The sequence below is a fragment of the Myxococcus sp. CA005 genome, assembly GCF_006518205.1.
Classification (GTDB): domain Bacteria; phylum Myxococcota; class Myxococcia; order Myxococcales; family Myxococcaceae; genus Myxococcus; species Myxococcus xanthus.
On the sequence record NZ_SRLV01000044.1, the window covers coordinates 1 to 54,973 of the forward strand.

Here is a 54,973-nt window from a genome sequence, read left to right on the forward strand (position 1 = left end):
GGTCATGAAGCATTCAGTACGCCCCCCCAGCAGCGGCTGCTTCACTCCACGCGCCAAGCGCTTGCGCCAGGGCGCAATCCGTCCGGCCCCTCACCACCCTTCAGGTCCCAGCCAGGGTCTCCACCGCCCCGGCCGGGTCTCCGCTGTATCGCTACGTCTCGAGCGCGTTCGCCACCTGCCCCAACAGGCGAAGACGCGGTGCGTCCAGCTTGCGCACCGTGCGCAGCAGCCGGCGGACTTCCGGGCGCTCGCGGTATTCCGGCGGATCCTCCGCCAGCGTGGGCGCGCCTTCCACGCCCGCCATTCCCAAGAGCACGTCCGACGAGCAGTTGAGCACCAGGCACAGCTTGCGCAACGTGCGGACGCTGGGGAGCATGTGGCCGCGCTCCAGGCGGCCATACACCTCGGTGGCGATGCCAACGCGCTCGGCCACGTCAGCCTGGGTCAGCTCCAGCCGTTGTCGCGCCGCGCGGACCGCGTTTCCAATGAGGGTTGCCAGTCGTTGTTCCATGGCGTGCGGAAAACCTGTCGAAAAGAGGGCTTCGTCCCCCCGCATCCAGGCGGAGAGGCTCCGGGGAGAAGTGACGGCCGTTGGCTGCCTCGTGGAACACAGATTACGAGTGGGGTCTGACATTCCGGGGCTTCCGGGAGGGCCTGCTGGAGCGTCCGGAATCGAGCGCTTCAACCCCTTGAGACGGGCGTGTCTCTCGCGGCCCCCTCGTGCGCGCGGAAGCCGAAAATTCGGCCTGCGCGGTGTTGTCAATGACGGCCCGGGACGCGTTGAAAAAAGCCCTGGTGTTTCCGTGGTTTACGAAGTGAGGACGTCTGACGTAGGGTGGGCCCCCCGGTAGGTACCGGGAATCCGGTGCAAACCCCCGGTGACTCGGATCCGCAGGCCGCGCCGCGTGCCTCGCGGGGAGGCTGTTGAGGTCGTGAGCGACGAGCGTCCGGACGCGCTGCTCAAGAGCGCACTCGAAAAGATCGTCTACTTCGAGGCGCGTGCCCAACAGCTCCACAGCGAGCTGGCTTCGACGCGCGATGAGATGGAGCACCTCAAGCGCGAGGTCGCGGAGACGCACCAGCGCGAGCTGGGCCTGCGCCGTGAGGTCGCGGAGCTGGAGGTCCGCGTGGGTCGGCTCCAGGCCGAACGCGAGGAACTGGCCCGGCTCAACCAGGCCCTGCGCGGCGAGCGGAACCAGATGATGGACAAGCTGCTGGACGTGGGGCGCATCCGCGCCACCGCCCAGGAGCGCGACGACGAGGACGACGACCTGGGGCTCGACCTGGCGTCGTTCATCTCCCAGCTTCGCAGCGAGGTGCTGCTGCGCGGTGAGGCGGGTCCGGTGGCCCGCGGGCTGGTGGTCCCCACGCGGCGCTCGCCGGTGCCGCTGCGTGAGACGGCGGCCAGTGTCCCCGTGACGCCGGCGCCGGTGAGCGAGCCGCCCGTGGCCGCTGTCGTCGGGGGCGACGGCCTGTCTCCGGTGGCGCGTGAGGCGCAGCGCTTCCTGCAGGCGGGACGGTTGGGCGTGAGCGCGGCGCAGCACGCGGAGCTGTCCTCGCACGCGGGTTTCGGTGGGCCGACGGATGAGACGTTGTTCGGGTTCTCCATCCGCGAGCTGTCCGCGCAGGATGGCGCGGCCCGAGTGCGTGCCGCGGAGCGATTGAAGGCGCTGTCACAGCCGGCCGCCGCGCCCGCGCTGGCGTCGGCGCTGCATGCGGAGACGGATCCGACGGCGCAGGTGGCGCTGCTCCAGGCCTTCGCGTCGCTGTGCCAGGAAGAGGGCGCGTCGGTGGTGTCGCCGCTGCTCGCGTCCCCGGTGCCGGAGGTGCGCATCGCGGCGCTCAAGGCGCTCCTGACGCTGGCGCCGAAGGACGCGGCGCCGCATCTGGCGCAGGCGATGAAGGACCCGGACCGCTCGGTGCGCCGCCGCGCGTCGCTGCTGGCGCTGGGCCTGGAAGGGGAGACGGCGCGGCGGCTGGGCGAGGAAGCCATCCACGACGCGGATCCGGAGGCGCGCGCGCTGGCCGCGCTGGCGCTCGGAGCTGGCGCTGGGGAGAACGCGCGCACGCTGCTGCTGGGCGCCTTGGGTGACCGTGAGCAGCGCGTTCGCAAGGCGGCCGCGCAGAGTCTGTCGCGCATCCTGGGGCAGGACGTGTCCTCGGTCGTGGACCTGGACGAGACCCACCGCCGCCGGGAGATTCGCCGACTGGCGACGTTGCCTGTGAAGCCTGTGCGGGCGCGGCTGGAGCAGCCTCGTCCGGTGGTGGCTTCGGTGCAGGCGGTCGCGCCGGCAGTGGCTGTCGCCGCGGTGGTTCAGGCGCCGGTGGCGGCGGTCGAGCAGCCCGCTCATGCGGTCGCCGCCGTGGGGGCTGCGAATCGGCAGGCCGTCACCGTGGGCCTCGCGCAGGGCGCTGGTCCGGTGGGGCCTGTGCAGGGGCGAGCAGGCCCCGTGGGAGCGCCGGTGGCTCCGACGCCCGCGCCAACGCCACAGGCCGTTGCTCCCGTGCAGCGTCCGCCTGCGCCAACTCCTCAGGCCGCCACTCCGGTGCAGCGTTCGCCCGCGCCGCCGCCACAGGCCGCCGCTCCCGTGCAGCGTCCGCCTGCGCCAGCTCCGCAGGTCACCCCAAGCCATTCCAGTCCCGCGCAGGCTCCGCGCGCTCCGGCTGCTCGCCTGTCCCCCGTCCAAGCGGCCTTGGTGGCCATGGGCGCGGTGCCCGGGCAGGCCGCCCCCGCGCCGCGTGTTCCCGCTGCCGCCGCAGGGCCGTCCCGTCCGGCGGCCCCCTCGCGCCCCAGTGCGTCACCGGTGGAATCCCTCTGCTCGCAGATGCTGGCCGAGGTCCGCGTCGCCGTCCGAGGCCGCTCGCTCGTCGAGCTGGCGGTCGCGCTCTCGGCGCCCTCGGAGCTCGCCCAGGAGGCGCTCACTCTGTTGTCCGCACGGGGAGCGGTGATTCGAAGGGGGCACAAATACTTCGCCGCTTGAGGCAAGGTAGCCGTCCCGCACGTCTTTCGAAGGGTCGTCCATGGAAGCGCCGACGTACAGCTCCAAGCAGGTCGCCGAGATGCTCGGCGTGTCCCCGAAGCAGATTCCGGAGGAATCGCGGAAGGACGCCTACACGCCGGACGACATCTGGGAGCTGCGCACCACGCTCGACCGTTTCCCGGCGCGGCTGGGCCACCGCCGCCAGCTCTTCCTGAACTTCAAGGGTGGCACCGGCAAGACGTCGCTGTCCACGTCCTACGCCTGGCGCCTGGCGGAGCTGGGCTACGCGGTGCTGCTCATCGACCTCGACAGCCAGGGCCACGCCACCAAGTGCCTGGGCTACGAGGGCGAGGACTTCGAGAAGACGCTCCTGGACGTCCTCGTCCGCAAGACACCCCTGGCCAAGGTCATCCAGAAGTCCTCGCTGCCCAACCTGGACTTCGTCCCGTCCAACCTGACCATGTCCACGGTGGACCTCGCGCTGATGCCCATGGCCGGCCGCGAATTCAAGCTGCGCAACGCCCTCAAGGACGTGGAGGCCCAGTACGACGTCGTCGTCTTCGACGCGCCGCCGTCCTTCGGCCTGCTCAACCTCAACGCGCTGATGGCGGCGAACGACTTGTTCGTCCCCGTGCTCGCGGACTTCCTGTCCTTCCACGGCCTCAAGCTGCTGTTCGAAACGGTGCAGAGCCTGGAGGAGGACCTGAACCACGTGCTCGACCACGTCTTCATCGTGGTCAACTCCTTCAACGCCACCTTCAAGCTGGCGAAGGAGGCGCTGGAGGCGCTCCAGACGCACTATCCGGAGTTCCTGCTGCCCACCATCATCCGGCAGTGCACCAAGTTCGCGCAGGCCTCCAGCGAGGGGCGGCCGGTGTTCGTCGCGGACCCCTCGTCCAAGGGGGCCAACGACATCCAGGCCATGATTGACAACATCCTGCCCCGGCTGGTGGCCGCGGCAGCCGTCGCCCAGACGAAGGGCACCCAGCAGGCCGGCTGAGAACCATGAAGAAAGCCTTTGAACAGAACGTGTCCCGCGCCAAGCCGCGCCTCCGCCTGGGCGCGCTGACGGGCCTCGTCGACCCCGTCGAGCCCACGCCTCCCGAGCCCGAGGCCGAAGCGACCCCCGAGCCCGTCGCCGAGGCCCCCGACCTCTCCGCCGAGGTACGCGCCCGCATCGAGCGCGCCCGCACCCCGCGCCCCAGCGCCGCCCAGGCCATGGACGCCGCCCTGCGCGAGCCGGACGACGCGCCCGTCTACGAGGAGCCGCCGCCGGAGCCCGAAGCGGTCGCCGACGTGCCCGTGACGTACGGGGCTCCGCCGGAGGCGGAGGCGTTGCTCGACACCGAGCCGCACGCCGGGCCCGTCACCTTCGCCGCGCCGCCTCCTGCGCTGCACTTCGACGCCGTCAGTCCTCCTCCGGAGGCGCACCCCATGACGCAGGCCTCGGCTCCCGTGTCCATGCCGCACGTCACCGCCACCGTCGCGGAGCCGGTGGCCCGTGTCGAAGCGCCGCCCACCGAGGTGGAGGTGCAGCGGCCGGCCCCGCCGCGCGAGGACGGGCAGGACTCCTCGGCCCGCCGTGAGCGACTGAAGGCCCGGCTCAAGGCGGTGCGGGAGAATCCGCGCCCGGAGCCGCTGCCCGCCACCGTGGCGGAGGCGGGTCAGCGCGCCGTGGAGCGCATCACCCACCTCCAGGCGGAGCTGGTGAAGGTGAAGGCGCTCAACCTCTCCCTCACGCAGGACCTGGAGGTGTCGCGCCGTCAGGCGGAGAAGGCCACGGAAGAGGCCCGCCTGCGCATGGACGAGGCGCGCCGCCTGTCCTCGGAGATGGAGGGCCGGGTGAAGCTGCTGGCCGACCTGGAGCGCGAGCTGTCCGCGCTGGAGGGCGAGCGCGACGAGGCGCTGCTGTCGCTCCAGGAGACGCGGCAGGCGCTTCAGGCCGCTGCCAAGGAGCGCGAGGCCCTGGAAGAAGAGGTCGCCCGCGGCAAGCAGTCCCTGGTGGACAGCCTGGCCGAGGAGGAGCGGCTCGCCGGTGAGCTGGAGTCCGCCAAGGACGAGTCCACGTCGCTGCACCGCGCGGTGGAAGCACTCCAGGGAGAGCGCGACGTGCTGGCTCAGCAGGTGGCCTCGCTCACCGCCGAGCGCGCCGAGTTGCTCGAGGCGCGCAAGGCCCTGGAGTCGGTGCACCGGGCCCTGAGTCAGGCCACGGTGCGCTGAAGCCGCCTGGCTACTTCCCGTCCTTCGCCACGCCGCGTGGGTTGTTTCCACCGCGCACGGCGGCGAAGGCGGGGCTGAGCGGCGGCGAGCGGAGCCCTTCGGTGGCCAGTCCACTGAAGGCGCCAGCCGGCTGTTTCAGTGCCTGGACGTGCGCGAGGATGTTGCGCCGGCGCTCGTCCTTCCCCGGGTGGTTGGCGAAGGTGCTGCCCCCGTCCTTCGTCTTGGCCAGCAGGGCGAGGTAGTCGTCCGGCGTGTAGCCCGCGGAGAGCATCAGCTCGACGGCGATCCGGTCCGCCTCCAGCTCCTGCTCCTTGGCGTTCCCCTTGTCGATGAGGTCGATGGTCTTCTCGCTCAGGTGGCCCAGCAGGCCCGGGTCCTGGTCCAAATCCAGCGTCCCGTCGCCGTTGCGGCCCGCGGAGAGCACCTTCACCGCGGTGGGGGAGAGCACGGCCTCGCCGTAGGTGACCAGCTCGCACGTCTTCACCTTCGCGTCGCCGTACTGGTGGATGGCGTGCTTGAGCGTGACGTGGGCGATTTCGTGCGCCAGCACGCCGGCCAGTTGTCCTTCGTTCTCCAGTCCCTGGAGCAGCTTCCGGGTGACGAAGACGTAGCCGCCGGGCGCGGACATCGCGTTGAACTGGGACGTGTCCTGGAGCACGCCGAAGGTCCACTCGAGCGTGGGCCGCGCGGATTGCGCCGCCAGGTTCTTCCCCACGACGTTGACGTAGCGGTGGAGCGCGTCGTTGGGGCCGTCCAGTAGCAGCCCGCCACCCCGCCGCACGAAGTTGATGGCCAGCGCGCCGCCCAGGGCGTACTCCTCCTGCACGCTGGGGGCGGCGCGCAGCTTCTTGCACGTCTTGGCTTCCGCGGACGCGGCGCTCAGCTTCCCCAGGATGTTCTCACCCCGGGTGAGTGAGGACGCATTGAAGCCCTTGCAGGACGCCGTCAGCGCGCCCAGACCCACCAACGCGAGCACCTTCCAGCCCGTTCGCATCATCGGTTGCCGCTCCGCTTGTTCGTCCCGGCCTTCGCGACCGTGTCGCTGGCGCCCACCACCGGGAAGAGCCCCGCCGCCGTCACGTGCGCGGCGATGTCCGCCGTGGACACGGACTTCGCCAGCGCCTCCAGCGCCTTGATGTCCTGCACGGCCTTGCCGTGGTCGCCGCCCTTGTCCTTGCCGTACTGCTCCGCGCCGGGACTGAGCGCCTTCACCGCGGCGCCACTGGCGACGAACTTCTTCGGATCCACCTGCTGGGTGCCATTCCCTTGCGTCACCAGCTCCATGTTGGGCGGCGTGGTGGACAGGTTCGTCTGGAACACGAAACCCTTCTTCCCGGTGGCCGTGGTCACCCGGTGCCACTGCTTGTGCTTCGCATCCGCGCCGCCCCACGTCACCCGCTCTCCGGGCTGGAGCACCGCCACGGCGTTGTCCGAGCCGGACGGGCTCACCTGTACGCGCGTGTTCTTCGCCTTCACGTACAGCGGCTCGCCGACCTTCACGGCCGACGCTCCCGCCGGAATCGCCAGCGCCAGCAGGGCGGTGGTCCACGCCACCCGCGTCTTCATCCCCATGTCTCCCCGACTCCTTTCCGCACCGCTCACTTGTCCAGGTTCGCCACGCCGTCGAAGTCCTGCGGCGGCGCCTTCACATATCGTTGACAGCGCTCCAGCAACGCCTGCGTGGGCCCGTCCTCCGGGTCCTCCGCGCGGCGCGCATTCAGCACCGCTGCTGCTTCCTCGAACCGCGCCGCGCGGTAGAGCGCCAGCGCCGCGTGGTATCGCTCCACCGTCTTCCGCTTGCGCGCGTCCAGCCCGCCCTTGAGCGCGAGCAATTCGTACACGGTGACGGCCTCCGTCTTGCCCGCCACGCGCACCCGGTCCAGTTCCCGCACCTCGATGTGCTCGCGCGCCAGCTCGTACGTGCGCGGGCCAATCATGATGACGGAGCCATAGGCCTTGTTCGCGCCCTCCAGCCGCGCGGCCAGGTTCATCCCGTCGCCAATCGCGGTGTAGCTGAAGAGCTGCTCGCTGCCGAAGTTGCCCACGAAGTTGACCGCGGTGTTGACGCCGATGCGTGTGTACATGTCCGGCAGCCCCTGGGCGCGGAACTCGTCGCGCAGCCGGTCCACCGCCGCCTTCGCCGCGAGCGCGCCCTTGCAGCCGCGCAGTGCGTGGTCCGCCTGTCGCATCGGCGCGCCGAAGAGACACACCACGGCGTCACCGATGTACTTGTCCAGGCACCCACCTTCCTTCAGCAGCGCCGCGCTCACCCGCGTCAGATACGTATTGAGCAGGCGCACCAGGTTGCGCGGGTCGTCCTTGAAGCGCTCGCTGAAGGTGGAGAAGCCTCGGATGTCGCTGAAGAAGGCGGTGATTTCGACATTCTCCCCATCCAGCCGAGGCAGCTCGCGCTGGGCAATCATCTGCTCCACCAGCTTGGGCTCCATGAAGCGGCTGAAGGCCTGCCGGATGAAAGCCGCCTCCTCGTTGGCCACCAGGTGGTTGAAGGCCACCGCACTGACGCTGGCCAGCACGCCCGCCAGCGCGGGCAGGGCGGTGAGCACGTAGGTGTTCGTCAGTCCAAGGGCGGGGCCCGTCACCCAGCTCATGCCGGCGTAGAGCCCCAGCGGCCACGCAATCTCCAGCGGCGTCCAGCGCGTCGTCATCAGCAGTACCACCGACACGAAGGCCACCGCGAAGACGAGCGCCAGACTCACCCCCAGCGGTGCGCGGGTGATGAAGCGGCCGTTGCCCAGGAGTGTGTCCAGCACCGCCGCCTGTTTCACCACGCCGGGCTCATGCGACGAGAAGGACGTGGCCTTGACGTCGTTGAGGCCCACCGCGTTGCCGCCAATGATGACCACCTTGCCGCGGAAGACGTCCGGCGGCAGCCCCGTGGGTTGGCCCTGTCCCCGGTGCACCCATGCGTCGAGCACGGAGATAAGCGGAACGCTCGTGAAGCGGTCATGCAACTGCCCGCCGAAGTCGATGCCAGCGCTGCCATCCGCATCCACGGCGTAGGTGCGCGAGCCCAGGCGCAGCGTGCGCCCGGAGAACTCAATGGCGCTGGCGCCCAACAGGCCCGCGGCCACGCGCACCGGCAGCGTCGCGAAGGCATTGGGACCATCCGAATAAACGAAGCGCGTGCGGCGCATGAAACCGTCGGCGTCCGACTCCGGCTCCACCAGCCCGAAGCCATCCACCGCGCCCACCAGCACGGGAATGGGCGGTACCGGGTGGCTGGGGAGCCGCTCCCCCGAGGACGTCGCGTAATCCAGCGCGGGCAGCGTCCGGCCGTTCGCGCGCACCGGAAACGCGATGGCCCGGGCAAGCTGCTCCGGAGAAGCGGAGGGAAGGACCGCCTCCAGGGCGCCGTCCTCGAACGTTTCCGCGCCGGCTTCCTCCGGGAAGGTGTCCTCCTCCTGAGTGGGGCGGTCCACCGCCACCGCCGCGCCGAAGTCAGCGGGGGGCAGCAGCGGCGCGTTCGCGTGGGTGGAGACCCCCAGGTAGAAGGGGATGGACGTCTCCTGGAGCACCTGCGCGAAGGCCAGGTCCATGGACTCGTCCGTGCCGCGCTCGTCCATGACGGCGTCGAACACGATGGCCCGAGCACCCTCGGCTTCCAACTGTTCCACCACGCGCGCCCAGAGGTTGCGGCTGTAGGGCCAGCTTCCGAAGTTGAGCGCGTACTGTTCGTTGGCGCGGATGCGCTCCAGGCTTGGCTGGTCGATGGTGACCAGCACCACCTGGGATGACACCTCGCGTCGCGCGGTGAATCGCGTGACGACGGTGTCGTACGCGGTGCGCTCCGCTTCCTCCAGCAGGCCGCCCAGCTTCGCGTCGAAGTGAAGGCAGACGGCGGCCAGCGTGGTGGCCAGCACCGCCACGCCCAGCATCAGCCGCCAGTGGTTCTGCCACCGTGAACGGACCGTCTTCCAGCGCTCGCCTGCCACGTCCCCCTCTTGCGAAGCGTGCTGGAGTGGACACTACCCCAGCGGCAGGGGCATGGGCAGTCACCTCGCATGTCCGGGCGTGTCGGCCGTGTACTCACGGAGAAACCCGAGATTTCAGTGGGTGCCCCAGCAGGCATCCGGGCGGGCCACTGGAGCCTCTGACGTCACCCCTCCCTGGCCTCACTGACATATCGAGCTGGCCCGCGACCTGGGCCATGCCACGCTGGCGGACCGCTTCCAGCTCGCGCTGGATTCGGAGGTGCAGCACCTCCTCTGGGTGCGTGGCTGGCTGGCCGCGGATGTAATGCTCAAAACGACGAGCCCGGCTCCTGGAGGAAGACGGTTTCCTCCGGAGTCGTCGGACGTCCCAGCGTCACGTTGCGATGCGGGAAGCGGCCGAAGCGCTGGATGACGTCCCGGTGTTGCCGGGCGTAGTCGAGCGCTGCCCGGCTGTCCGAGTGATACAGCGCGAGCACCTCGAAGAGGGCCACTGACAGCCGCTGGTCGTTGACGGACTCGCTGTGCTCGAAGGGCAGGTACATGAACCACCGCCACAGCGGCGGCAGGGCCATGTCCAGGCCTCGCGCCAATCCGTGCCGGGCCACCTCGCGCGCCCGCGCGTCCGAGGCGAAGGCCTGGGGCGTGCCGCGGAAGAGATTGCGCGGGAACTGGTCCAACAGCAGGAGCAGGGCCACGCAGCTGCGAGGCTCGTCCCGCCAGTCGTCCAACTCGCCCTCGGCGGCGCGCTCGACGGCGGGCAGGAAGCGGCGCCGGCATTCATCATCGAAGGCTTCGTCCCGCAGGAACCACCGCTCACGTGGCTGCCCGAACCAGAAGCTCAGGATTTCCTCTGCGCTCGCCATGAGACGCCTCTTCGTCAACGAGGGGAAGCCGCCTTGTACACCGGCGCCAGCCGGGGTGGCGGCTGGGAGGCGTCGGTACCACCTTCCACCCGACACTGGCGGGTGCTCCGCCAAGGGAGGACGCGGATGGACTGGACGCTGGAGCCGACGACGCGAAACATGCCTGACCCGGTGCGGCGCACGGCGCTCAACCCCACGCTGCGCAAGGAGTCCGTGGTGGCGCTGGGCGTCTTCGGCGCTCTGACGTTGGGCGCGGCGGCCCTGGGCGCTCGCGTCAGCTCGGCGGACACGCGCTGGTACCGGCGTCTGCACAAGCCCTCGTTCCAGCCGCCACCGAAGGTCTTCGGTCCGGTATGGACGGTGCTGTATGGCCTCATCGCCCTTTCTGGTTGGCGTGTATGGACGGCGCCCGCGGGCGCGGCCCGCTCCCAGGCCCTGGCCTGGTGGGGCATCCAGATGGGATGCAACGCCGCCTGGTCCTGGCTCTTCTTCGGCAGACACCAGCCGCGCCGCGCCCTGGCGGACAACCTGGCGCTGCTGGCCAGCGTGACGGCGTATGTCGCCGTCACCAAGGATGTGGACCGCCCTGCGGCCTGGATGGTGGTGCCGTACCTGGGCTGGGTGGGCTTCGCCAACGTGCTCAACGCCGAAATCGTCCGCCTCAACCCCTGAGCCACCCTAGTTGCGCAGCTTCGACGGCTTGGGCGGGTTCATCGCCAACACGGTGGCGAAGTAGCGGGCCTGGCTCTCTGTGGTGCAGCGCACCTCCTGGATGCGTCCGCCCACCTTCACGCGGACGAGCCAGCCTTCATTGTCACGAGTCCAAGCAGGCGTGTCGGTCGTCATGGTCATCCTCCCTCGAGGTGCATCCTCCGCCTTTCGATAGAGCAGCCGCCATGCCAGCGCCGGAAGCGTGCGAATCCAGGCGCTTCCCCCCGCCTCTTGGCCAATGGAAGACACCCACACCTGTCATTTTTGCGGAAGGCGGGGTGGCGGAGTTTCAGTGGATGAGCTGTCCGGGTTCCTCGACGTTCGGCTGCGCGGGAGCGCCCGCCATCAAGGGCAGGGCGACGTGGAAGGTGGAGCCATGGCCTGGCTCGCTCTCCACCCAGATGCGCCCGCCGTGGCGCTCGACGATGTCCCGGCTGATGTAGAGCCCCAGCCCCAGTCCACCGAAGGAATGGGCGGAGGCGTTGCGCGCCCGGAAGTACCGGTCGAAGAGCAGCTTCTGCTGGTCCGGAGGGATGCCGATGCCTTCGTCGGAGACAGACAGGAGCGCCAGCCCGCCGCGCTGGCGCAAGCTCACGCGCACGGTGCCGCCATTCGGGCTGTACTTGAACGCGTTCTCCACCAGATTGGCGAGCACCTGCTCCATCCGGAAGGGGTCCACGTTCACCTGCACGGGCTGCTCGGGCGCGTCGAACCGCACGGTGTGGTTGCCGCGCTGGGGCTCGAGCTCGTGGAGGACGTGCTCCACCAGTCCTTCCAGCCGGGTGGCCTCCCGGTGAAGGGCCAGTCGTCCCGCCTCGATGCGTGAGGAGTCCAGCAAGTCGTTGATGAGGCTGGTGATGCGCAAGAGGTACAGGCGCGCCTGACGCAAGGTGGAGGACTCCACGAGCTCGCCACGCGCCAGCCGGCGCTCCAGCGTGGCCAGCCGGAGGCTCAGCGGGGTGAGGGGTGTCTTCAGCTCGTGCGAGGCGATGGACAGGAAGTCGTCGCGCACGCGGATGGCCTCCTGGGCTTCACGGTACAGGCGCTCGCGCTCGCGCTCCGCGCGGCGGCGCTCGGAGATGTCCTCGACGATGCCAATGCCGCCCTCCACCTGTCCGGCCGCGTTGAAGCAGGGGGCGAAGCGCACGTGGACCGGCGTCTTCCTGCCTGAGGTGATGGCGCGGTACTCGCCTTCGTACTCGCAGGTATGTCCCGCCAGCGTCTCCCGGACGCAGTGGAGGATGCCCTCATCCCGGAGCGACAGGAGGTTGAGGCCCACCAACAAGCGCTTGGGTGAGCCGATGATGCTCACGAACAGCTCGTTGCACGCGATGACGATGGCACTCCGGTCGAAGTAGATGATTCCCATGGGCGCGTGCTCCACGACGGTCCGGAAGAGCGCGTCGCCAGGAACGCTCTCCGACTCGAGTCCGTGCAGCGTGCGCTCCACGGGCTCGGCCAGGGTGTCGACGACCTCGTGCAGGCGGCGGAAGTTGAGGACGATGCGCTCATCCCGGCCTTTGCCGGAGGCGCCCACCGTCAGCTCCACCATGATTTCAGCGCCGTCCTTGCGACGTGCGAGCACCCGGGTCGCTCGCCCTCCGAGCGCGGCCCGCCGGGAGAGCAGGTGGCGCAGGAGGCTCACGCCTTCGTGGCGGTGCAGCCGCTGGGGAAAGAGCCGGGACGCCGGCTGGCCGATGAGCTCCTCTCGCGTCCATCCCAGCAGGCGCTCCGCGGCGGCGTTGAGAAAGCAGACGTTCTCACCGGCGTCGCAGGCCACGAAAGGGTCCACGGCGGCGTCCAGCCACGCGCTGAGTTCGTCGATGCCTGAGGCCATGCTCTCCTCGGAAACCCGCTGGTCGTCGTTGCCAGCGTCCCGGGACATGGGAGCTCGAAACGCCTCGACGCGAAATGCGGAGGGCGTGTCCCTTTCCATACAAGTAGGTATTGGAGGCACAGCCCGCGCCGTCAACGTCGATGGTCGGCGTGCGGACGCCAAGTTCGACGTGCAGGCGAGCGAGCGGGCCCCTGTCTAGCGGCGCGTGGCCTTGCGTTTCCGGCCACCCGCCTTGCGTGCGGCTGTCTTCGTGCGCGCAGTGACCTGCTTTCGCGCCGGCTTCGCGCCCCCGCGCGGTGGACGCGGCGGTTCGGGGGGCTTCAGCGAGAGCCCTTCCAACCGCTCGCGCAAGGCCCGTGTCTCCTCCTTGAGGCGGTCCACCTCTTCGCGCAGCGATGCCACCTCGCGGACTTGCGGTTCACCTTCGCGCAGGAAGCGCACCGTCTCGCGCGCCGCGCGCCGGGCGACGGCATCCAACAGTGGCGTCTGCTCCAGCGCGGGCACCAGGCGTGAATCCCCCAGCGTGCGCGCCGCCTCGAAGACGCCCATGCGCACGCGGAAGAGCGGGTCGCGGAGCAGCTCCGCCAGCAGGTCCACGGCCTCGCGCTTGCGACCCGCGACCTCCGCCAGCTTCGCCACCGCGAGCGTGGCGGCGCGGCGCAGCGGAGCCGCGTGGCCATAGGCGGTGCGCGCCAGCACCACCGAGAAGGCGGCGGGGTCCTGAGACTCGGCGAGCCCATCCACCGCGCCCACGGCGATGACGTCCTGGTACGAGGGCCGGGTGCTCGCGGCCTCCAGGACGCCCAACGCGTCCGGCGCGCGCACGCGGCCATAGCTGCGGGCGGCCTCCGCCTCCACGAAGTAGCTGGTGTCACCGCCGTTCACCAGGGCGCGCAGGCGGGCTGTCACCTCCGCATCGCGGCGGAACTCGCCCAGCGAAGCCACCACGGCGCGGCGCACGCGGGGATGCTCGGTGGACAGCGCGTCCAGAAGGCGCGCGCGGGAATCGGGGGTGCGGATGCGGCCCAGGGACTTCGCGCACGCGGCGCGAGTGCCCCAGAACAAACGCGCGTCCGCCAGCGCCGTGCCCAGCGCGTCCACGGCGCGGGGGCTGCCGTCGCGTCCCAGGGCCACGGCGGCTTCGGTGCGCGCGCGCATCTCCGGCGCGGCACGCAGCTCGTCCATCCAAAGGCCCGCGGACTTGTCCACCGTCAGCGTGCCGAGCACTCCGCGCCGAGGGTCCACCCGCACCTGCGAGGGCGCGCTGGGGCAGGGCAGGTGGAACGCGTGCTCCGCGTCCGTCACCTCCAGCCGGTGGACGGTGTCGCGGCCGTCCACGGTGAGCGCCACATCCAGCGGCAGCCGGAAGAGGGGCACGCCGTCCGCCGTGGACTGCGTCTGGCGCACCTGGAGGCGCAGCCGCGCTTCCTCGGCGTCGTAGCGGACGTCGACCTTCAGCTCGGGGTGGCCGGGCGCGAAGATGTACTGGTCGAAGAAGGCGTCCAGGTTGTGGCCCGTGGCGTCCTCGAACGCGCGGGCCAGGTCCACCGTCTCCACGGAGCCGTGGCGGTGTCGCGCGACGTAGTGGCGCAGGCCCTTGAAGAACAGGTCATCGCCCAGCCGGCGGCGCAGCTCGTGGAGGACCAGGCCGCCCTTCTCGTAGAGGTGCCGGTCGAAGACATCCATGGGCGCGTGGAAGCGCCGCGCGACAATGGGGCGGGCATAGCGCTCACGCGCCTCGCCCAGGTAGGCCTCCAGGTCCACGAGCCGGTGCTGGTCGGCCTCGTCTTGCCCGTCGGCGCGCTCCTTCCAGAGCATCTCGAGCCAGGTGGCGAAGCCCTCGTTGAGCCAGCCATGGGGCCAGTCACGGCAGGTGAGCAAGTCCCCGAACCACTGGTGGGCCAGCTCGTGCGAGATGAGCGGCTCGGCGTTGTAGTCCGGTTGGGCGCGCGCGTCGTGGAGGACGGTGTCCGTGAGGCTGGTGGCGGAGGTGTTCTCCATGCCGCCCAGGATGAACTCGGTGACGAAGACCTGGGCGTAGCTGCTCCAGGGGTAGGGCTCGCCGGTGACTTCCTGGAAGACGCGCACCATCTCCGGCGTGCGGCGCACGCAGCGCAGCGCGTCCTCTTTGCGGCCCTTGGGGAAGAGGTAGCGCAGGGGCACCGTGCCAGCCGTGTCGGTGGCCTCCTCGAATTCACCCACCACGAGCGTGACGAGGTACGGGGCGTGCGGCTGCGCCATCCGGTAGTGCTGGGTGCGGCGGCCATCGTGGACGCGGTCGCTTTCCAGTGTGCCGTTGGACAGGGACGTCATCGCCTCGGGGAAGGTGGCGATGACCTCGGACGTGGCCTTCTGGGCGGGCGTGTCCAGGCAGGGGAACCAGGCACGCGCGTCGATGTCCTGGCCTTGTGTCCAGGCCTGGTGGGGACGGTGCGGATAGGCGGCGTCGGGCGCCCAGAAGTAGAGGCCGCGGCGAGGCCGGGCCGTGTAGCGGATGGCCACCTCACAGGCCTGCCCGGCGGCGAGCGGCGCGGACAGCTCCACGCGGACGTGGGCGCCGGAGTTGGAGAAGCGCGCGGCGCGGCCGTCTACCTGGACGTCGGACACGTCGAGGTCCACCGCGTCGAAGGTGAGGGTGTGGACTGGACGGACGGCGGAGACGCGCGTGGTGCACAGGCCGGTGATGCGGTGGGTGTCGAAATCGAGGTCGACCTCGATGCGGACGTGCTCGGCGCGGACCGGCCGCTCGGCGGCGTAGTGCTCGGTGGCGCCAGGAAGGGAGAAGGGACGGGGGCCGGAGGGGACGGACTCGGAGGCGTGACGGTGGCAGCAGCGCATGGGCACCGGGGACTCTTCCGCAAGCCCGCCTCACCGTCGAGGAGGAGTGCACCCGGGGGCCGATGAGCGTCGTTTATCGACGAAGTCATGAAGATGACGCCAGGGTCGCGCCCCTCCCCACTGGGGCGTTCATGACATGCACCTGAACACACGCGGAACGGCGTCGACCGGGTAGTCTCTGACCACCGTGCAGTGGGTCCTCTTCTTCTCCGATAGACAGGTGCGTGAGCAGCTCTTCGCCCGGGTGGATTCGACCCGTGGGTTGTTGCTGGTGACAGGGGTCCGGCACGGCGCGGCCATGCGTCCTCCGGAGGTCCGTGAGCCCTTCGCCACGCTGGAGCGGCTCCACGGCGACGTGTTGTCACAGGTGCTGGTGGCCGATGAGGGCACCTCGGATGGCATGTGGAGAGACCCGCTGGGGGACCTGGGCGACCGGCTCCACCCCGGCAGCCGGGATGACGCCTACGCGGCGTCCACGGGCTACCTGCTGCTGCGGGACGGCCGGCCCGCGGCGGTGGTGCGCAAGCAGGGCACTCCGTTCGAGGACCTCTGGTTCCTGCAAGAAGCCCTGAGCAGGCTCACCCCTCGCGTGCCCCCGCCGGACCCGGCCCAGCGGCCAGGACGTCGCCGCGCGGAGCCCGCGCCCCGCTCACCCCCACGGCCCGCGAGCGGTGGCACGAACGCCCGCGCCACGGGCACGCGGGAGCGGACCGGCTGGGACGATGAGGCCACGCCGCCCCGGGGTACGCGCGTGCCGCCGCCCGAGCCGCCGAGGAAGGACCCGTGGACGGTGCTGGGCATCGCGCCCGGGACGCCCCTGGATGTGGCGCGCAAGGCCTTCAGGGCGCTGGTGGTGCAGTACCACCCGGACAAGGTGGCGCACCTGGCGCCGGAGTTCCACGCGCTCGCCGAGCTGCGCACGCGGGAGATTCTGGACGCGTGGGAAGAGGTGGAGCGAGCGCTGTCCGGAGGGGCGTGAGCCCGCGTGGCTACAGCAGCAACGACGTCGGCGGAGGCGTGATGAGCGTCTTGCCGCTGTCCAAGGCGAAGCGCGCGACGATGGGCATGTGGTCGGACAACCCGTGGAAGCGGCTGCGGAGGTCCCCGAAAGGAGACGTCTCCTGCGTGTCGAGCCAGCGCACGCCCGCGCCGGAGAACACATGGTCCAGGTGCATCCGCATGTGCAAGAAGCCGGCGGTGGGGAAGCCGCGCGACACGTTCGGGTCAATCTGTCCCACGGCGGCCTGTGCGCAGGTGAGCCGGCCATCGGTGGTGAGGTAGCGGTATACGGGCGACGCGGGCGGTGAGTTGAAGTCTCCGCACACGATGTAGGGCTCGTCACCGGTCAGCCCTTGCATGAACTCCGTCAGTTTGCGCGCCTCGTGGAGCTGGTTGACGCCGCCGCCCATCTTGTCGCGCGTGGCCCAGAACTCACGGGCGAAGGGCGTGGGCAGGCTGAGGTGGGTGTTGAAGATGTGGAAGGGGTGCCTGTCCTCGCGGCGCAGCAGGCGCATGTGCGCGCAGATGCGGCTCTGCTTCCGGTCCTTGAGCCGTTGGACGTGGTGGTGGGTGATGGCCTGGGGGGCGCCCACGTTGTGCGTGGCCACCTCCAGCTTGCGCGTGTTCACCAGCACCGCGAGCCCAGTGGTGTAGAGGGACACCTCGCGGAGCTTGTAGTGGTGGGCGCGGAAGTAGAAGGCTTCGTAGGGCATCTCCCGGCCCAGCCTGTCGAACGTCTCCACCATCCGGCCCATGAAGGCGGTGAGCTGCGTCTCGCCCGGTTGCTTGGGCCGGTCGGCGATGTTGCTGCGCAGCGAGGACGTCTCCACCTCTTGCAGGCAGACGACATCCGGCAGCGGGTCCAGCGACGCCAACGCCGCAGCGACGCGCCGCTTGGGGCCCACGGTGCTCGCCAGGCCGCGGAGCATGTGGCCGAAGTAGCGGACGTTGTAGGTGACGATTCGCAGCGGGGATGGGCTCATGGGCAGCGCGCTGGCCCCTCCAGTGGGCCTCGGGAGGAAACTACTAACCGCCAGGCGCTCCGGCTTGGGATGGCGTCGGGCACCTGACACTCCTCGGGCCTGCCTGCACGGCCGTACTGCTCGTGCGGGGAGACGAGGTCACCGCGCCGAGATGCTCTTCATCTGGCAACGACTGGAGCCGGGTTCCAGCCACCCTATGGTTTTCTGCTGAGGGTTCCGGGCCCGCGAGGGGGGACGGCGCTCGGCGACTGGTGACGGGTCATCAGTGGTGTAACCGAGGGAGGGCTGTTCATGCGGGGATACATGCGGGGGGTAGCAATCGCATCCATGATGGGGCTCATCGGGTGCGGCGAGGACGACACGTATGTGTATGACATGTCGCTGGATGCGGCGGCGCTGAGCAACGTTCCGAACGAGTGCTCGGGCCAGCTCAAAGCACAATTTGAAGGAGACGGCCCGGCGACTGGAATCGAGGCCCAGCAACAGTGGCGCCTTCAGCGCGGGGAGATGGATTCGATGACGCTTGAGATGCCCGATCTCAACATTCGGGCTCCGGGTATCACTGGGTACAACGTGGACGCGGACGACGAGCCGGACATCTTCCACGGTTCAGTCGGCGCGGACGGTGGTTTTCAGTTCGTGCAAACCAAGGTGACGAACTTCGGGTTTGAATGGGGGGCTTACCAGGCGTTCAGCATCGTCATCACGAACAAGCACCTGGACGACACCATCCACGGCCATCTGTGGTTCCGAAGTGAGCACCTGGTCGCGCCTCCGGTAGCGGATTGGGATGAGGCGGAATGCGTCGTGACCATCCCTTTCACGGGCAAGCGCGTGAAGGAGTAGGCTCCGCCGCTCGCGCCACGGGGGCGCGAGCCCTGTGACGGAAGGAGCGGAGACCGATGCGTGGAGACCAGTGGGGCGCCATGGCCGCCGTGGTGATGGCGCTCACGGGATGCGGCGAGGACGACACGTACACCTACGACGTGACGCTGGACGCGGAGACGCTTGCCCAGGTGCCGACGGAGTGCAGCGAGTTGGTCGAACCTGCCCAGGGCCCCGCGGTCGGCCTGGACGCGCAGCAGCGCTGGACGATTCGCCGCGGGGAGATGGACTCGATGTTCCTCGAGGTCCCCGACATCGACTTCCAGACGCCGAACAACGCCTACGTCATCAACGGCGACGGCGAGCCGGACGTGCTCATGGGCTCGGTGGGCGCGGACGGCGGCTACCAGTTCATCCACATCCAGACGCGCCTGGATGAGGAGCACAAGCTGTCCGCCCTGGGCAACGAGCACGCCTTCCGCATCGCCATCCACAACAAGGACCTGGATGACACCATCCAGGGCACTGTCTGGGTCCGCAACGAGCACGTCGAGCGGGACCCCGTCAACGGCTCCACGATAGCCTCCGGCTGCGCCTCCGCCGTCCGCTTCACCGGCCGCCGGGTGACGGAGTAGCGCGCTTCATCCGCACCACCGTGTCCAGCAGGTGCTCCAGCGCCGCCTGGGGCTCGGTACACAGGCCGGAGTGCACCGGCCCCGTCTGGATGATGGTGCTGCGAGGCGCCACCACCCAGTGCCAGCGCTCCTTCTGGGATAGCTGGCCAATGGGCCCCGAGCCCTTCCCGCCCTCACACACGCGACGGAAGCTCTCCAGGTGGCCGCGAATCATGTCCACGTCCACGTCGGGCCACAGCGCCTTCAACCGCGCTTCGTCCGGCTCCACGCGCACGCCCAGGAAGCGCTGGGTGGCGCAGAAGAGGACGACGCCCGCGTTGATGAACTCCTCGCGCTCCACGCGCGGGACGACGCGGATGATGGCGTAATCAAACGAGCTGGGCGCGGGCACGGTCCGCCTCCTCGATGAACGCGGGCACGGCTTCCAGCCGGCGCAGCAGCCAGGTGGTGTAGGCGGCGCGGTGCGCCTCGGCGGTGGGGAAGGGAGACTCGGTGCTCGTGAGCCACGCCTCCGGAATGGCCCCGACAATGCGCTCCACCACCTCCCGGGTGATGCGCGCGCCCAGGTGCTTGCCGGCCTCCGTCAGCGCCGTGGCCCACGGCAGCAGCACGTGGTCCTTGATGGGCGCGAAGCGGCCCTGGCTGCGCGCCTCCCAGTCGTCCCACGAATGGTGGAAGTACAGCGAGGCCCCGTGGTCGATGAGCCACAGGTTCCGGTGCCAGGTCAGCATGTTGGGGTTGCGTGGGGTCCGGTCCACGTTGGTGATGTACGCGTCGAAGGCGACGATGCCGGACGCCTCCGCCGCGGTGGGCGCGGGGTCCGCCACCGGGTCGAACGTTACCGACGCCGGAAGGTAGTCCAGTGCCAGGTTGAGGCCCGCGCTGGCCTTGAGCAGCTCACGAATCTCGGAGTCCGGCTCGTTGCGTCCCAGGGCCGGGTCCAACTCAACCAGGACGAGCTCCGGCACCCGCAGGCCCAGCTCCCGGGCCAGCTCTCCGGCGATGAGCTCGGCGACGAGCGCCTTGGCGCCCTGTCCGGCGCCCCGGAACTTCACGACGTAGAGCCCTGCGTCGTCCGCCTCGATGATGGCCGGCAGCGAGCCGCCCTCCCGCAGTGGCGTCACGTAGCGCGTGGCGGTGACCGTCCTTGGCATTCCTGACCTCCCGTCCTCTCTCCTGGCGCCGTCCCTGGGGCGTCGGGCCGCGTCGCGGCATGTAGCATGTCGGCCGGGGGAGGCGCTGACGCCGCCTCGGGCTGATCGCTGGAAACTTTGTCCGACACAATGCGACAATCATTTATCGGCGTTTTTTTCTGCCCCCCACGGAGCTCCCCCCACCATGGAAATCTCTCGCAAGCCGAAGTCGCCCGTGTCGCAGTCCACTCGCGCTGGTGACACGGCCAAGCCGGCCGCTGCGGCCAGGCCCGTGGAGAAGGCGCCGGTCCAGACGGCGAAGGATGGCTTCGACTCGGCGCCCACGGGTGGCGCGCGGGGCTCCAACTTCGTGGACCGCCCGAAGGGCAACTTCGTGGACCGCCCCACGGGCCTGCCCCAGGGCACCCCGTCGGCGCTGCCGGCCTCGGCCTTCACCTTCGGCTCCGGCCACGTCGCCGTCCGTCCCTTCGCGGCGAGCGCGGCCCGCGCGCCCGTGACGCTGACGGCGTCCGCCACGCCCAGCGCGAAGGTGAACGACCTCCAGACGACGACGTCCACCGTGTCCTTCGACCAGGACGTGAAGCTGGACTCGCTGAAGCTGAACCTGGATCTGGCGCACACCTTCAAGGGTGACCTGGTCGTCAAGCTGACCAGCCCCTCCGGCAAGACGGAGACGCTCCACAACCGCAAGGGCGGCAGCGCGGACAACATCAAGGGCAGCTTCGACCTGGCCGCCTTCAAGGGCGAGTCCACCAAGGGCACCTGGACGCTCTCGGTCGAGGACAAGGCGCGCCGCGACACGGGCACCCTGAAGAGCTGGAGCCTGGACGCCGCCGGCCAGACGACGGGCACGGGCCCCATCGAGGAGCCGAAGCCCCAGCTCTCCGGCCCGCCGGTCATCGCCGTGTTCGACGGCGGCGTGGACTTCAAGCACTCCGACCTGGATGACGCGATGTGGGTCAACCCGAACGAGGTCGCGGGTGACGGCATCGACAACGACGGCAACGGCGTCAAGGACGACATCTACGGCTACAACGTCGGCTACAACAGCGGCGACGTGATGCGCGGCAGCGGCACGGACCACGGCACGCACGTGGCCGGCATCATCGCCGCCGAGGACAACGGCGAGGGCAACACCGGCGTCGCCGCGGGCAAGGCGAAGATCATGAGCCTGGGTGGCCTGTACAACGGCGCGGACCTGCTCACGAACTTCGAGCGCGGCGTCGACTACATGGTGAAGATGAAGACCGAGCACGGCGTGAACATCCGCGCCGTCAACGCGAGCTTCGGCAACGAGTACCGTGACGCGGCCTCCGTGAAGCGCTGGACGGACGCGGTGCAGAAGCTGGCTGACGCGGACATCCTCCTCGTCGCGGCCACGGCGAACGGCTACGGCAGCAACCTGAACGACGTGGCGGACATGCCCGCCAACATCGACCTGCCCAACGTCATCACCGTGGCGTCCATGGACAAGAAGAACGACAAGCTCGCGGACTTCTCCTCCTACGGGGACAAGGTCGTGGAGCTGGCCGCGGTGGGTGAGGACGTGCTGAGCACCGTCCCGGGCGGCGGCTGGGAGGAGATGAGCGGCACCTCCATGGCCACCCCGACGGTGGCGGGCGCCGCGGCGCTGATGTTCGCCGAAAACCCCAATCTGACGGCCGCGCAGGTGCGTGACCTGCTGGTCCAGACGGTGGAGGTGGACTCCGACCTCAAGGGCAAGGTGAGCACCAGCGGCAAGCTGGACATCGAGGCCGCCGTCGCCGCCGCCAAGGCCACGCTCGAGGACGACACCGCGGTCGCCGGGCGCTGAGCCGGACCTGAGGTGACGCAGTGAAGAACTCCCGGTGCCCAGGTGCCGGGAGTTTTTTCGTGCCCGATTTGATTGCGCACAATTTAATTGCGTCCTATTTATCTCGCATGTCGATGGATGACCCGCTCAGCCTGGACCGGCAAATCTGCTTCCCGCTCTACGCGGCGGCCCGGGCGATGACGCAGGCGTATGCGCCGCTGCTGTCGCGGCTGGGCCTGACGTACCCGCAGTACCTGGTGTTGCTGGTGCTGTGGGAGACGGACGGGGAGACGGTGAAGGGGATGGGGGAGCGGCTGTACCTGGACTCGGGGACGCTCACGCCGCTGCTCAAGCGGATGGAGTCCCAGGGCCTGGTGCGGCGGGAGCGGAGCGCGGAGGACGCGCGCTCGGTGCGCATCTACCTGACGTCCGAAGGGAGGGCCCTGCGCCGCAAGGCCACGTCCATTCCCGAAGCGATGGCCTGCAAGTTGGGGCTGACGCTGGAGGAGGCGACCCGCCTGCGCCGCGACGTCCAGCGCCTTTTCGAAGTGCTTTCGCAGTCTCACGTTGATTCCGCGAAGTAACGCTCAAGGAGAACACCATGGCTCCCGTCGCTATCTCTCCGCTGTACAGCACCTCCGCCACCGCCCACGGTGGTCGCAACGGCCGCGTGAAGTCGGAGGACGGCGTCCTGGACCTGCCCTTGGCCATGCCCAAGGAGCTGGGTGGCGCGGGCGGCGCCGTCACCAACCCGGAGCAGCTCTTCGCGGCGGGTTACTCCGCCTGCTTCGAGAGCGCGCTGCGGCTGGTGGCGCGCATGCAGGGGAAGAACCTGGGCAACGACGCGGGCGTGCGCGCCACCGTCACCATCGGCAAGACGCCGGACGGCGGCTTCGGGCTCGCGGTGGAGCTCCAGGGAATCCTGCCGGGAATCCCCAATGACGAGGCCCAGAAGCTGATGGCGGCGGCCCATGAGGTGTGCCCGTACTCGAAGGCCACGCGCGGCAACATCGACGTGAAGGTCTCCGTCGCTGGCTAGTCGCACGTGGAGTGTTCATGAGGGCCGCGCAGGCGTTGGTATCGTGCGCGATGTCGGATTCCTCGCTGCCTGCTTCCGCGCCTCGTGCGTCGCTGGCCCTCATCGTGACCGGGTGGCCATGTCATTGGTCGGCGCGAAAGGAAGCCAGAGCACGCGCGCGCTGTTCGACGAGCGCGCGCGTGCCGGGACACAAGGCGCCTACGGCGTGACGCCCGGCACCCACACGCCCCAGGCCGTGAGCTGCGTGCCGCCACCACCGGGCGTGACGTGGTCGAGCAGCGGCTGGAAGCGGGCCTCGTGGGCCAGCCCCGCTAGCGCATCCTCCCAGGGGTCGGCGGCGTAGGCCTGGACGCGGACGTTGTTCGCCTGGGGTTGCGCGGTCTCGAACTGGAGCACCGGCACGCGGTGCGTGCCCACCGTCAGCGTCTCTCGCTTCGCCGGTGCGAGGCCCTCGGGAGCAGGGGGCCATTGCCGTGCGTCCAGTGACTCCCAGATGCGCGCGAGCACCGCCTCCTCCAGGGGCACGGCTTCCGCCTGGGCGAAGTCCGGGCACGCCGCTCCCGAGGTGGGCGGCGTCACTTGCTGACGCAGGATGAAGCCTCGCTCCGCGGCCTGGCAGGTGCGCAGCACGGACGTGGTGCCTTCCGTCTCCATCCGCATGTCGAACCAGGTGCCCGGCCCCCAAGGGCGGGCGAGCGTCGGAGGCAAGCCGGTGCCACCCTCCTGTCCCTGGCGCGCTTCCACCAGGGTGAGCTGTGAGCCGCCGCCCATGCCGAAGCCAGCCAGTGTGGTGCTCGCGTCGAGCAGGCCATTGGTGAGGTACAGCGGCCCAGGTGTCGCCGCGTAGAGGCGGTTCTCCAGGGGCCCGTCCATCATCCGCTTGTCGTTGAGGTAGCGCTTCGCCTCCCAGTGGCGGCCCGCGGCGGTGAGCTGCTCGGTGCTCTGCTTGCCCTCGCGGGGGACCTCCAGCGCACGCGACTCATCCGCGCGCACGGGCACCACCAGCGGCCGCGCGAGCATCGGCCGCCGCGACGGCGCGCCGCCATCCTCGGTGAAGTAGAGCGTCACCCAGACCCAGGGCAACTCCACCGCCACGACCTCCAGCGTCACCACGCCGGCCACCGCGGCCTCTGGCACGGTGCCGGGCTGCTGCCGGCCCATGGCCTTGCGGTTGGCGGAGAAGGAATACGCCACGCGGTCGCCCACGCGTGCCCGCAGCCAGGGCGAGTTGCCGCGCCGCGTTGGCGCCTCCGTCGCCGTCTCGGTCTCCGACTTCGTCTCCGTCACGGGCTCCTGGGTGGAAACTTCCGGCGGCGCGGTGGTGTCCTCGGAGGGCGTGGTGTGGGGCTCCACGCTCTTGCAGCTCGTGCCAAGGGCCAGGGCCGCGCACAGCATCGCGGAGCGGGACAGGGAGGAGGCGACAGGCTTTCGCATTCGGGCAACCTCGGCGGTGAGGGGCATTGCGTCACCCCTGTCCAACCTTGATACACCGGGGTGCTGGCCCGCCCTCAACTTTCTGGAGTTCCGCGTCCCATGACCACGAACCTGCGCATTCGTCGTGTCGTCCTTTACAAGCATGGCGTCGGCTACTTCGAGCGCCGGGGAAAGGTGAGTGGCAACGACACGCTCCACCTGGACTTCAAGGCGCGTGACATGAACGACGTGCTGAAGTCACTGACGGTGCTCGACTTGTCGGGCGGCTCGGTGTCGGCGGTGAGCTACGACTCCACGAAGCCGCTGGAGCAGCTCCTGGCGGAGGCCACCATCCGCATCCCGGAGGACGGCAGCCTTACGGCGCTGCTGGGGCAGATCAAGGGCGCGCGCGTGCGGGTGCGCGTGGGCGGCGCGCAGGTGGAGGGCTCCATCATCGGCCTGGACTCGCTGGCGGTGGCGTCCGGTGAGACGAGCCTGATGCGCCCGTTCCTGTCGCTGCTGGTGGGCGCCTCGCTGCGGACCTTCGACATCCTGGACGTGTCGGAGCTGGAGTTCCTGGACGAGGCGGTGCGCAAGGATTTGGAGTTCTACCTGGCCACGGTGCTGTCCTCGTACAAGAAGGACTCCAAGCGGATGGCCATCCTCACCTCGGGCCAGGGCGAGCGCGAGCTGTTCGTCAGCTACGTGGTGGAGTCGCCGGTGTGGAAGACGAGCTACCGCATCCTCCTGGACGAGGGCGAGCCGCCGCTGCTCCAGGGCTGGGCGCTGGTGGACAACACCGGTGACGAGGACTGGGTGGACGTGAAGCTGTCGCTCATTGCCGGGCTGCCGGTGTCTTTCGTGCATGACCTGTACAACCCCCGGTACATGAAGCGGCCGGTGGTGGAGGTGACGACGGAGGCCGCCGCCGCGCCGGTGATTCCGGAGGAGAGCTTCGGCAGCGCCGGGGACATGATGATGGAGCAGGAGATGGCCGCGCCGATGATGTCCGCCATGCCCGCCGCGGCCCCCATGGCCGCGCCGCGCCGCTCTCGGGCGGAGAAGGCCATGGTGGGCGGCCCTGGCCGTGGAGGCCCGAGTCGGCGCGAGGCCATGGAGACGAGCGCCGCGGTGACGACGCTCACGAAGGAGGTGGGGGACCTCTTCGAGTACGGCGTGGACCGTCCGGTGACGGTGCACCGCAACCAGAGCGCGCTGGTGCCCATCCTGCACAAGCCCTTCGAGGGCAAGCGGGTGCTCCTCTACAATCGGGCCACGCGTGAGAAGAACCCCATGGCGTGCATCGAGCTGAAGAACACCACGGGGCTGACGCTGGAAGGCGGCCCGGTGACGGTGTCGGAGGACGAGCGCTACGTGGGCGAGGCGATGCTCGACACGATGAAGCCGAATGACCGGCGCTTCGTGCCCTACGCGGTGGAGTTGGGCTGCGTGGTGTCGATTGAAGACCGCACGGAGGACGGGCCGGTGTTCCGGGTGGCGGTGAACTCCGGGATGCTGGTGGCGGAGTATTTCCACGTGCGGCGCACGATGTACCTGTCGCGCAACAAGGGGCAGCGGGCGCAGGTGCTGTACGTGGAGCACCCGCGCCAGGGCTGGGAGCTGGCCAAGGATGCTCCGGAGCCCGCGGAGACGACGGACGGCTTCTGGCGCTTCAAGCGGGAGCTGGCCGCGGGTGCGCAGGACTCGCTCACCGTCACCGAGCGCACACGGGGGCAGCGCCAGTACCTCATCTCCAGCATGGGGCTGGACCAGGTCTCCTACTTCGTGTCGCAGCGCTTCGTTGACGAGAAGATGGCGGGTGCGTTGAAGGAGGTCGTCACGCAGCGCGAGCAGGTGGATGCGCTGGCGAAGGACGAGCAGCGCCTGCAGGAGGAGCGCAACCAGCTCTTCCGGGACCAGGAGCGCATCCGCTCCAACATCGAGTCGCTGAAGAGCGGGGCATCGCAACGCGAGCTGGCGGACCGCTTCGTGTCCAAGCTCAACGAGCAGGAGGACCGCCTGGAGGCCATTGCCAGCGAGTTGGAGAAGCTGGCGAAACAGCGGCAGGAGGCGCAGAAGGCGCTCAACCGCCGCATCCAGGCGCTCAGCTACACGGCGGACCTGTAATCCGCGGTGGGCTGCCCGGACCGCACCGGGCAGCCTTCGCTACCCGGAGACGATGCGCCAGCGCAGCGTCCCATCCTTGTCCGGCGCGACGATTTCCACGCGCGGATTCTTGGCGCTGGAGCATTCCAGGTACGCCCTGAAGCCCCCCGCCATCTCATGGAGGGCCACCGGCGTCTGGTAGGTGAACTGGCGCAGCAGCAGCATGCCCGTGCCGTTCTCCTCCTGGTGCAGCAGCTCCCCCTGGTCGCAGTAGGAGCGCCACATGCGCCGCGCCATCCCCAGCACCATGTTGGGCGTGGTGAAGCGCAGCACCATCTTGAAGATGGAGTGGATGTCTCGCAGGGTGACTTCGTAGCCCACCGTGTGGGCCCCCTCCGGCTTCCCGTCGAAGTGCCGGTCCACCACGTGCTGGATGATGCCGAAGTACGTCTCCACCGGCACCCAGCCCACCGCCAGCGTCGTGCGCGGGTCCGCGTGGGGTTGCAGCTCGGGAAGCAGCGACTCCACGGCCGTACGCGCGGTGTCCTCGCCGAAGCGCTCGTGCACGTAGGCCAGCAGGTTCTGGACGGTGAAGCCCTTGTAATTCACTCCGGACAATGAGGCTGTCACGCTTGCGATACCCCCCGCTCCAACCTGTGAGCCGGCCTTGGCTCACAGGAGGGTTGCGGCAAAGCCGTATGCTAGAGCACTCCACGACACGGCGGAAATAGCAGTACACGCCAATTCCCCGCGACAGCCACGTTGCGCCCTGGATTCCCCGACTGTCCTGGGCGCTCAGCGCTGGAAGGCGCGGTAGACCTCCACGCCGGCCACCACTGTCAGCCGCACCTCGGCGCCGGGCAGCGCGGTGACGGGCCCGTCCACCGGGTCCACCGACAGGGCCACGAAGTCCGCGTCCATGCCGGGCTGGAGCCGGCCGCGCCGGGCTTCGGCGAAGGATGCGTGCGCCGCGCCCACGGTGAAGCCCTCCAGCGCCTCCTGCCCGCTCAGCCGCTGCTCCCCGTACCAGCCGCCTTCCGGCAGGCCCCGGACGTCCTGACGCGTGCGCGCCGCGTACAGGCCCGCCAGCACGTTGGGGCGCTCCACGGGAAAATCGCTGCCCAACGCCAGCACCGCGCCGGACGCCTTCAGCCGCTGCCACGCGTAGGCCCCGCGGATGCGCTCCGCTCCCACGCGGGCCTCCGCCCACGGCATGTCGCTGGTGGCGTGCGTGGGCTGTACGCTTGCGATGAAGCCGCTGCGGCCCAGCCGTTCGATGTCCTCGGGGCGCATGATTTGCGCGTGCTCCACGCGGTGCCGGCCGGACTGGAGCGTGCCGGTGGCCTCGGCCGCGCGCGCGAGCACGTCCAGCACCACCGTGTTGGCCCGGTCTCCAATCGCATGCGTGCACACCTGGAAGCCCCGCGCCATGAAGGCGCGCACGCGCGCTTCGTACTCCTCGGGGGACAGCAGCAGCAGACCGCGGTGGCCGGGTTCGTCGCTGTAGTCCTGGTGCAGCGCCGCGCCCCGGCTGCCCAGCGCGCCATCCAGGGTGAGCTTCACCGCGCGCATCGTGAGCATGCGCCCCTCATAGGGGCCGTCCTTCAGGTACGTCTCCCGGTCGCCCGTCTGTCCATCCGCCATGGCGTAGACGCGCAGCGGCAGCTTGCCTCCCTTGTCCCAGCGCTGGAGCAGGCGGAAGGTGCGCAGGTCCATGCCCGCGTCGTGGACACCGGTGAGGCCCACTTGCGCGCCGCGCTGGAGCGCCGCGGTCAACTGCGCCGCGTGCTGCGCGTCCGTGGCGGGCGGCAGCACGGACTCCACCAGCTCCATGGCGTTGTCCACCAGGATGCCGGTGGGCTCTCCGCCCTCACCCCGGAGGATGCGCCCGCCCGCCGGGTCCTTCGTGTCGCGGGTGATGCCGGCGCGCCGCAGCGCCTCGCCGTTGACCCACAGCGCGTGTCCGTCCACGCGGCTCAGCGCCACCGGCCGCAAGGGAAAGCGCTTGTCCAGGTCGGCGCGCGACGGGAAGGCCTTCTCCGGCCAGTCGTTCTGGTCCCAGCCGCGGCCCAGCAGCCACTCACCCTGGAACGCGGAGGAGGGCGCCGAGGCGAGCCGCTCCAGGGCCTCCTCCTTGGTGTCCACACCCTGCAGGTCCACCGTCACCAGGCCGCGGCCCAGGCCCGCCAGGTGCCCGTGCGCGTCGGTGAGGCCCGGCACCACCGTGGCGCTGCCCAGGTCCACCACGCGCGCGTCCTTGCCCGCGGCGGCGAGCACCTCATCCTTGGTGCCGGTGGCCAGCACCTTGCCGTCCTTCACCGCGAGCGCCTGCACCTGGGGCTTCGCCGGGTCCAGCGTCCGGATGCGCTCGGCCACGTACACTGTCGTGGTGGCGGTGGGCTCTGGCACGGGGGCCGGATTGTCATCCACGGGCGGCACGCGCCGGGTGCAGCCCGAAACGCTTGTCAGAAGGAGTACCGCCCCGAGGAGTCCACCACCGAGTCGTCGTAGCGTCATGTCTGGCACCTGTCTGGAAGCCCGCGCCAATTCCTGGCGCGTCCGGCGCGACACTCTGGCGCACCTGGAAGGAGAGGCCAAGCATGGGTGTCCCCCTCCAGGCGCGTTGACGTCACTGCACGGTTACAGGTTGGTGGGGCAGGGCTGCGAGCGCGGCGAGCAGCCCGTGGACTCCACCTGGTAGGTCAGCTCGTACTTGCCACCGTGGCCTTCGAGAATCGAGGTGAAGGTGCCCGTCTGGCCACGCAGCGTGGTCCAGCCAATCTGCTCCTGCACATCGAAGATGTGCATGCTCTTGTCCCAGAGCGCCACCAGCTTGCCGCCGGCGCCCACCGTTTGCGTCGTGAACTGCAGCGGCGGCGGATAGGAATTCAGGGGGCTCCACTCCACCCGCTTGTTCGGCGTCATGTAATCGTCGTTCCAGATGACCTCGGACTGATTGTCGCCGGTGACCTCTGCCTCCAGCCAGGCTTCGTCGTTGCCGTCGATGTCCGACGTGGTGATGCACTTCAGGGACAGCAGGTTCGCCCGCCAGAACAGCGTGTAGTAGGGCCAGTCGGGGTCGGGCTCACCGCCACCACCGCCGCCCTCACAGGATGGGTCATTGCACTGCGCCGGCGGCGCCAGGCTGCTCTCCTGCAACTGCTTCTCCAGCGCGATGATGTCCACCGGCTTCGCGTCCGCAGCCTGCGCGTCCACGCCCTCCACCGCGTCCGTCTCCACGGGCGCCTGCGACGGCTCCATGGGCTCCGTACCGCAGGCCGTGAGCGCGAGCACCGCGCCCATCGTCAGCCCCAGCGTCTGTTGCTTCGTCTTGCTCATCCGCATCTGCGCTTCCTTCGGGTGTCTGGCCCCAGCAGCCTGGATACGCAGCGGTTCACGAAGTCTGGCAATTCACGGATGCGGAAAAAGTCAGCCCCCCTCACGGATGGTTGGGATGGAGCCGGTGGCGCATCGACGTGCGCTGGTTCGTGTAGCGCGTGTTCTGGAACAGCTTGATGAGCGCCATGCCCGCCACGAAGCCACCGATGTGCGCCCAGAAGGCGACGCCGCCGGACGCCTCCGCGCTGACCGTGTTGAGCTGGGGCAGGCCGCTGAAGAGCTGCACGCCGAACCACCACAGCAGCACCGCCCACGCGGGCACGGGGAAGACGCGGATGAAGATGACGATGATGAACAGCATGTTCACCCGCACCCGTGGATAGAGCAGCAGGTACGCGCCCATGACGCCGGAGATGGCGCCGGACGCGCCCACCGTGGGCACCGGCGAGCCCGGGTCCACCAGCAGGTGCGCCGCCGCCGCGGCCAGTCCGCACAGCAGGTAGAACACCACGAAGCGCAGGCGGCCCATGCTGTCCTCGACGTTGTTGCCGAAGACCCAGAAGAAGAGGCAGTTGCCCAGCAGGTGTCCCCAGCCGCCGTGTAGGAACATGGAGGTGATGGGGGTGAGGAGGTTGATGGGCTCGTTGTCCACCACGCACGTCAGCCCATCTCCCAGGGGAACGGGGAGGCCCAGCGCCGCCTTGCCCGTCAGCTCGCCCGGCACCATGCCCAGGTTGCAGACGCTGGCGGCCAGCCGGTAGGCGTCCAGGCCCGCGCCCTGGATGAAGACCCAGACGAAGCCGATGGTGCCGAGCAGCAGGTATGTCACGACGGGAGTGCGGAGGGTGGGGTTGTCGTCGCTGATGGGAATCATGTGGGGGCCCCATCATGCGCGTTCCCCTGGCCGGGCGCGGCGGCGGAGGGGGCCTGGATGTGCGGCGCTGGACGCATGGGCACCCATACGGACGGAGCGGGTGGGATGCTTGCCCAGGGAAACCATCCCCGGGGAGACTTGGCTGCGGGAAGAAGGTTGAGGGATGTTGAGCCGCCTCACACTCCCGTGGAGTCCTGAGAAATGAACCTGTCGATGCTGTCGCGCGGCGCCGCCGCGCTCCTCGTGGTCGCCGCGCTGTCCCTCACCACCACTGGTTGCGCCGGCCGCCGCCGCGAAGCCTTCCTGCTGGAGAAGGCGCGCAACCACGTCTACCGCAAGCCCGTGGCGGAGGTGTATCCGCAGGCGCTCGCCCTGCTGAAGGAGAAGGGCTACTCCTTCAAGACGGGCCAGGGCGGCTTCGAGGCCACCACCGAGTGGTTGATGCAGGGCGCCCCGTCGTCGCTGGGCACCACCCAGGTGCGTTACCTGGTGCGCGGCATCGAGAAGGGCCCGGGCCAGTCCTCGGTGGAGTTCACCCGGCAGCTCGTCACGCAGTCCGCGGGCGCCGCCAACACCTCCGGCCGCGCGCCTGACGTCTCCGAGCCCGCCGTACGCGCCGACGGCGGCAACATCACCCGGGACGAGGCGCTGGAGTGGGAGCTGGTCCAGCGCGTGGACGCCGAGTCCGCGTCGGCCCTGCGCGCCGAGTCCGAGAAGATTCAGTAGCCTCAGTCCCGGAGGGGTAATTCGACGGTGAACCCGTCGAAGGCCACCTCCACCGGCCCCTGGTACTCCTCGCGCGCCTGCGTGAGCAGTTTCGAGGGGTCGGTGTCGTGCCGGCTGGAGAGGTGGGTGAGCACCAGCCGCCGTGCTCCCGCCTCTCGCGCCACGCGCGCCGCTTCCCGCGCGGTGGAGTGCCGGGTCTCCACGGCCCGCTCCTGTTCGTCGTCGGAGAAGGTGGACTCGTGGACCAGCAGGTCCGCGTCCTTCGCGGCCTTCACCAGCGCCGGGCACGGGCGCGTGTCCCCGGAGATGACCAGCCGGCGCCCCGGGCGTGGCGCGCCGAGCACGTCCTCCGGCTTCACCGTCCGCCCGTCCTCCAGCGTCACCGGCTCGCCCCGCTGGAGCTTTCCGAAGCTGGGGCCCTCCGGCACGCCCAGTGAGCGCGCCACGTCCAGGTTGAAGCGTCCGGGCCGGTCGTCCTCCACCAGCGCGTAGCCCAGGGCGTTGATGCGGTGGTCCACGCCCACCGCGTGGACCGCGTAGCCCTTGCGTGGCACCACGTCACCGTCCTTCAGTTCGTGAATCTCCACTGGGAAGGACATGGACTCCACGCCCAGGTGGACGGCCTGGTGGAGCAGGCGCTTCGCGGAGGGCGGGCCGTACAGGTGGATGGGCTCGGAGCGCCCCGTCATGCCCAGCGTGCGCAGGAAGCCGATGATGCCCAGGTAGTGGTCCGCGTGGAAATGCGTGAAGAACACCGCGTCCACGGTGAAGCCGGTGCCGTAGCGCACCATCTGCCGCTGGCTGCCCTCGCCACAGTCGAAGAGCAGCAGGTCTGAGTGCGCCTTCACCGCGAGTCCGGACAGGTTCCGGTGCAGCGTGGGCTGCGCGGCGGATGTACCAAGGAACGTGAGCCTGAGGAGGGACATGCCGGCACTTCCCACGCGTTGAGGACCTCCCGCGCCAGGCAACCGCCGACGCGAGGGGGCCATTTACCAGGGTTGGAGGCACCCATGCTATGTGGCCGCCCCCGACCTCGGACTTCACCATGCCTGAATCCCTGACCTTCGCGCCGACTTCGGACCCTCGCCGCGTGCGCGCGCCGGATGGCCGCGTGCTCACCGTGCCGGACGGCTGGGCCCTGCTTCCCCCCGGTGACGCCGGACTCACCCGCCGCGTGAAGGCGGCGGGGCCCTCCTGGACCGTGGCGGAGAAGGTGGGCCGCAAGCTCTTCTCCCGGGGCGTGTGGGCGCCGGAAGCGCACATCCTCCACGCCCGCGCCGCCCTCGAGGCCGAGCGCGCCACCCCCGCCTACGAGAAGAAGCTGGCCGCCGGACGCGAGCGCCGCGCCCGCGAGCAGGAGGCCTACGAGGTCGACTTCGCCAACGCCGTGCTGCGCTTCCTCGCCTTCTCCCCGGCGTGGCTTCCGCACGCCAAGCGCATGGCGGTGCTCGTCGCCGCCCATGCCACCCCCGTGGGCAGCGGCACCGTGGCCCGCACGGAGCGCATCCCCCTGGAGCGCCGCGCCGAGGCCGCCGTCATCGCGTGGATGCGACATCAGACCACGAGCTACGACGACATGCGCATCGCCCGGGTGAAGGGCGCCCGGCGGGAGGTGCGCCGGGAGCTGGCGGACATCTCCCGCGCCGTGCTGGACCTGCACCGCCGCGATGTCCCCCACGGGCCCTCCGCGTGCCCGCTGTGCACCGCGCTGTCGCGGACCTGAGCGGCGGAACGCACCCACAGTCGCAGTCCTTGGATTACTGACCCGGTGTTCAGAAACCTTGCGTGGTTAATGACCGGCGGGTTAGGAATCCGGCCAGCATGGCCCGTCCCGCCGACCCTCACGCTCGCAGTGCGCTGGTGTCCGCGGCCCGGCGGGAGTTCGCGCGCCGGGGGCTGAAGGGGGCGCGCATCGAGGACATCACCGCCGCGTGCGGGCTGTCCAAGGGCGCCTTCTACCTGCACTTCCCGTCCAAGGAGGCGCTGTTCGGGGAGGTGGTGGGCGCGTTCGAGTCCGGGCTGATGGAGATGAACGGGCGTCGCATGGCGCGCATGGAGGGCTTCTTCCAGACGCACGGCATCCCGGGAGCGCAGGACCGCATCGAGCGCAGCGATCGCTACCTGCGGTTCCTCCAACTGGAGAAAGAGCACGACCTGGAGGCCCTGGATTGGGTGTGGGAGTTCCGGGACGTGTCCCTGGTCCTCACCAGCGGCAGCCAGGGCACGGAGTTCGAATCCCTGCTGTGGCGCGTGACGGATGCCCAGGTGGAGCGCATCTCCCACGACTTCCGGCGGCTGCAGGAGGCTGGCGCCATGGACCCGGAGTTGGACGCGCGAATCTTCGCCTCCATCATCGTCGGGTCCTTCCTGCTGCTCTCCACGCAGATGGCGCGGCTGGATGAGAAGCCGGACCTGAACGCGTGGGCGAACACGCTCCAGCGGCTGTGCCAGGAGGGCACCCGTCCGGCGTCGCCCGCCCCGTCCAAGCGTGTTGCGCGCCGGCCCCGGGCCGCCGCCGAGAAACCCCGAAAGACCCCGAGGAAACGCTCGTGAAACCCAACCTGAAGCCGTCCGCTGTCCGCGTGTTCGCCGCGGCGGGCATGGCCACCGCCGTGCTGTCGCTGACCGCATGCCAGAAGGCGGATGCCTCGTCGTCGCCGCCCGCCAAGGGGTCGGCGCAGGAGGTGGTGCCCACGGTGAAGGTCGTCTCCGCGCGGACGGTGCGGGCCGCGCCGAGCGAGTCGGTGACGGGGACGCTGTTCCCCGCGCAGGGATTGATGGTGGGCTTCGAGGTGGGAGGCCGCCTGTCGGTCGTCCGGGTGAAGAAGGGGCAGGGGGTGAAGAAGGGTGACGTGCTGGCGCAACTGGACCCGGAGATCGCCGACGCGCAGGTGGCCCAGGCCGAGGCCGCGGTGGCCGCCGCGGAGGCCGCCTCCACCATGGCCGCCGACGTGGCCGCCCGCAACGAGAAGCTCCAGCAGCAGGGTGGGGTGAGCGAGGTGGCCCACCGCACCGCCAGCGCCAATGCGGCGCAGGCGCAGGCGCAGTGGATGGCCGCCAAGGCGCAGCTGGCTCAGGCGCGCGCGTCCCGCCGCCGGCACGACCTGCGGGCGCCCTTCGACGGCACCCTCATCGACGCACCGGAGCAGACGGGCGCGACGGTGGCGCCGGGCACGCCGCTGTTCAACCTGGAGCGCCTGGACACGCTACTCTTGAAGACGACGGTGTCGGAGGCCCTGCGCTCGCAGTTGGAGCCCGGCGCCAAGGTGCGCGTGGAGTCGGTGGGCGCGCGCGTGTCCTCGGACGAGGCGGTGGTGCGCACCATCCTCCCCTCCGCGGACCCCGCCACGCGCCGCATCCCGGTGGAGCTGGCCGTCCCCAACGCGGATGGCCGCTTCGTGGCGCACACGCTGGCGCGGGCGGTCCTCTCGCTGGGGCAGGTGCAGGACGCCCAGGTGCTGCCGGGCACCGCGTTGTCGGCCCTCAACGGGGACCATGTCTGGGTGGTGGCGTCCGGTCAGGTGCGTCGCGTGGACGTGCGGGTGTTGGAGCGGCGCGAGCAGGGCGAGGTGGTGGTGCTGGCGTCCTCGCCGCTCGACTCCGTCGTTGACCACCCCACTCCGGGCCTGTCGCAGGGCGCCCGCGTCTCCGTGAAGTAGGGAGCCCTCCCCATGCTGCTCAGCGACGTCTCCATCCGCAGGCCCGTCTTCACCGCGATGTTGTCGCTGTGCCTCGTCGTGCTCGGCCTCATGGGCCTGGGCCGCCTGGGCACCGACCTCTATCCGGACGTGTCCTTCCCGGTGGTGGTCATCAACACCGTCTACAAAGGCGCGGGTCCGGGCGAAATCGAAACGCAGGTCATCAAGCCCCTCGAAGACGCCGTCGCTGGCATCAGCGGCGTGGACAAGATTCACTCCTACAGCCGGGAGAACGTGGGCATCGTGGTGGTGCAGTTCAAGATGACCGCCCCGCTGGACCGCGCGGTGCAGGACGTGCGCGACAAGGTCGCCGGCATCGTCAGTCGCCTGCCCCAGGACGCGGACGCGCCCGTCATCGGCCGCGTGGACCTGGGGGCCACGCCCATCCTCACCTACGCCGTCTCGGCGGAGCTGCCCTCGCAGGAGCTGCGCCGGCTCATCGATGACCGCGTGAAGCCCGCGCTCGCGCAGTTGGAAGGCGCCGCCGAGGTGCGCGTCACGGGGGGAGACACGCGCGAGGTGCAAATCGACATCGATTTGGACAAGGCGCGCGCGGCGGGCGTGTCCCCGCTGGGCATCGCCCAGCGCGTGGCGTCGGAGAACCTTGACCTGCCCGCGGGCCGGCTCCAGCTGGGCGCCTCCGAGATGACGGTGCGCTCGCTGGGGCAGTTCCAGAACGTGGATGAAATCCGCGACCTGCCGGTGGCACGCAGCGCGACGGGCGCGCAGGTGCGGCTGGGCGAAATCGCCAGCGTGACGGACGGCGTGGCGGAGCGGCGCACCCTGGCGCGCCTCAACGGGCAGGACGCCGTCATCCTGGAAATCGTCAAGCAGCCGGGCTCCAACACCGTCGCGGTGAGCGAGGCGGTGCGGCAGGTGATGGCGCAGATGGGCTCGGTGGTGGGGCATGGCTTCCAGGCCACGCTGCTCATCAACCAGTCGGACATCATCCAGGAGAACGCGCACGAGGTCTGGGTGGCGCTCATCTTCGGTGGCGCGATGGCGGTGCTCATCATCCTCATCTTCCTGCTGGACGTGCGCGGCACCTTCATCTCGGCGCTGGCGCTGCCCACCTCCGTGCTGGGCACCTTCTTCGTGATGTACGTGCTGGACTACACGCTCAACCAGATGACGCTGCTGGCCCTCTCGCTGGCCATCGGTCTGCTCATCGACGACGCGGTGGTGGTTCGCGAGGCGATTACCCACCGGCTGGAGAAGGGCGAGGACCCGGTGAGCGCCGCGTCCAACGGCACCAAGGACGTGGGCCTGGCGGTGCTCGCCACCACGCTGGCGCTGGTGGCGGTGTTCGTGCCGGTGGCCTTCATGCCCGGCATCGTCGGCCAGTTCTTCCGGCAGTTCGGCATCACCATCTCCGTGGCGGTGCTGATTTCCCTGTTCATCTCCTTCACGCTGGACCCGATGATGTCAGCGCGGCTGGCGAAGCGGCGCGTGCCGGGCGAGGTCCGCCAGGAGAACGCGGTGGCCGCGGCGCTGCGCCGCTTCCTGGACGGCACCGAGCGCGTCTACGAGTCCATCCTCCGCTGGGTGCTGGCGCACAAGTGGACGACGGTGGGCCTCACGCTGGTGCTGCTGGTGGTGTCCTTCGGAGGCGCCAGCCGCCTGGGCATGGAGTTCATGCCCGCGGAGGACCGCTCACAGTTCTTCGTGGACCTGACGCTGCCGGACTCGGCCAGCATCCGGGAGACGGAGGCCCGCACCGCCGACGCGGAGGTGTTGCTGCGCCAGCTTCCGGAGGTGACGGACGTCTACTCCATCGTCGGCAAGGACGGCGATGTGAACAAGTCCCGCATGCGCGTGCTGACGGTGGGCAAGGACGCGCGCACCAAGGGCATCCAGGTGCTGAAGGAGGACGCGCGAGCGCTGCTGGAGCCAGGGCTGGTGGGCACGCGGGTGAACCTGAGCGACCCGCCCATCCTGGAGGGCATGGGCGACTACTACCCCATCATGGTGCGCATCACCGGACCGGACCTGGCGCGCGTCAACGAGGAGGCTGAGCGCGTCGCGGGCATCCTCCGCGAGCTGCCGGGCACCGCGGACGTGCGCGTGGAGTCCAACCCGCCCAAGCCGGAGATGCAGGTGCTCATCGACCGCGCGCGCGCCAGCGACGTGGACCTGCACGCGGGCGCGCTGGCCACGCAGTTGCGGCTGGCCATTGGTGGTGACGTGGTGGCGAAGTTGCGCGAGGGCATCACCGAGACGGACATCCGCGTGCGCCTGTCGGAGAAGGACCGCGCCACGCCGGAGCGCGTGCGCCAACTGGAGGTGTACACGCCCAGCGGCCTGCGCCCGCTGACGGACGTGGCCCGGGTGGAGATGAAGAACGGCCCCAGCCTCATCGAGCATGAGAACCGCGAGCGGCAAATCGCCGTGTACTCACAGTTGGGCCCGGGCGCGGCGCTGGGCGACATCGCCCGGGAGCTGAAGGCGCGCGTGGCGGCCCAGCCGCTGCCACCGGGCTACGCGCTCATCTACGACGGGCAGATGAAGAACCTGGACGAGCAGAACGACGCCTTCGGCGCGGCGTTCGGTCTGGCCTTCGTCTTCATCTACATGGTGCTCGCCAGCCAGTTCGAGTCCTACAAGCACCCGCTCACCATCATGGTGTCGTTGCCACTGGCCCTGGTGGGCGCGCTGCTGGGACTGGTGGTCACGGGCTTCCACCTGTCCATGGGTGCCATGATTGGCATCATCCTGCTGATGGGCCTGGTGACGAAGAACGCGATTCTGCTCATCGACGGCGCGCTTCAGAACCTGCGGGAAGGCGACACGGTGGACGAAGCGCTGCTCAAGGCGGGCCCGCGCCGGCTGCGGCCCATCCTGATGACGAGCGCGGCCATGGCCATCGCCATGGTGCCCACGGCGGTGGGCTCGGGCACGGGTTCGGAGTTCCGCGCACCCATGGCCATCTCCGTGATTGGTGGCGTCATCACCTCCACCTTCCTCACGCTGCTGGTGGTGCCGGTGGTGTTCGCCGGCATGGAGCGCCTGGGCTTCAAGCGCCGCCTTCCGCGCGACGATGCTGCTGCGCCGCCGCACCAGGTGGAGCCCAAGCCCGGTCAGGCGGCCTGAGGTCCACAGGCTCGGGGGGCGTTCATCCCCCCCGCGTACAGCGGCGCCATTGTATCCAGGATGGCGCCCATCAGCCGCTGGCCGTCGGGCGTGTCCGGGCAGAGTCCACCCCAGACGAGCGTGAGGCGTTCGGCCACCGGGCGGAAGTACATTCGCCCGCGCATGCGGACCGGCTCGTAGCTCTCCCGGCCGCCCACGAGGTAGTCCTCCTCTGGCACGCCGAACACGGCGTAGTACGTGAGGTCCGGCGCCTGCGCGTCCTGCACCCGGTGCAGTCCGCTGGGGATGATGCAGCCCACCTCCGCCATGTGCCACGGGCCTTCACGGCCCTGGCGCACGTCCAGCACCTCGAAGCACATCTTCGACGCGGGGCAGCCCAGCTCCCCGGCCGTGAGGAAGTTGTAGTCGAGCCGCGGAATCTCCAGCATCTCGTCCAGGTCCGGGCGGCCGTCGCGGGTGAATCCCCACGGGCTGCCATCCCGCTTGTACGAGCGGATGCCGTAGGCGCCGTAGAAGACGTTGTACCAGGGGCTGTGCGGGTTGAAGTAGTTGGAGCAACCGGCCCGCTCCGGGAAGTCTCCGATGGTGAAGGCCACCAGCAGGTCCATCAGCCGCTTGGTGTCGAAGGCCATGAAGGGTTCATGCGCCACCGCGCCAATCGACCCTCGGATGGTGGGCACCGGTGTGGCGATACCGGCCTCCGCCAGGAAGTTCTTCTTCCCCGGCAGCGGCGTGGCTTTCATGGCCAGGATGGCGAGCTCTCGTTGCAGACCCATGGAATTCCTACCCCCTCGCCGCACATCCTAGCGGAGGAAGGGTACACTGCTGAACATGCCGGAGAAGCTCGTCTTCGAGCACACCTTGGAGGGTCTCTTCGTGCGAGGACTGGGGGCCCGCGTCACCCCCGTGCTCCGCGAGCGGCTGCGGGAGGTGGGGGTGGACCTGGAGCGCAAGCTGCAGCCCGCCTACGCCTTTGAAACATGGTGCTTCGCCGTGCGCGTGGCCGCGCGCGAGCTGCACCCGGACGTGCCCGACGACGTGGGCTACGCGCTGCTGGGTGAGCGCCTGGTGGACGGCTACCGGGAGACGGTGCTGGGCCGCGCGGCCTTCGGTGTGATTCAGCTCCTGGGCCCCCGCCGGTGCGTGAGCCGGGCCCGGCAGATGTTCCGTTCCGGGAACAACTACACGGAGACACGCCTGGACGACGTGTCCCCCACCGAAGTGGACCTGTGGATGAACGAGGCCGGGGCCATCCGCTACTTCACGCAAGGCGCGCTACGCGCGGGCCTGCGCGCCGTGGGAGCGCCGCATGCCGAGGTTCAGGTGCGCGCCTTCACCGACGAAGGCGTCACCTACCGGCTCACGTGGCGCAACGGCCACGAGGCCTGAGCCTGCTGGGATTCCATGGGCTGGAGCCGTCCTGCTCCAGCCTGGAGGTGTGTCTCAGCGCGCCGCGTGCTCCACCGCGTCTTCCGGCGTCGCGCCCAGGAAGTAGCGCGAGCGCGCCTTGGCGAGCTGCGAGTGCGCTTCCTCCAGCGACACGCAGTCCACCGTGATGTTGTTGTCCGCCGCCGCCGCCGAGGCCACCCGCGCCGTCTGCAGCCGGGCGATGGTGGAATCCGAGACGTGCGCGCACATGACGCAGCCCATCTGCCGGCCGTAGGCCACCACCTCTCCGAAGAGGCTGGCGGACTCCGGCTCCAGGGTCCTGAGCCCACGCATGTCCGCGAGCACCAGGTGTCGTCCTCCTCCGTAGGAGTCTGTTTCGTGACGATACCGGCTCGCGAAGTCCCGCATCTCGTTCGGCCTGACGAACCCACTCAACCGCACGGTGACGGTACGGCGATTCTTGTCATTGATGACTTCGAACATGCGTGCGCCCTCCTCGCGAGGCAAAGATTAACATGAAGACAAACGAGGTTCCATGCAGCCCTCCGGGGCAGGTTCATGGCTGGAAGAGTGTGCAAGCGTGTCTGGACTGTCTGGCGCCGGTGGAAGTTTCCGCGCGCTGGCACCCTCAGGTGGTGGCGGCGCAATCCTCCGCCAGGAGGTGAAGCCCGTCTGGGAAAGGCTCAGGCGCGCTGACTGCTCTGACCGGTCACGACGGCGGAGCCGATGAGGTGTGCCAGCCGCAGGGCCTCGGGGACGAGGCCGCGGTCCGTCACGCGCGCCAGCGCCTCCGCCACCCAGGCGGGCTCCGCGCCCTGCACCTGGAAGGTGAAGCCTCCCAATTGGTGGATGGGACCCGCGCGCTTCAGCTTCGCCCAGCGCGCGTCCGCGCGAGGCAGACGCCGCAGCGCGCGCTCCACCGCGTCCAGGTCCGGTGGCCGCCGCATCACCGCCACGCACGGCCGCTTCAGCCGGCTGGCCAGCAGGGGCAGGTCCACGACGTTGAAGCCGCCGAACGCAATGCCATCCAGCAGCACCAGGTGGAGCTGCGGGAGGAACTTCCCGCCTTCCAGCAGCCGGCACACCTCCCGCGTGGCATTCCAGCCGTCGCGGCGCACCCGTCCCCAGACGAGCCCTTCGAAGCGCGTGCCTCCACACACCACGCCCGCCAGGGGCACGGCGGCGCCGGGGCGGCGCGCGAAGGGGCCGTCGTCGAAGCCGATGACACGCGGGAAGCGGGGCAGGCGCATGGGCCACGCAGCCTCTCAGGGGGCGCCCGCAAAGAGAAAGCCCGGACTCGCCATCCGCGAGGCCGGGCTTTCATGGCTTCGCCGGACCGCCGTTCAGGCCGCGCGAACGTTCTGCGCCTGCAGACCCTTGGGGCCCCGGCCTACTTCGAACTCCACCTTCTGGCCTTCCTGCAGGGTGCGGAAGCCATCCATGTTGATTGCGCTGTGATGGACGAACACGTCCTCACCGCCGCCGTCCTGCACGATGAACCCAAAGCCCTTCGCATCGTTGAACCACTTGACGGTACCGGTTGCCATGAATCGCGTTCTTTCGTTCCAAAGCGGCTGGGGTGGCCGCGGATATCGCCCTCTCAGAAACTGAAGGGCCGTGCTGCGAGGCATAGTCTGCCCGGGGCGGGCCACCGAGTGGAAGCCCCCCTGGCTGCCCAGCCGCCAGGAATTCGCGGGTGGACAGGCTTCCTGCCCTCGGTGCCCGGGCAGGCGAGGGGCTCATCGCCGTGCGTCACGGGCCGCGTGCCTACCGTAGTGGCGACTTCACGACGGCAAGACTGGAAGGAGCGCCATATGGCTGAACCGCAGACCCTGAGCCCGTCCACCCCCAGACTCGTCCCCTCCCAGGTGCCTCCCAAAGGGCGCTTCCGGCGGGGTGTGCGCCGCGCCATGGACCGGAGCGCCGCCGCTGGCATCATCTCCCGTCCGCTCCTGGGGCGGCTGCCGTTGCGCCGGTGGGTGCCCCAGGACCTGCACTCGCTCATGGACTACAAGGGCGGGACGGCCTCGGTGGTGGCGGGGGTGTTGTCCGGAGATGCCGTGGCGAAGTCCGCGGGCATTGCCCTGGGGTCCACCATCCTCGGTGTGTCATTGTTGACGGACTACCGCATCAGCTTGACCAAGCTCATCCCCATCGAAGCGCATGAAATCGCCGACTATGCCTTTGGCGCCGCGTCCATCCTCTCGCCCTTCGTGCTGGGCTATGCGAAGCGCAGCCCGCTGGCCGCGGCCATCCACGTGGCGGTGGGCGTGACGACCGTGCTCGCGTCGCTGGTGACGGACTACCGGTGCCAGACGGGCATGCACCTGGGCGGCGAGCTGGCGACGGACCCGGGGGCGATTGGCGCGTGAGTGCCCCTGTTCCTCCAGCGCGCGGCAGCACCGTGCGCGGCGCGCTGGAGGCGGCGCTGACGTCCGCCCCGGAGAGCGGCCTCACCGCGAAGGACCTCTCCGCCCTGGTGGGCATCTCCGAGAAGGACGTGGCCGGGCACCTGGAGCACCTGGAGAAATCCCTCAAGGTCCAGGGCGCCCGCCTGGAGGTGTTACCTGCCTCATGCCTGGCGTGTGGCTTCACCTTCAAGGACCGCAGGCGCTTCACGCGGCCTGGTGCCTGCCCCCAGTGTCGCGCCACTCGCATCGATCCGCCGGCCTTCCGCGTCATCGGTTGAAAGCGCCTGGGGCGCCGTCCCGGGCGCGGTGGAGATTTCACCATTCGGTTGACAATCGAGCGGTGATTGCAGAAATACTCAACCAACTGGATGAATATCGGGAGTGCGTCATGGCGTCGACAGGGAATGACAAGGGTGCGCCGGTTGCCACGGCGATGATGATGATTCGCCGTCCCGTGGCGGACGTCTTCGCGGCCTTCGTGGACCCCGCAATCACCACGAAGTTCTGGTTCAGCCGGGGCAGCGCGCGGCTCCAGCCCGGCGGCACGGCGCAGTGGTTCTGGGACACCTACGGCGTGTCGGCCACCGTGAACGTGTTGGACTTCGAGCCCGGCGCCCGCCTGCGCATCGAGTGGGGCGACCCGGGTGCGATGACCTTCGTCGAGTGGACCTTCACGGCGCTGTCGCCGGACCGCACGTTTGTCCGCGTCGTCGAGTCCGGCTTCCGGGGTGACGACAAGGCCGTCGTGGCGCGGGCGCTGGACAGCACCGGGGGATTCAACCTGCTCCTCGCCGGGGCCAAGGCCTGGCTGGAGCACGGCATCGAGCTCGCGCTCGTTCCGGACCATGTCCCCGAGGACGCGCGGCACCTCGTCTGACGCCGCGGTTCCCCCCACCCCCACGCATGACCGAAGGCGCCATGAAACGAAACTCGCACGCCCGCCTGTTGTCCTCCGACACCGTCCGTATCGAACGCCTGCTGCCCGGCCCCATCGAGCGCGTGTGGGCCTTTCTCACCGAGGCGGAGAAGCGCCGGCTGTGGCTCGCGGGCGGCCCCACGGAGACGAAGGTTGGTGGCAAGGTGGAGCTGCTGTTCCGCCACGCCGAGCTGTCAGAGGAAGGCGGCGCCCCACCGTCGCGCCATGCGGACATGGCACAGGGCCACGTCAATATGGGGCGCGTGACGGCGTGTGAGCCGCCGCACCTGTTTGCCTATACGTGGGCGGAGAACCACGGGGACCCGTCAGAGGTCCGCTTCGAGCTGACCGAGCGCGAGGACGGCGTCCTGCTGACCGTCACCCACGTGCGACTCGATGGCCGGGACTCCCTGCGCAGCGTGGCGGGCGGCTGGCATACGCACCTCGACCTCCTGGTCGACCGGCTGAATGGACAGCGCTCGCCGGACTTCTGGGAAGCCTACGAGCGCGTCCACGCCGAATACGTCACGCGCCCGGGCTTTGAGTAACGCGGTTGCCGGCGCTCCCGCGGTGCATCCGGGGGCGGCCCTTGGAGGACCGCACCCGGAGGTCCGTGTCTACTTCGGCCCTTCGGGGACGAAGCGGCAGTCCGGGTCGCTGATGGCGCACAGCTGATTGCAGCAGCCATCCGCCCGGCAGCTGCAGATGGGCTCCTGGATGATGGGCCTGCAGCTCTGGGATTTGCCGTTGCAAGTCACGGTGCCGCCGTTGGCGCTGTTGGCCGAACAGGCGAAGCCCGTGCCGGAGCACGACTTGATATTCCCGCCCTCGCACTCGATCTGCACGAAACAGTCACCGGTCAGCGCGGCCTCCTGCGTGCGGAAGTGGTCCTCGGCGGTGACGTCGTTCCCTCCCTGGGTCTGCTCCTCGGTGGGCACGGGCCCGCAGGAGGTCAGCATCACCAGCGCCATGACGAAGATTCCAGCCATCGACTTCATGAGAACCTCTCTTCTGTTGGGGGACACCGCGACAGGAAATATGAGAGGAATTTCCTGTCGTCAATAGTGACGCTCCGTGATGTTTGGGTGTCTTTTCCGACCGATTGAGAGGGATTTGTAGCCTTTTATGTCTCGCCCGGTGCGTCACCAAGCGTAGTCCTCCGGGGCGGGCTTGTGGCCCGGGAAGATGTCATCCAGGCGTGACAATGTTTTCGCATCAAGTGTGACACCGGCCGCGTGGACGGCGGCATCGAGCTGGGCGGAGGTTCGCGGTCCGATGATGGGCGCGGTGACAGCGGGCTGGTGCAGCAGCCACGCCAGCGCGACGTCACCGGGCTCATGCCCGAGCTCGTCGGCGAGCGCCTCGTAGCGCTCGATGCGGTCGCGGTGCTTCTGGAGGGCTTCCTTGGCGCGTCCTTCCAGCCGGCGCTTGCCCTCGCGCTCCTTGCGGAGCACGCCGCCCAGCAGTCCGCCCTGGAGGGGAGACCAGGGGAGGATGCCCACGCCATGGAACTGCGCGGAGGGCAACACCTCCAGCTCCACGGTGCGCGCCATCAGGTTGTAGAGCGACTGTTCGCTGACCAGTCCGGTGAAGTTGCGCCGTGCCGCCACGGCCTGGGCCTGGGCGATGTGCCAGCCCGCGAAGTTGCTGCTGCCGACGTAGAGCACCTTGCCCTGCGCCACGGCCACCTCCATGGCCTGCCAGATCTCCTCCCAGGGCGTGGCGCGGTCGATGTGGTGGAACTGATAGAGGTCGACGTAGTCCGTGCGCAGCCGCTTCAAGCTGGCATCCAGCGCGCGGCGGATGTTGAGCGCGGACAGCTTGCCCTCGTTGGGCCAGTCACCCATGGGCGCGTAGAGCTTGGTCGCGAGCACGGTGCGCTCGCGCCGCCGGTCGCCCTTGGCGAACCAGTTGCCGATGACCTCCTCGGTGCGGCCCTTGTTCTCCCCGAAGCCGTAGACGTTGGCGGTGTCGAAGAAGTTGATGCCGTGGCCGAGCGCGGAATCCATGATGGCGTGGGACTCCGGCTCCTCGGCCGTCCAACCGAAGTTCATGGTGCCCAGGCACAGCCGGCTGACGGAGAGCCCCGAGCGGCCCAATTGCGTGTACTTCATGGCGACTCCTCGATGGCCGGAGGCAGGCTCCCTCCACCGAGGACGGCCCGGCCGTTCACCGTCCCGCGGGTGCCGTGCATTCAGGGCATCCGCGGCGCATGGGGGCCAGGGGTTTGCGGTGACGCCCACGCCAGGTGTCGGACAGCCAACCCGGGCGCGTGTCGAGGTGGCGGTGGTGAAACGAAAAAGGGCCACCGCCATGAAGGCGGTGGCCCTTGGGGCCGGCGGAAGACCGTAGGGCTTACGGGTACAGCGCGCGGGCGCCGCTGCGGTCGTTGCTGGTCAGCACCAGGTCGCCCGTCTGGGTACCGCTGCACTGCGGGTAGTGCATGACGGAGCTGGCGTCATACGGCGTCAGCGCGCGCCAGGCGTTGTCCTCGTAGCAGCCGGTGCTGGTGAGGCGGGTGTGCTCGTGGCGGAAGCCCAGCACGTGACCCAGCTCGTGGCGAAGCACGCCCTCCAGCGTCCAGGGCGAGATGTTCTGGAAGGACGTGGTCGAGATGAGGACGTTGGCACTGCGGCGGGCGCTGTTGGGGAAGAAGGCGCGCGCCAGGTACTGGGACGTGTTGGTCTGGTTCACGTCGAACACGACGTTGTTGTTGCGGTTGGTGCACTTCGAGTCTTCAGCGCTGACGTGGACGAACTTGACGTTGGCGGCCGCCTCCCACTCCGCCGCGGCGCTCTTCATCGCGTTGACCACGCGCGTGTAGTTGCCGCCGAACTTGGTGCTCACGCAGTACGTGAGGTTGAGGGCCTGGCTGGCGCTCCACTTGATGTCGCGTCCACCGCTGTAATACACGGCCAGCGCGCCCTGCTGCGTTCCAATGCCGCCGACGGACTGCTCGTAGAACTCGCGCAGCTCCGACTCCGTCGGCAGGAAGATGTCACCGTCGACGACGAAGCCGCCGGACTCGGGCTCCTGATACGCGCCGGCGCGGAACTCCTCGAACGAGACCTGCTGCGTATCCTGCGTCTCGGACTCAGGGGCGCCGCACGCGGAGCCAAGGACGGAGATGCCTGCCAGAAGCGCAATGGAGCGAAACTTAGCCATGGTGGACCCTCGGAGCGGATTCTCGGAATTGAAACAAAAAGCGAGAAGAAGACCCCGGCCCCGGGAAAACGGACACACAGGTCCACGCGAATTCTGAAACGGGGCTTGAGTCTCACTGGAAGTGAGAGTGTCTGCTCTGACTCAGGGTGAATCGGCCCGCATCGACGGCGAGCACCGGGGGCGGGTAACCGAAAAGAAATCCCCCGTGAAAAGGCGGTCGATTCACGGAGGTTTCGTTCGACCACGGAAGCAGGGAGGCTCTTCTCCCGCTCACCCGTGAGGCACGGACCCATGAAGTACCTGCTGATGATCTACGAGAACGAGAAGGCCGCCGAGGCGATGTCGGAGGCGGACGTCCAGCGCGTGATGGGGGAGTACGGCACCTTCGAGGTGGCCATCCAGCAGAGCGGGCACTTCATCTCGGGCGAGGAACTGGAGCCCACGACGGCGGCCACCACGGTGCGCATCCGAGACGGCAAGCGACTGACGACCGACGGCCCATTCGCGGAGACGCGGGAGCAACTGGGCGGCTTCTTTCTCGTGGAGGCCAGGGACCTCGACGAGGCGATTGGCATCGCGTCTCGCATTCCCAGCGCGCGCAGCGGCTCCATCGAGGTGCGGCCGGTGCGGGAATTCGCCAGGCCCCAGGACTGACGCCGGCTCCCGCGCGGCATGATGGACACCTCCTCCATTCTCGAACGGGCGCACCGTGAGGATTACGGGCGCATCGTGGCCACGCTCATCCGCGTGCTGGACGGCGACTTCGGCGCGGCGGAGGAGGTGGTGCAGGACGCCTTCGCCGCGGCCTTGAATCAGTGGCCGCGCGAGGGTGTGCCGCGCGAGCCGGCCGGTTGGCTGATGCGTGTCGCGCGCAACAAGGCGGTGGACCGCATGCGGCGGTCCGCTCGCCTGGAGGCGCGCGTGGGCGAGTTGGAGGCGGTGGCGCCATCCGTGGACGACGCCGAATGGCAGACGTTGCCGGACGACTCGCTGCGGTTGCTCTTCACCTGCTGTCACCCCGCCTTGTCACCCGAGGCCCAGGTGGCGCTCGCGCTTCGTTGTCTGTGTGGGTTGACGACGGAGCAGATCGCCCGCGCCTTCATCGTGTCGCCCGCCACGCTGGCCCAGCGGCTGGTGCGCGCGCAGCGGAAGATACGCACCGCGCGCATCCCCTACGTCATCCCGGAGCCCGAGGCGCTGGCGGAGCGCACCGAGGGCGTGCTGCACACGCTCTACCTCGTCTTCTCGGAGGGCTACGCGGCCACGGACGGGCCGGCGTTGCTGCGAGTGGACCTTTGCGAAGAGGCCCTGCGCCTGGCCCGGCTGGCGCGCTCGCTGCTCCCAGGCGACGCGGAGGTGGCGTCCCTGCGGGCGTTGATGCTGCTTCACCACTCCCGCCGCCGGGCACGCGTGGCGGCGGATGGCGGGCTGGTGCTGCTGGACCGGCAGGACCGTTCGCTCTGGGATGGCGCGCAGCGGGACGAAGGACTGGCGGAGCTGGGAGCCGCGCTCGCCATGGGGGCTCGGGGGCCGTACACGGTGCAGGCGGCCATCGCGGCGCTGCATGCCCAGGCTCCGCGCGCCGAGGACACCGACTGGGCGCAGATTGCCGCGCTGTATGCGCGGCTGGTGGTGCTGACGCCGGGGCCCGTGGTGGCGCTCAACCATGCTGCCGCCGTGGCGATGGCCCGCGGCCCCGAGCACGGATTGTCCCTGGTGGATGACCTGGAGGCCTCCGGACGGCTGGCGGACTACCACCTGCTGCCGGCCGCGCGCGCGGACCTGCTCCGGCGTCTGGGGCGCAAGGACGAGGCCGCGAGTGCCTACCGGCGGGCACTGGCAATGGTCCGCACCGCGCCCGAGCGGCGTTTCCTGGAAGCGCGGCTTCTCGAACTGCTGGCGGAGTGAAGGCGCCCACGCTGGCTTCTCGGTGGGAGCGACAGCGCCTGAGTCAGTCCTCTGTCGATGACGAAGGAGGCACCCGTTCGATGGTGGCGAGCCAGGCCTGCGCGCCCTCCGGGTCGGTCTGCTCGTAGTGCGCCTCCTGGATGGACTTCACGCGCCAGCCTTCCCCGAAGGTCGCGTTCAGTGCCTCCGGTGGAACGGCGCGCGGTCCGTCGCGGAAGTACAGCGCATGGTAGTGCCCGCCGGGCCGGAGCACGCTCGCGAGGCTGGCGGCGAACGCGGGCCGGTCTCCAGGCTCGAAGACGTGGAGCAGGGCCGAATCAAGGATGGTGTCGAAGCGCCGGCCCAGCGTGGCCAGCTCCAGGGCGTTGCCCACACGCAGGTCCACGTCGAGCCCGCGCAGAGAGGCCGTCTCGCGTGCTCGCAGGATGGCCGGCTCCATCATGTCCACGCCGCACACCGGCAGGCCCTTGGCCGCCAGAAAGAGGGCGTTCTCCGCGAAGCCGCAGCCCACGTCGAGCACCTCGCCGGAAATCGCGCCGGCCTCCCACAACTGGACGAAGGCCTGTTGGGGCCGTCCGATGTCCCAGGGTGCGCCCAGCAGGTATGCCGAGCGGAAGAACTCGCGCCGGACCGCTGCCCCTTCATGCTCCCGCCGCATGCCGCACCTCGCCTTCCTGTGTTGTGTGAGAGCGATGCCGCGGAATCAGCCAGACCCCGAGCGGCTGGAGCGCGAGCGCCGGCCGGGGCCGCACCACGCAGCCCGGTGCCAGCTCCAGCCGGAACCGCCGTGCCACGCACGCGGTGATGAGCACCGTCTCCATCATCGCCAGCGCCGAGCCGATGCAGAACCGGGGGCCGCCGCCGAACGGGAAGTAGACGTACCGGTGCATGCGTTGGGCGTCCTCGGACAGCCAGCGGTCTGGACGGAAGGACTCGGGGGCGTCGAAGTAGCGCGCGTCGCGGTGGGTGACCCACTGGCTCACCGCCAGCATCGTTCCCGCTGGGACGTGGAACCCGCCGAGCTCACAGTCGCGCAGCGCCTCCCGGCTGGTGATCCACGCCGGTGAGTACAGGCGCATGGCCTCCTTCACCACCGCCTCCGTGTAGCGCAGGCGAGGAAGGTCCTCGGCGCCAGGGAGCCGGCCCCCGAGCACCGTCTCCAGCTCCGCCACCAGCCGGGCCTCGGCCTCCGGGTGCTGGGCCAGCAGGTACCAGGCCCACACGAGCGCGTCCGCCGTCGTCTCGTGCCCGGACATGATCATCGTCGCCAGCTCATCGCGCAGTTGATTCTCGGAGAGGGGGACCGGAGCGGACAGCAGCAGGGCGAGCAGGTCCGTGCGCGACTCCGGTTGCTCCCGATAGCGGCGCACGAGCGTCGCGAGCAGCGTGTTGAGCCGGCCCAGGGCGCGGCGCAGGCGGAGGTTGGTGGGCGTGGGCACCCAGATGGGCGGCCGCAGGGGGCTGTCGGTGTGCCGCATGACAGCGTCCACGGCGTCGGCCACGTGGCGGGCCTCGTCGTCGATGGGCGTGTGGAAGAGGAATCGGCTGACGATGTCGAGCGCCAGCGCGGACACGTCCGCGTGCACGTCCCGCGCGTCGCCCGGGCGCCACGTCTGGAGCATCGTTTCGGTGAGGGCCACCACGGTGTCACCACACGCGGCCACGTGCTTGCGATGGAACGCGGGCTGGACGAGGCGCCGCTTGCGCAGCCAGTCCTCGCCCTCGCTGTTCATCATCGCTTCGGGAAAGCCGCCTTTGTGACGCTTGCCTTGGCCCACTCCGGCGAGCTTCACAAAGTTGCCGTCGCCGTTGACCAGGACGCGTTCAATCAGGTCCGGGTGATTGAGGAGGAAGTTGCGCTTCCCCAGGCGCACCACGTCGCCGTACTCCCTGGCGCAGCGGGTGAGGAACCCCAGCGGGTCCTCGGAGAACTCCACCAGGTTGCCAGCAATGAAGTGGCCCTGGGGCCCCGGCGGAAGGCGCACCTGTGACATGAAAGGGTCCTGGAGGGGGGAACTACCGCTGGCGCAGGTGGAGCGAACCATGCGCTCCACCCACGTCGACCAGCTCTTGAGACCCAACCGTCAGGGCTCAATGCCTGACGGATTTTGACTAGTAATAGATATACGGGGCGGAGAGCTTGTCCGCGCGAGCAAACCGCATCAGCACAGCCAAAGAGTACAGGGCCTTCTTCATGGCGAACTCCTGGTTTGAGGTGGTGGCGTCTTGCTGTCTGCTGACGTCATGGCCAGCGCGGTGAAATGTGGCACAGCCTGAGAAGGCAGTGCAAGTGTCTGTGATTAGTGGAAACCCCTTGCATCCCAGGCTGGCGCGCCGCGCCATCACCGGTAGTGGGTGGCAATCCAGTCGCCTTCAATCTGCTGCACGGAGATGTCCAACTCGTAGATGGCGCGCAGGACGTCGGGGCGCATGATGTCCTCCGGGCGGCCCTGGAACGCGACCTTGCCGTCGCGCATGGCGACGATGTGGTCGGAGTAGCAGGAGGCGAAGTTGATGTCGTGCAGCACCAGCACGAAGCTCTTGCCCAGCGTGTCCGCGGCGTGCCGGAGCCGCTTCATCATGGACACCGCGTGTTTCAGGTCCAGGCCGTTGAGCGGCTCGTCCAGCAGCACGTGGTCCGTGTCCTGGCAGAGCACCATGGCCACGAAGGCGCGCTGACGCTGGCCGCCGGACATCTCATCCAGGAAGCGGTCGGCGAGCGCGCTCAGCCCCATGTGCTCGATGGCCCGCTCCACGTGTTCGCGGTCCTGCACGGTGGGGCGGCCCTTGGTGTGCGGATAGCGGCCGAAGGTCACCAGCTCACGCACCGTCAGCCGGGCGGAGATGTGGTTGTCCTGCCGGAGGATGGCCAGCCGCTTCGCGAGCGTGTCCCCCGGCGTGGTGGTGACGTCCAGCCCGTCCACCCAAACGTTGCCCGATGACATGGGCATCACCCGGCTCATCATGGACAGCAGGGTCGACTTGCCCGCGCCGTTGGGGCCGATGATGGAGGTGACGCCGCCCACGGGCAGGCTCAGGGTGACGCCATCCACCACCAGCGTTTCACCGTAGCGCTTGCTGACGTTCTTCGCCTCGATCATCTCGTGGCCTTTCTCATGAGCATCGCGATGAACACCATCCCGCCGACGAACTCGATGATGACCCGTGGATTGGTGTCCAGGCGGAAGACGCGCTCCAGCATGAACTGCCCGGCGATCAGGGCGATGGCGGCGATGAGCGCGGCGGCGGGGAGGACGAACGCGTGCTGGTACGTCCGCATCACCGCGTAGGCGATGTTGGCCACCAGCAACCCCAGGAACGTCACGGGCCCCACCAGCGCGGTGGACACGGCGACCAGGATGGCCACCAGCGCCAGCACCCATGACACCGTCCGCTGGTAGTCCACGCCCAGGTTGATGGCGGCCTCCCGGCCCAGCACCAGGACGTCACAGGCGCGCAGCAGCCGCAGGCCCAGCACGGAGACCCCCAGCGTCAGCACCGCGGAGAGCAGCAGCAGGTCGTGCTCCGGGTCGTTGAAGCTGGCGAAGAAGCGGTCCTGCAGGAAGATGAACTCGTTGGGTTCGATGACGCGCTGGACGAACGACGACAGGCTCCGGAACAGCACGCCCATCACCACGCCAGTGAGCAGTAGCAGGTGGACGTTGCCCCGGGCCATGCCGAAGAGCCAGCCGTGCAGCATGGCGGAGAAGGCCACCATGATGATGACCTCCGCGCCGAACAGGAACCGGGGGTCCAGCCCCGCCACGGTGGTGGAGCCCAGGAAGAACACCAGGCACGTCTGGATGAGCACGTACAGGTAGTCGAACCCCATGATGGCGGGCGTCAGCACGCGGTTGCCCGTCACCGTCTGGAAGAGCACCGTGGAGACGGCGACGGCGTAGCCCACCAGCAACGCGGTGGCGACCTTCTTCCCGCGGAAGGGCAGCACGAAGTCCCACGGGCCGCTCACGTCGACGAGCATGAACAGGGCCATGAAGGCCACGGCCACGCAGCCCAGCACGAGCAGGGGCCGCAGGGGGCTGACGGGCGGGGCGTTAGCCGGCACGGGCGCCTCGCTTCAGCAGGAGGTACAGGAAGAGCACGCTGCCGATGACGCCGGCGATGGTGCCTCCGGGAATCTCATACGGGTGGCGCACCACGCGGCCCACGATGTCGCAGAGCAGCACGAAGGCCGCGCCGCTCACCGCGACCCAGGGAATGGACCTGCGCGCGTTGTCGCCCATGACCATGCTGACCAGGTTGGGGACAATCAGTCCCAGGAACGGAATCATGCCCACCGTGACGACCACCATCGCGGTGACCAGGGCGACGATGACCAGCCCCAGCGCGACGATGCGCGGGTAGTTCAGCCCCAGGTTGGTGGTGAACGTCTCGCCCATGCCGGCCACGGTGAAGCGGTCCGCGGCAGTGTAGGCGGCGCAGGTGAGGCCCAGCGTCACCCACAGCAGCTCGTAACGGCCGCGAAGCACGGTGGAGAAGTCACCCGTGGTCCACGCGTTGACCGTCTGAAGCAGGTCGTACCGGTAGGCGAAGAAGGTCGTCGCCGAATCGATGATGCCGCCCAGAATCAGGCCCACCACCGGGACGATGAGGGCCGAGCGCAGGGGAATGCGCCGCAGCACCAGCAGGAACAGCGCCGTCCCCGCGAGGGCGAAGACGGTGGCCACCATCATCTTCCCGAGCACCGGAAGGCCAGGCGCCAGCAGGGTGGCGGTCAGCAGGCCCAGGCTGGCGGACTCCGCGGTGCCCGCTGTGGTGGGCTCCACGAAGCGGTTGCGGGCAATCATCTGCATGATGAGGCCCGCGACGCCCAGGGATGTGCCCGCCAGCATGACGGCGAACAGGCGCGGCAGCCGGCTGATGACCAGCACCTGGAGGGCGCGCTCATCCGGCTCGGGAGCGAAGAGGGCGCGCCAGGACACGTCACTGGCGCCAATCAGGAGGCTGACCACCGCCAACGTGACGAGGACGGCGGCGGCGGCGAACGCGCGCTTCACGGTGGGGAGGGACTACTGGGCCTGCGTGTAGGCGCTCGCGACCTGGTCGCGGAGCTGCTTGACGGACTGGATGCCGCCGCCGGTCAGGTAGGTGACGCCGGGGTCCAGGTAGATGACCTGGTTCTTCTGCCAGGCCGTCGTCTGCCGCACCAATTCATTGTCCAGCACCTGCCGGGCATTGCCTTCCTTCTGACCGGTGGCGGCGTCCCGGTCGATGACGAACAGCCAGTCGGGATTCTTCTCCCGGATGAACTCCGCGCTGATGGACTCGCCGTGCAGCGAGGTGCGCAGGCCCTCGACGGCCTCGGGCACGCCGAAGTCACCATGGATGACGCCAAAGCGCGAACCCGGGCCATAGGCGCTCATGCGCCCTCCGGTGACGAGCACGACCAGCCCCTTGCCGCGTGTCGCCGTCATCTGTTGGAGGTCCGCCACCGACTTGCGCAGGTCCTCAATCAGGCCGCGCGCCTTCTCCTCCTTGCCAAAGACGCTGGCTAGCATCTCCGTGTTGGCAATCACCGAGGCGATGAAGTCCTTGCCGCTCATCGGCACGTCGATGGTGGGCGCGATGCGGGAGAGGTTCGAGTACTTCGCGCTGGAGCGGCCCCCGGTGATGATGAGGTCCGGCTTCGCGGCCTGGAGTGCCTCGTAGTCAGGCTCGAACAGGGTGCCCATGCGCGGGTACTTCGCGTCCCGGAACCGGGTCAGGTGCTGGGGGAACATGTCGCCCGCCACGCCGTGGACGTCCACCTCCAGGGCCTGGAGGATGTCCAGCGCCACCAGGTCGAACACCACCACCCGCCGCGGCTTCAGCGGGACGACGGTGGTGCCTTGTCCGTGCGTCACCGTCCGGCCCTCCGGCGCGGCAGCCTCCGCGGCGGGAGTGGACGCGGCGGCGTCCGGGCGCTGGAACCTCACGCCCACCCACAGGACGGCCAGCACGACGACGACGGAAAGCAGGGCGAAGAGCGGAAGGGAACGCCTGTTGGATGGACTCACGGTAGTCGTTGGAAAGGGTGATTTTGATTCTGCGAATCAGTTTCGCATCATAGATGCTTACGTCCGCACCGTCAAAGCCTGGGTGTTTCTTCTGAAGGGAGAGACGGCTGCCCTTGAGTCTGTCTCGCTCCAGGGCGGTCCTTCGCGCCGGGCTTCGGCCACCAGACCGGCTGTTTGAATCCGGCCATTGGGCCGCGCGCTCACGGACGTGAGTCTGTTCGACTTCTTCGCGGAGCGGCTCGGCCGCTGCGTGCATTGGCGCGCTGGTCCGTCATGGAGATGAGGAGGGCGGGGCCGGGCGGATGTCCGTGTTCGCCCGCGCATGCAGGGGCATGAAGAGCGCGCGGGCGCCGTCCGCGAGCACTGGCAGGGCCACCGAAGGCTGGAGGACGGCGCCCAGCCCCGCCTGGAGGTGCAGGAGTCGGTTGAACTGCCGGTGCACGGCGGCGTCCCGGGAGCTGCGCTCCATCATCCGCCGGATGTACCAGTGCAGCACTCCCACGCCGGGCTTCCGCTGGCCGACGGCCTTCGGGTACTGCAGGTCGATGTTCGTGCCCATGAACCAGGGCAGGCGGATGGTGTCGGACAGGCGCTTGCGGAAGCGCTGGGCGAGTCCGTCGAGCGTCGTGGGGAAGCGCCTGGCCTGCTCTTCGATGCAGGCGAGGAGCTGCGCCGCGCCCTGGGCCGCCACCGACATGCCTTGGCCGAAGACAGGGTTGAAGGCACACACGGCGTCACCGAGGATGATCCAGTTCTCCGGGAAGCGCGCGAGGCGTTCATAGTGCCGCCAGCGGCTCTCCTTCACCTTGTGCAGGGTGAGCGGCCCCAACGGCCGGGCCTCCCGCAGGCAGGCGTACAGGTCCGGCTGGGGCAGTGAGCGGGCGAACGCGAGGAAGCCTTCGTCGTCCGCGGGCGCGTGCTCGCCGAAGTACCCATTGAGGGTGACAATCCAGCGGTCCCCCTCTACGCGGGAGATGAAGCCGGCGCGCCAGTTCACGGGCGGACACGGGTACTGCATGAGCACCTTCCAGTCCTCCTGGCGGTGCGCGGGAGGTTCGTAGAGGCGGGTGGTGTACGCGAGGTCCACCCGC

55 protein-coding genes (1 of these 55 cut by a window edge) are annotated in these 54,973 nt (G+C 69.3%); 23 read left to right on the plus strand and 32 right to left on the minus strand.

Features of this window, described 5'->3' with window-relative positions:
- Positions 1-151 precede the first annotated feature (151 nt).
- Positions 152-511: a helix-turn-helix transcriptional regulator gene (locus FMQ63_RS20095; protein WP_026114223.1), complete on the minus strand. Its 360-nt coding sequence runs from the start codon at positions 509-511 to the stop codon at positions 152-154.
- A 421-nt stretch (positions 512-932) separates the two neighbouring features.
- On the opposite strand from FMQ63_RS20095, the gene FMQ63_RS20100 reads away from it, so the two are divergent.
- The 3 genes from FMQ63_RS20100 to FMQ63_RS20110 are packed head-to-tail and all read left to right on the plus strand — an operon-like array spanning position 933 to position 5,201.
- Complete coding sequence (locus FMQ63_RS20100; protein WP_225909724.1) at positions 933-2,981, plus strand: HEAT repeat domain-containing protein; 2,049 nt, start codon at positions 933-935, stop codon at positions 2,979-2,981.
- A 40-nt stretch (positions 2,982-3,021) separates the two neighbouring features.
- Complete coding sequence (locus FMQ63_RS20105) at positions 3,022-3,981, plus strand: ParA family protein (protein ID WP_011550766.1); 960 nt, start codon at positions 3,022-3,024, stop codon at positions 3,979-3,981.
- 5 nt (positions 3,982-3,986) lie between these two features.
- The gene (locus FMQ63_RS20110; protein WP_011550767.1) at positions 3,987-5,201 is read left to right on the plus strand and encodes a hypothetical protein; all 1,215 of its coding nucleotides are present in this window, start codon (positions 3,987-3,989) and stop codon (positions 5,199-5,201) included.
- A gap of 10 nt (positions 5,202-5,211) precedes the next feature.
- Here FMQ63_RS20110 and FMQ63_RS20115 read toward each other — a convergent pair whose 3' ends face one another.
- From FMQ63_RS20115 to FMQ63_RS20130, 4 genes are all read right to left on the minus strand, one after another.
- Positions 5,212-6,198, minus strand: coding sequence for a M48 family metalloprotease (locus FMQ63_RS20115; protein WP_011550768.1), 987 nt, complete (start codon positions 6,196-6,198; stop codon positions 5,212-5,214).
- Entirely contained in the window at positions 6,195-6,773 is a 579-nt protein-coding gene (locus FMQ63_RS20120) for an SH3 domain-containing protein (protein WP_171452292.1), read from the minus strand. The genes FMQ63_RS20115 and FMQ63_RS20120 overlap by 4 nt, the downstream gene beginning before the upstream one ends.
- A gap of 26 nt (positions 6,774-6,799) precedes the next feature.
- Positions 6,800-9,154: a CHASE2 domain-containing protein gene (locus tag FMQ63_RS20125; RefSeq protein WP_011550770.1), complete on the minus strand. Its 2,355-nt coding sequence runs from the start codon at positions 9,152-9,154 to the stop codon at positions 6,800-6,802.
- A 308-nt stretch (positions 9,155-9,462) separates the two neighbouring features.
- Complete coding sequence (locus FMQ63_RS20130; RefSeq protein ID WP_011550771.1) at positions 9,463-10,017, minus strand: DUF924 family protein; 555 nt, start codon at positions 10,015-10,017, stop codon at positions 9,463-9,465.
- A 102-nt stretch (positions 10,018-10,119) separates the two neighbouring features.
- Between FMQ63_RS20130 and FMQ63_RS20135 the strand changes: the two genes are divergently transcribed.
- The gene (locus FMQ63_RS20135) at positions 10,120-10,689 is read left to right on the plus strand and encodes a TspO/MBR family protein (RefSeq protein ID WP_011550772.1); all 570 of its coding nucleotides are present in this window, start codon (positions 10,120-10,122) and stop codon (positions 10,687-10,689) included.
- Between the two features lie 6 nt (positions 10,690-10,695).
- Here the strand turns inward: FMQ63_RS20135 and FMQ63_RS37490 are convergent, their stop codons facing one another.
- From FMQ63_RS37490 to FMQ63_RS20145, 3 genes are all read right to left on the minus strand, one after another.
- The gene (locus FMQ63_RS37490) at positions 10,696-10,863 is read right to left on the minus strand and encodes a hypothetical protein (RefSeq protein WP_162295036.1); all 168 of its coding nucleotides are present in this window, start codon (positions 10,861-10,863) and stop codon (positions 10,696-10,698) included.
- 154 nt (positions 10,864-11,017) lie between these two features.
- Positions 11,018-12,613: an ATP-binding protein gene (locus FMQ63_RS20140; protein ID WP_020478277.1), complete on the minus strand. Its 1,596-nt coding sequence runs from the start codon at positions 12,611-12,613 to the stop codon at positions 11,018-11,020.
- 147 nt (positions 12,614-12,760) lie between these two features.
- Positions 12,761-15,403 carry a M1 family aminopeptidase gene (locus FMQ63_RS20145; RefSeq protein ID WP_216609049.1) on the minus strand — a complete coding sequence of 881 codons (2,643 nt, stop codon included), beginning with the start codon at positions 15,401-15,403 and terminating at the stop codon, positions 12,761-12,763.
- A gap of 187 nt (positions 15,404-15,590) precedes the next feature.
- On the opposite strand from FMQ63_RS20145, the gene FMQ63_RS20150 reads away from it, so the two are divergent.
- Positions 15,591-16,382 (plus strand): J domain-containing protein, encoded by a 792-nt coding sequence (locus FMQ63_RS20150; protein ID WP_011550776.1) that lies wholly within the window; start codon positions 15,591-15,593, stop codon positions 16,380-16,382.
- Positions 16,383-16,392: 10 nt separating this feature from the next.
- On the opposite strand, the gene FMQ63_RS20155 is transcribed toward FMQ63_RS20150, so the two are convergent.
- On the minus strand, positions 16,393-17,385 hold the full coding sequence (locus tag FMQ63_RS20155) for an endonuclease/exonuclease/phosphatase family protein (RefSeq protein WP_140860398.1): 993 nt from the start codon (positions 17,383-17,385) through the stop codon (positions 16,393-16,395).
- A gap of 327 nt (positions 17,386-17,712) precedes the next feature.
- On the opposite strand from FMQ63_RS20155, the gene FMQ63_RS20160 reads away from it, so the two are divergent.
- Positions 17,713-18,231: a hypothetical protein gene (locus tag FMQ63_RS20160; RefSeq protein WP_225909725.1), complete on the plus strand. Its 519-nt coding sequence runs from the start codon at positions 17,713-17,715 to the stop codon at positions 18,229-18,231.
- A gap of 56 nt (positions 18,232-18,287) precedes the next feature.
- Complete coding sequence (locus tag FMQ63_RS20165; protein WP_020478276.1) at positions 18,288-18,845, plus strand: hypothetical protein; 558 nt, start codon at positions 18,288-18,290, stop codon at positions 18,843-18,845.
- On the opposite strand, the gene FMQ63_RS20170 is transcribed toward FMQ63_RS20165, so the two are convergent.
- Together FMQ63_RS20170 and FMQ63_RS20175 are read right to left on the minus strand one after the other, a co-directional pair.
- Entirely contained in the window at positions 18,820-19,236 is a 417-nt protein-coding gene (locus tag FMQ63_RS20170; protein ID WP_011550782.1) for a DUF3037 domain-containing protein, read from the minus strand. The two genes, FMQ63_RS20165 and FMQ63_RS20170, sit on opposite strands and share 26 nt — an antisense overlap.
- On the minus strand, positions 19,214-19,999 hold the full coding sequence (locus tag FMQ63_RS20175; RefSeq protein ID WP_011550783.1) for a HipA family kinase: 786 nt from the start codon (positions 19,997-19,999) through the stop codon (positions 19,214-19,216). The genes FMQ63_RS20170 and FMQ63_RS20175 overlap by 23 nt, the downstream gene beginning before the upstream one ends.
- Between FMQ63_RS20175 and FMQ63_RS20180 the strand changes: the two genes are divergently transcribed.
- From FMQ63_RS20180 to FMQ63_RS20190, 3 genes are all read left to right on the plus strand, one after another.
- Entirely contained in the window at positions 19,977-21,812 is a 1,836-nt protein-coding gene (locus tag FMQ63_RS20180; protein ID WP_011550784.1) for a S8 family serine peptidase, read from the plus strand. The genes FMQ63_RS20175 and FMQ63_RS20180 overlap by 23 nt on opposite strands.
- A gap of 107 nt (positions 21,813-21,919) precedes the next feature.
- Positions 21,920-22,375 carry a MarR family winged helix-turn-helix transcriptional regulator gene (locus tag FMQ63_RS20185; RefSeq protein WP_171452291.1) on the plus strand — a complete coding sequence of 152 codons (456 nt, stop codon included), beginning with the start codon at positions 21,920-21,922 and terminating at the stop codon, positions 22,373-22,375.
- A 17-nt stretch (positions 22,376-22,392) separates the two neighbouring features.
- Complete coding sequence (locus tag FMQ63_RS20190; RefSeq protein WP_011550786.1) at positions 22,393-22,830, plus strand: organic hydroperoxide resistance protein; 438 nt, start codon at positions 22,393-22,395, stop codon at positions 22,828-22,830.
- 198 nt (positions 22,831-23,028) lie between these two features.
- Here FMQ63_RS20190 and FMQ63_RS20195 read toward each other — a convergent pair whose 3' ends face one another.
- The gene (locus FMQ63_RS20195; protein WP_043612998.1) at positions 23,029-24,264 is read right to left on the minus strand and encodes a DUF6068 family protein; all 1,236 of its coding nucleotides are present in this window, start codon (positions 24,262-24,264) and stop codon (positions 23,029-23,031) included.
- Positions 24,265-24,363: 99 nt separating this feature from the next.
- Here FMQ63_RS20195 and FMQ63_RS20200 point away from each other — a divergent pair, with 99 nt between their 5' ends.
- Positions 24,364-26,370, plus strand: a complete 2,007-nt coding sequence (locus tag FMQ63_RS20200; protein ID WP_026114222.1) for a hypothetical protein — start codon at positions 24,364-24,366, stop codon at positions 26,368-26,370.
- Positions 26,371-26,409: 39 nt separating this feature from the next.
- On the opposite strand, the gene FMQ63_RS20205 is transcribed toward FMQ63_RS20200, so the two are convergent.
- The 4 genes from FMQ63_RS20205 to FMQ63_RS20220 all read right to left on the minus strand — a co-directional run bounded on the left by FMQ63_RS20205 (position 26,410) and on the right by FMQ63_RS20220 (position 30,562).
- Positions 26,410-26,958, minus strand: a complete 549-nt coding sequence (locus FMQ63_RS20205) for a hypothetical protein (RefSeq protein WP_225888964.1) — start codon at positions 26,956-26,958, stop codon at positions 26,410-26,412.
- Positions 26,959-27,144: 186 nt separating this feature from the next.
- Entirely contained in the window at positions 27,145-28,947 is a 1,803-nt protein-coding gene (locus tag FMQ63_RS20210) for an amidohydrolase (protein ID WP_011550790.1), read from the minus strand.
- Positions 28,948-28,989: 42 nt separating this feature from the next.
- Positions 28,990-29,688 carry a hypothetical protein gene (locus FMQ63_RS20215; protein ID WP_225909726.1) on the minus strand — a complete coding sequence of 233 codons (699 nt, stop codon included), beginning with the start codon at positions 29,686-29,688 and terminating at the stop codon, positions 28,990-28,992.
- Between the two features lie 100 nt (positions 29,689-29,788).
- A complete protein-coding gene (locus FMQ63_RS20220; protein ID WP_011550792.1) occupies positions 29,789-30,562 on the minus strand; it encodes a rhomboid family intramembrane serine protease in 774 nt (257 codons plus the stop codon).
- 201 nt (positions 30,563-30,763) lie between these two features.
- Between FMQ63_RS20220 and FMQ63_RS20225 the strand changes: the two genes are divergently transcribed.
- Positions 30,764-31,288 carry a hypothetical protein gene (locus tag FMQ63_RS20225; RefSeq protein ID WP_011550793.1) on the plus strand — a complete coding sequence of 175 codons (525 nt, stop codon included), beginning with the start codon at positions 30,764-30,766 and terminating at the stop codon, positions 31,286-31,288.
- Between the two features lie 2 nt (positions 31,289-31,290).
- Here the strand turns inward: FMQ63_RS20225 and rnz are convergent, their stop codons facing one another.
- On the minus strand, positions 31,291-32,214 hold the full coding sequence (gene rnz, locus FMQ63_RS20230) for a ribonuclease Z (RefSeq protein WP_011550794.1): 924 nt from the start codon (positions 32,212-32,214) through the stop codon (positions 31,291-31,293).
- A 119-nt stretch (positions 32,215-32,333) separates the two neighbouring features.
- On the opposite strand from rnz, the gene FMQ63_RS20235 reads away from it, so the two are divergent.
- The 4 genes from FMQ63_RS20235 (at position 32,334) to FMQ63_RS20250 (ending at position 38,076) form a co-directional block, all read left to right on the plus strand.
- Positions 32,334-33,011 (plus strand): DUF2293 domain-containing protein, encoded by a 678-nt coding sequence (locus FMQ63_RS20235; protein WP_171452290.1) that lies wholly within the window; start codon positions 32,334-32,336, stop codon positions 33,009-33,011.
- Positions 33,012-33,109: 98 nt separating this feature from the next.
- Positions 33,110-33,841 (plus strand): TetR/AcrR family transcriptional regulator, encoded by a 732-nt coding sequence (locus FMQ63_RS20240; RefSeq protein ID WP_216609046.1) that lies wholly within the window; start codon positions 33,110-33,112, stop codon positions 33,839-33,841.
- Positions 33,838-34,947 (plus strand): efflux RND transporter periplasmic adaptor subunit, encoded by a 1,110-nt coding sequence (locus FMQ63_RS20245; protein ID WP_011550797.1) that lies wholly within the window; start codon positions 33,838-33,840, stop codon positions 34,945-34,947. Before FMQ63_RS20240 ends, FMQ63_RS20245 begins: the two co-directional genes overlap by 4 nt.
- A 12-nt stretch (positions 34,948-34,959) precedes the next feature.
- Positions 34,960-38,076 (plus strand): efflux RND transporter permease subunit, encoded by a 3,117-nt coding sequence (locus FMQ63_RS20250; protein ID WP_011550798.1) that lies wholly within the window; start codon positions 34,960-34,962, stop codon positions 38,074-38,076.
- Here FMQ63_RS20250 and FMQ63_RS20255 read toward each other — a convergent pair.
- Complete coding sequence (locus FMQ63_RS20255) at positions 38,064-38,852, minus strand: hypothetical protein (protein ID WP_171452289.1); 789 nt, start codon at positions 38,850-38,852, stop codon at positions 38,064-38,066. The genes FMQ63_RS20250 and FMQ63_RS20255 overlap by 13 nt on opposite strands.
- Before the next feature lie 55 nt (positions 38,853-38,907).
- Here FMQ63_RS20255 and FMQ63_RS20260 point away from each other — a divergent pair, with 55 nt between their 5' ends.
- Positions 38,908-39,465 carry a TIGR02265 family protein gene (locus FMQ63_RS20260; protein WP_011550800.1) on the plus strand — a complete coding sequence of 186 codons (558 nt, stop codon included), beginning with the start codon at positions 38,908-38,910 and terminating at the stop codon, positions 39,463-39,465.
- Between the two features lie 54 nt (positions 39,466-39,519).
- On the opposite strand, the gene FMQ63_RS20265 is transcribed toward FMQ63_RS20260, so the two are convergent.
- The 3 genes from FMQ63_RS20265 to FMQ63_RS20275 all read right to left on the minus strand — a co-directional run bounded on the left by FMQ63_RS20265 (position 39,520) and on the right by FMQ63_RS20275 (position 41,012).
- The gene (locus FMQ63_RS20265) at positions 39,520-39,948 is read right to left on the minus strand and encodes a hypothetical protein (RefSeq protein ID WP_026114221.1); all 429 of its coding nucleotides are present in this window, start codon (positions 39,946-39,948) and stop codon (positions 39,520-39,522) included.
- 200 nt (positions 39,949-40,148) lie between these two features.
- Positions 40,149-40,715: a DUF99 family protein gene (locus FMQ63_RS20270; protein ID WP_011550802.1), complete on the minus strand. Its 567-nt coding sequence runs from the start codon at positions 40,713-40,715 to the stop codon at positions 40,149-40,151.
- Positions 40,716-40,808: 93 nt separating this feature from the next.
- Positions 40,809-41,012, minus strand: coding sequence for a cold-shock protein (locus tag FMQ63_RS20275; protein WP_002635980.1), 204 nt, complete (start codon positions 41,010-41,012; stop codon positions 40,809-40,811).
- A gap of 267 nt (positions 41,013-41,279) precedes the next feature.
- Between FMQ63_RS20275 and FMQ63_RS20280 the strand changes: the two genes are divergently transcribed.
- From FMQ63_RS20280 to FMQ63_RS20295, 4 genes are all read left to right on the plus strand, one after another.
- Complete coding sequence (locus tag FMQ63_RS20280) at positions 41,280-41,837, plus strand: hypothetical protein (RefSeq protein WP_020478273.1); 558 nt, start codon at positions 41,280-41,282, stop codon at positions 41,835-41,837.
- Entirely contained in the window at positions 41,834-42,154 is a 321-nt protein-coding gene (locus tag FMQ63_RS20285) for a transcriptional regulator (protein ID WP_011550804.1), read from the plus strand. The genes FMQ63_RS20280 and FMQ63_RS20285 overlap by 4 nt, the downstream gene beginning before the upstream one ends.
- A gap of 110 nt (positions 42,155-42,264) precedes the next feature.
- The gene (locus FMQ63_RS20290) at positions 42,265-42,753 is read left to right on the plus strand and encodes an SRPBCC family protein (RefSeq protein WP_011550805.1); all 489 of its coding nucleotides are present in this window, start codon (positions 42,265-42,267) and stop codon (positions 42,751-42,753) included.
- A 41-nt stretch (positions 42,754-42,794) separates the two neighbouring features.
- The gene (locus FMQ63_RS20295; RefSeq protein WP_225909727.1) at positions 42,795-43,340 is read left to right on the plus strand and encodes an SRPBCC family protein; all 546 of its coding nucleotides are present in this window, start codon (positions 42,795-42,797) and stop codon (positions 43,338-43,340) included.
- Positions 43,341-43,409: 69 nt separating this feature from the next.
- Here FMQ63_RS20295 and FMQ63_RS20300 read toward each other — a convergent pair whose 3' ends face one another.
- From FMQ63_RS20300 to FMQ63_RS20310, 3 genes are all read right to left on the minus strand, one after another.
- Positions 43,410-43,790: a hypothetical protein gene (locus FMQ63_RS20300; protein ID WP_020478272.1), complete on the minus strand. Its 381-nt coding sequence runs from the start codon at positions 43,788-43,790 to the stop codon at positions 43,410-43,412.
- A gap of 144 nt (positions 43,791-43,934) precedes the next feature.
- Positions 43,935-44,906 (minus strand): aldo/keto reductase, encoded by a 972-nt coding sequence (locus FMQ63_RS20305; protein ID WP_011550808.1) that lies wholly within the window; start codon positions 44,904-44,906, stop codon positions 43,935-43,937.
- Positions 44,907-45,147: 241 nt separating this feature from the next.
- On the minus strand, positions 45,148-45,957 hold the full coding sequence (locus FMQ63_RS20310) for a M57 family metalloprotease (protein WP_026114220.1): 810 nt from the start codon (positions 45,955-45,957) through the stop codon (positions 45,148-45,150).
- 291 nt (positions 45,958-46,248) lie between these two features.
- On the opposite strand from FMQ63_RS20310, the gene FMQ63_RS20315 reads away from it, so the two are divergent.
- Positions 46,249-46,611 carry a YciI family protein gene (locus tag FMQ63_RS20315; protein WP_026114219.1) on the plus strand — a complete coding sequence of 121 codons (363 nt, stop codon included), beginning with the start codon at positions 46,249-46,251 and terminating at the stop codon, positions 46,609-46,611.
- An 18-nt stretch (positions 46,612-46,629) separates the two neighbouring features.
- Positions 46,630-47,865, plus strand: coding sequence for an RNA polymerase sigma factor (locus FMQ63_RS20320; protein ID WP_011550811.1), 1,236 nt, complete (start codon positions 46,630-46,632; stop codon positions 47,863-47,865).
- A 43-nt stretch (positions 47,866-47,908) separates the two neighbouring features.
- Here FMQ63_RS20320 and FMQ63_RS20325 read toward each other — a convergent pair whose 3' ends face one another.
- The 8 genes from FMQ63_RS20325 to FMQ63_RS20355 form a co-directional block, all read right to left on the minus strand.
- Positions 47,909-48,523: a class I SAM-dependent methyltransferase gene (locus FMQ63_RS20325; protein ID WP_011550812.1), complete on the minus strand. Its 615-nt coding sequence runs from the start codon at positions 48,521-48,523 to the stop codon at positions 47,909-47,911.
- Entirely contained in the window at positions 48,507-49,859 is a 1,353-nt protein-coding gene (locus FMQ63_RS20330; protein ID WP_043612993.1) for a cytochrome P450, read from the minus strand. The genes FMQ63_RS20325 and FMQ63_RS20330 overlap by 17 nt, the downstream gene beginning before the upstream one ends.
- Positions 49,860-49,977: 118 nt before the next feature.
- Complete coding sequence (locus tag FMQ63_RS38760) at positions 49,978-50,208, minus strand: cittilin family RiPP precursor (protein ID WP_368667211.1); 231 nt, start codon at positions 50,206-50,208, stop codon at positions 49,978-49,980.
- Entirely contained in the window at positions 50,208-50,966 is a 759-nt protein-coding gene (locus FMQ63_RS20335) for an ABC transporter ATP-binding protein (RefSeq protein ID WP_011550814.1), read from the minus strand. The genes FMQ63_RS38760 and FMQ63_RS20335 overlap by 1 nt, the downstream gene beginning before the upstream one ends.
- Entirely contained in the window at positions 50,963-51,931 is a 969-nt protein-coding gene (locus FMQ63_RS20340) for an iron chelate uptake ABC transporter family permease subunit (RefSeq protein ID WP_011550815.1), read from the minus strand. The genes FMQ63_RS20335 and FMQ63_RS20340 overlap by 4 nt, the downstream gene beginning before the upstream one ends.
- The gene (locus FMQ63_RS20345; RefSeq protein ID WP_011550816.1) at positions 51,921-52,883 is read right to left on the minus strand and encodes an ABC transporter permease; all 963 of its coding nucleotides are present in this window, start codon (positions 52,881-52,883) and stop codon (positions 51,921-51,923) included. The genes FMQ63_RS20340 and FMQ63_RS20345 overlap by 11 nt, the downstream gene beginning before the upstream one ends.
- Before the next feature lie 12 nt (positions 52,884-52,895).
- On the minus strand, positions 52,896-53,882 hold the full coding sequence (locus FMQ63_RS20350) for a siderophore ABC transporter substrate-binding protein (protein ID WP_020478270.1): 987 nt from the start codon (positions 53,880-53,882) through the stop codon (positions 52,896-52,898).
- Positions 53,883-54,153: 271 nt separating this feature from the next.
- Positions 54,154-54,973: the 3' portion of an NAD(P)/FAD-dependent oxidoreductase gene (locus FMQ63_RS20355; protein ID WP_020478269.1), read on the minus strand. 599 nt of this gene lie beyond the right edge of the window; only the last 820 of its 1,419 coding nucleotides appear in the window; its start codon lies beyond the right edge, outside the window — the gene reads right to left on this strand; its stop codon occupies positions 54,154-54,156.

Excerpts from the sequence above, each read along its gene's own strand:
- FMQ63_RS20155 (WP_140860398.1), bottom strand. The coding sequence starts at position 17,385 with ATGAGCCCATCCCCGCTGCGAATCGTCACCTACAACGTCCGCTACTTC.
- FMQ63_RS20280 (WP_020478273.1), top strand. The coding sequence starts at position 41,280 with ATGGCTGAACCGCAGACCCTGAGCCCGTCCACCCCCAGACTCGTCCCC.
- FMQ63_RS20120 (WP_171452292.1), bottom strand. The coding sequence starts at position 6,773 with ATGGGGATGAAGACGCGGGTGGCGTGGACCACCGCCCTGCTGGCGCTG.
- FMQ63_RS20220 (WP_011550792.1), bottom strand. The coding sequence starts at position 30,562 with ATGATTCCCATCAGCGACGACAACCCCACCCTCCGCACTCCCGTCGTG.
- FMQ63_RS20115 (WP_011550768.1), bottom strand. The coding sequence starts at position 6,198 with ATGATGCGAACGGGCTGGAAGGTGCTCGCGTTGGTGGGTCTGGGCGCG.
- FMQ63_RS20315 (WP_026114219.1), top strand. The coding sequence starts at position 46,249 with ATGAAGTACCTGCTGATGATCTACGAGAACGAGAAGGCCGCCGAGGCG.
- FMQ63_RS20290 (WP_011550805.1), top strand. The coding sequence starts at position 42,265 with ATGGCGTCGACAGGGAATGACAAGGGTGCGCCGGTTGCCACGGCGATG.
- FMQ63_RS20260 (WP_011550800.1), top strand. The coding sequence starts at position 38,908 with ATGCCGGAGAAGCTCGTCTTCGAGCACACCTTGGAGGGTCTCTTCGTG.
- FMQ63_RS20110 (WP_011550767.1), top strand. The coding sequence starts at position 3,987 with ATGAAGAAAGCCTTTGAACAGAACGTGTCCCGCGCCAAGCCGCGCCTC.
- FMQ63_RS20225 (WP_011550793.1), top strand. The coding sequence starts at position 30,764 with ATGAACCTGTCGATGCTGTCGCGCGGCGCCGCCGCGCTCCTCGTGGTC.
- FMQ63_RS20265 (WP_026114221.1), bottom strand. The coding sequence starts at position 39,948 with ATGTTCGAAGTCATCAATGACAAGAATCGCCGTACCGTCACCGTGCGG.
- FMQ63_RS20325 (WP_011550812.1), bottom strand. The coding sequence starts at position 48,523 with ATGCGGCGGGAGCATGAAGGGGCAGCGGTCCGGCGCGAGTTCTTCCGC.
- FMQ63_RS20160 (WP_225909725.1), top strand. The coding sequence starts at position 17,713 with ATGATGGGGCTCATCGGGTGCGGCGAGGACGACACGTATGTGTATGAC.
- FMQ63_RS20175 (WP_011550783.1), bottom strand. The coding sequence starts at position 19,999 with ATGCCAAGGACGGTCACCGCCACGCGCTACGTGACGCCACTGCGGGAG.
- FMQ63_RS37490 (WP_162295036.1), bottom strand. The coding sequence starts at position 10,863 with ATGACGACCGACACGCCTGCTTGGACTCGTGACAATGAAGGCTGGCTC.
- FMQ63_RS20215 (WP_225909726.1), bottom strand. The coding sequence starts at position 29,688 with ATGAGCAAGACGAAGCAACAGACGCTGGGGCTGACGATGGGCGCGGTG.
- FMQ63_RS20335 (WP_011550814.1), bottom strand. The coding sequence starts at position 50,966 with ATGATCGAGGCGAAGAACGTCAGCAAGCGCTACGGTGAAACGCTGGTG.
- FMQ63_RS38760 (WP_368667211.1), bottom strand. The coding sequence starts at position 50,208 with ATGGCGCGGCGCGCCAGCCTGGGATGCAAGGGGTTTCCACTAATCACA.
- FMQ63_RS20140 (WP_020478277.1), bottom strand. The coding sequence starts at position 12,613 with ATGTCCCGGGACGCTGGCAACGACGACCAGCGGGTTTCCGAGGAGAGC.
- FMQ63_RS20295 (WP_225909727.1), top strand. The coding sequence starts at position 42,795 with ATGAAACGAAACTCGCACGCCCGCCTGTTGTCCTCCGACACCGTCCGT.
- FMQ63_RS20240 (WP_216609046.1), top strand. The coding sequence starts at position 33,110 with ATGGCCCGTCCCGCCGACCCTCACGCTCGCAGTGCGCTGGTGTCCGCG.
- FMQ63_RS20145 (WP_216609049.1), bottom strand. The coding sequence starts at position 15,403 with ATGCGCTGCTGCCACCGTCACGCCTCCGAGTCCGTCCCCTCCGGCCCC.
- FMQ63_RS20185 (WP_171452291.1), top strand. The coding sequence starts at position 21,920 with ATGTCGATGGATGACCCGCTCAGCCTGGACCGGCAAATCTGCTTCCCG.
- FMQ63_RS20300 (WP_020478272.1), bottom strand. The coding sequence starts at position 43,790 with ATGAAGTCGATGGCTGGAATCTTCGTCATGGCGCTGGTGATGCTGACC.
- FMQ63_RS20275 (WP_002635980.1), bottom strand. The coding sequence starts at position 41,012 with ATGGCAACCGGTACCGTCAAGTGGTTCAACGATGCGAAGGGCTTTGGG.
- FMQ63_RS20095 (WP_026114223.1), bottom strand. The coding sequence starts at position 511 with ATGGAACAACGACTGGCAACCCTCATTGGAAACGCGGTCCGCGCGGCG.
- FMQ63_RS20250 (WP_011550798.1), top strand. The coding sequence starts at position 34,960 with ATGCTGCTCAGCGACGTCTCCATCCGCAGGCCCGTCTTCACCGCGATG.
- FMQ63_RS20130 (WP_011550771.1), bottom strand. The coding sequence starts at position 10,017 with ATGGCGAGCGCAGAGGAAATCCTGAGCTTCTGGTTCGGGCAGCCACGT.
- rnz (WP_011550794.1), bottom strand. The coding sequence starts at position 32,214 with ATGTCCCTCCTCAGGCTCACGTTCCTTGGTACATCCGCCGCGCAGCCC.
- FMQ63_RS20255 (WP_171452289.1), bottom strand. The coding sequence starts at position 38,852 with ATGGGTCTGCAACGAGAGCTCGCCATCCTGGCCATGAAAGCCACGCCG.
- FMQ63_RS20200 (WP_026114222.1), top strand. The coding sequence starts at position 24,364 with ATGACCACGAACCTGCGCATTCGTCGTGTCGTCCTTTACAAGCATGGC.
- FMQ63_RS20320 (WP_011550811.1), top strand. The coding sequence starts at position 46,630 with ATGATGGACACCTCCTCCATTCTCGAACGGGCGCACCGTGAGGATTAC.
- FMQ63_RS20195 (WP_043612998.1), bottom strand. The coding sequence starts at position 24,264 with ATGCGAAAGCCTGTCGCCTCCTCCCTGTCCCGCTCCGCGATGCTGTGC.
- FMQ63_RS20310 (WP_026114220.1), bottom strand. The coding sequence starts at position 45,957 with ATGGCTAAGTTTCGCTCCATTGCGCTTCTGGCAGGCATCTCCGTCCTT.
- FMQ63_RS20330 (WP_043612993.1), bottom strand. The coding sequence starts at position 49,859 with ATGTCACAGGTGCGCCTTCCGCCGGGGCCCCAGGGCCACTTCATTGCT.
- FMQ63_RS20235 (WP_171452290.1), top strand. The coding sequence starts at position 32,334 with ATGCCTGAATCCCTGACCTTCGCGCCGACTTCGGACCCTCGCCGCGTG.
- FMQ63_RS20105 (WP_011550766.1), top strand. The coding sequence starts at position 3,022 with ATGGAAGCGCCGACGTACAGCTCCAAGCAGGTCGCCGAGATGCTCGGC.
- FMQ63_RS20270 (WP_011550802.1), bottom strand. The coding sequence starts at position 40,715 with ATGCGCCTGCCCCGCTTCCCGCGTGTCATCGGCTTCGACGACGGCCCC.
- FMQ63_RS20190 (WP_011550786.1), top strand. The coding sequence starts at position 22,393 with ATGGCTCCCGTCGCTATCTCTCCGCTGTACAGCACCTCCGCCACCGCC.
- FMQ63_RS20165 (WP_020478276.1), top strand. The coding sequence starts at position 18,288 with ATGCGTGGAGACCAGTGGGGCGCCATGGCCGCCGTGGTGATGGCGCTC.
- FMQ63_RS20305 (WP_011550808.1), bottom strand. The coding sequence starts at position 44,906 with ATGAAGTACACGCAATTGGGCCGCTCGGGGCTCTCCGTCAGCCGGCTG.